This window comes from uncultured Desulfovibrio sp., assembly GCF_910584445.1.
Lineage (GTDB): Bacteria > Desulfobacterota > Desulfovibrionia > Desulfovibrionales > Desulfovibrionaceae > Desulfovibrio.
Window position 1 is genome coordinate 55,627 of record NZ_CAJUBO010000009.1, and the last position, 46,572, is coordinate 102,198.

General features: G+C 67.4%; 40 protein-coding genes and 1 pseudogene (1 of these 41 only partly in view). 22 read left to right on the forward strand and 19 right to left on the reverse strand.

Annotated elements, in window-relative coordinates; all coding sequences use genetic code 11:
* On the reverse strand, positions 1-623 hold the 5' portion of the coding sequence (gene trpB / locus QZ294_RS05780) for a tryptophan synthase subunit beta (RefSeq protein WP_297047865.1). Its footprint begins 610 nt before the window's first position; only the first 623 of its 1,233 coding nucleotides appear in the window; it begins with the start codon at positions 621-623; its stop codon lies beyond the left edge, outside the window.
* A gap of 200 nt (positions 624-823) precedes the next feature.
* On the opposite strand from trpB, the gene thyX reads away from it, so the two are divergent.
* Positions 824-1,687 (forward strand): FAD-dependent thymidylate synthase, encoded by an 864-nt coding sequence (thyX, locus tag QZ294_RS05785; protein WP_297047867.1) that lies wholly within the window; start codon positions 824-826, stop codon positions 1,685-1,687.
* Positions 1,688-2,125: 438 nt separating this feature from the next.
* On the opposite strand, the gene QZ294_RS05790 is transcribed toward thyX, so the two are convergent.
* On the reverse strand, positions 2,126-3,493 hold the full coding sequence (locus QZ294_RS05790) for an O-antigen ligase (RefSeq protein WP_297047869.1): 1,368 nt from the start codon (positions 3,491-3,493) through the stop codon (positions 2,126-2,128).
* Positions 3,494-3,731: 238 nt separating this feature from the next.
* Here QZ294_RS05790 and QZ294_RS05795 point away from each other — a divergent pair, with 238 nt between their 5' ends.
* From QZ294_RS05795 to QZ294_RS05815, 5 genes and pseudogenes are all read left to right on the forward strand, one after another.
* Positions 3,732-4,439: an NYN domain-containing protein gene (locus tag QZ294_RS05795; RefSeq protein WP_297047872.1), complete on the forward strand. Its 708-nt coding sequence runs from the start codon at positions 3,732-3,734 to the stop codon at positions 4,437-4,439.
* An 88-nt stretch (positions 4,440-4,527) separates the two neighbouring features.
* Positions 4,528-5,280 carry a basic amino acid ABC transporter substrate-binding protein gene (locus tag QZ294_RS05800; RefSeq protein WP_297047874.1) on the forward strand — a complete coding sequence of 251 codons (753 nt, stop codon included), beginning with the start codon at positions 4,528-4,530 and terminating at the stop codon, positions 5,278-5,280.
* A gap of 57 nt (positions 5,281-5,337) precedes the next feature.
* On the forward strand, positions 5,338-6,246 hold the full coding sequence (locus tag QZ294_RS05805) for an amino acid ABC transporter permease (RefSeq protein WP_297047876.1): 909 nt from the start codon (positions 5,338-5,340) through the stop codon (positions 6,244-6,246).
* A 173-nt stretch (positions 6,247-6,419) separates the two neighbouring features.
* A pseudogene (gene hcp / locus QZ294_RS05810) lies at positions 6,420-8,022 on the forward strand (hydroxylamine reductase).
* 93 nt (positions 8,023-8,115) lie between these two features.
* The gene (locus tag QZ294_RS05815) at positions 8,116-8,565 is read left to right on the forward strand and encodes a pyridoxamine 5'-phosphate oxidase family protein (protein WP_297047878.1); all 450 of its coding nucleotides are present in this window, start codon (positions 8,116-8,118) and stop codon (positions 8,563-8,565) included.
* A gap of 143 nt (positions 8,566-8,708) precedes the next feature.
* Here QZ294_RS05815 and QZ294_RS05820 read toward each other — a convergent pair whose 3' ends face one another.
* From QZ294_RS05820 to QZ294_RS05860, 9 genes are all read right to left on the reverse strand, one after another.
* Positions 8,709-9,302, reverse strand: a complete 594-nt coding sequence (locus QZ294_RS05820; protein ID WP_297047880.1) for a 4Fe-4S dicluster domain-containing protein — start codon at positions 9,300-9,302, stop codon at positions 8,709-8,711.
* Positions 9,295-9,678 (reverse strand): hydrogenase maturation nickel metallochaperone HypA, encoded by a 384-nt coding sequence (locus QZ294_RS05825; RefSeq protein WP_297047882.1) that lies wholly within the window; start codon positions 9,676-9,678, stop codon positions 9,295-9,297. The genes QZ294_RS05820 and QZ294_RS05825 overlap by 8 nt, the downstream gene beginning before the upstream one ends.
* 72 nt (positions 9,679-9,750) lie before the next feature.
* Positions 9,751-10,836 carry a nickel-dependent hydrogenase large subunit gene (locus tag QZ294_RS05830; protein ID WP_297047884.1) on the reverse strand — a complete coding sequence of 362 codons (1,086 nt, stop codon included), beginning with the start codon at positions 10,834-10,836 and terminating at the stop codon, positions 9,751-9,753.
* On the reverse strand, positions 10,833-11,369 hold the full coding sequence (locus QZ294_RS05835; RefSeq protein WP_297047885.1) for an NADH-quinone oxidoreductase subunit C: 537 nt from the start codon (positions 11,367-11,369) through the stop codon (positions 10,833-10,835). Before QZ294_RS05835 ends, QZ294_RS05830 begins: the two co-directional genes overlap by 4 nt.
* A gap of 93 nt (positions 11,370-11,462) precedes the next feature.
* Positions 11,463-12,134: a 4Fe-4S binding protein gene (locus QZ294_RS05840; RefSeq protein ID WP_297047887.1), complete on the reverse strand. Its 672-nt coding sequence runs from the start codon at positions 12,132-12,134 to the stop codon at positions 11,463-11,465.
* A 3-nt stretch (positions 12,135-12,137) separates the two neighbouring features.
* Positions 12,138-12,377 (reverse strand): hypothetical protein, encoded by a 240-nt coding sequence (locus QZ294_RS05845; RefSeq protein ID WP_297047889.1) that lies wholly within the window; start codon positions 12,375-12,377, stop codon positions 12,138-12,140.
* The gene (locus QZ294_RS05850; RefSeq protein ID WP_297047891.1) at positions 12,374-12,823 is read right to left on the reverse strand and encodes an NADH-quinone oxidoreductase subunit NuoB; all 450 of its coding nucleotides are present in this window, start codon (positions 12,821-12,823) and stop codon (positions 12,374-12,376) included. Before QZ294_RS05850 ends, QZ294_RS05845 begins: the two co-directional genes overlap by 4 nt.
* 10 nt (positions 12,824-12,833) lie before the next feature.
* On the reverse strand, positions 12,834-13,805 hold the full coding sequence (locus tag QZ294_RS05855; protein ID WP_297047893.1) for a respiratory chain complex I subunit 1 family protein: 972 nt from the start codon (positions 13,803-13,805) through the stop codon (positions 12,834-12,836).
* Positions 13,802-17,629: a proton-conducting transporter membrane subunit gene (locus QZ294_RS05860; protein ID WP_297047895.1), complete on the reverse strand. Its 3,828-nt coding sequence runs from the start codon at positions 17,627-17,629 to the stop codon at positions 13,802-13,804. The genes QZ294_RS05855 and QZ294_RS05860 overlap by 4 nt, the downstream gene beginning before the upstream one ends.
* 400 nt (positions 17,630-18,029) lie before the next feature.
* Between QZ294_RS05860 and QZ294_RS05865 the strand changes: the two genes are divergently transcribed.
* The 4 genes from QZ294_RS05865 to QZ294_RS05880 are packed head-to-tail and all read left to right on the forward strand — an operon-like array spanning position 18,030 to position 21,732.
* Entirely contained in the window at positions 18,030-18,428 is a 399-nt protein-coding gene (locus tag QZ294_RS05865; RefSeq protein WP_297047897.1) for an SxtJ family membrane protein, read from the forward strand.
* A 48-nt stretch (positions 18,429-18,476) separates the two neighbouring features.
* Positions 18,477-18,626 carry a DUF5989 family protein gene (locus QZ294_RS05870; RefSeq protein WP_297047899.1) on the forward strand — a complete coding sequence of 50 codons (150 nt, stop codon included), beginning with the start codon at positions 18,477-18,479 and terminating at the stop codon, positions 18,624-18,626.
* A 5-nt stretch (positions 18,627-18,631) separates the two neighbouring features.
* Positions 18,632-20,509 (forward strand): carbamoyltransferase, encoded by a 1,878-nt coding sequence (locus QZ294_RS05875; RefSeq protein ID WP_297047901.1) that lies wholly within the window; start codon positions 18,632-18,634, stop codon positions 20,507-20,509.
* Positions 20,510-20,511: 2 nt separating this feature from the next.
* Positions 20,512-21,732, forward strand: a complete 1,221-nt coding sequence (locus QZ294_RS05880; RefSeq protein ID WP_297047903.1) for an SGNH/GDSL hydrolase family protein — start codon at positions 20,512-20,514, stop codon at positions 21,730-21,732.
* 191 nt (positions 21,733-21,923) lie between these two features.
* Here the strand turns inward: QZ294_RS05880 and sat are convergent, their stop codons facing one another.
* The 3 genes from sat to QZ294_RS05895 all read right to left on the reverse strand — a co-directional run bounded on the left by sat (position 21,924) and on the right by QZ294_RS05895 (position 26,039).
* Positions 21,924-23,195 (reverse strand): sulfate adenylyltransferase, encoded by a 1,272-nt coding sequence (sat, locus tag QZ294_RS05885; RefSeq protein WP_297047905.1) that lies wholly within the window; start codon positions 23,193-23,195, stop codon positions 21,924-21,926.
* Positions 23,196-23,458: 263 nt separating this feature from the next.
* Complete coding sequence (locus tag QZ294_RS05890; RefSeq protein WP_297047907.1) at positions 23,459-25,030, reverse strand: glycosyltransferase; 1,572 nt, start codon at positions 25,028-25,030, stop codon at positions 23,459-23,461.
* A 139-nt stretch (positions 25,031-25,169) separates the two neighbouring features.
* Positions 25,170-26,039: a TatD family hydrolase gene (locus tag QZ294_RS05895; protein ID WP_297047910.1), complete on the reverse strand. Its 870-nt coding sequence runs from the start codon at positions 26,037-26,039 to the stop codon at positions 25,170-25,172.
* Positions 26,040-26,323: 284 nt separating this feature from the next.
* Between QZ294_RS05895 and QZ294_RS05900 the strand changes: the two genes are divergently transcribed.
* The 7 genes from QZ294_RS05900 (at position 26,324) to QZ294_RS05930 (ending at position 35,055) form a co-directional block, all read left to right on the forward strand.
* Positions 26,324-27,280 carry a UDP-glucuronic acid decarboxylase family protein gene (locus QZ294_RS05900; RefSeq protein WP_297047912.1) on the forward strand — a complete coding sequence of 319 codons (957 nt, stop codon included), beginning with the start codon at positions 26,324-26,326 and terminating at the stop codon, positions 27,278-27,280.
* Between the two features lie 148 nt (positions 27,281-27,428).
* Positions 27,429-29,495, forward strand: a complete 2,067-nt coding sequence (locus QZ294_RS05905; protein ID WP_297047914.1) for a proton-conducting transporter membrane subunit — start codon at positions 27,429-27,431, stop codon at positions 29,493-29,495.
* Positions 29,492-30,451 (forward strand): NADH-quinone oxidoreductase subunit H, encoded by a 960-nt coding sequence (locus tag QZ294_RS05910; RefSeq protein ID WP_297047916.1) that lies wholly within the window; start codon positions 29,492-29,494, stop codon positions 30,449-30,451. Before QZ294_RS05905 ends, QZ294_RS05910 begins: the two co-directional genes overlap by 4 nt.
* A gap of 33 nt (positions 30,452-30,484) precedes the next feature.
* A complete protein-coding gene (locus QZ294_RS05915; RefSeq protein ID WP_297047918.1) occupies positions 30,485-31,117 on the forward strand; it encodes a hydrogenase-4 component E in 633 nt (210 codons plus the stop codon).
* Positions 31,118-31,119: 2 nt separating this feature from the next.
* Entirely contained in the window at positions 31,120-32,634 is a 1,515-nt protein-coding gene (locus tag QZ294_RS05920; RefSeq protein WP_297047919.1) for a proton-conducting transporter membrane subunit, read from the forward strand.
* Positions 32,635-32,637: 3 nt separating this feature from the next.
* Complete coding sequence (locus tag QZ294_RS05925; protein ID WP_297047922.1) at positions 32,638-34,200, forward strand: hydrogenase; 1,563 nt, start codon at positions 32,638-32,640, stop codon at positions 34,198-34,200.
* A gap of 9 nt (positions 34,201-34,209) precedes the next feature.
* Complete coding sequence (locus QZ294_RS05930) at positions 34,210-35,055, forward strand: 4Fe-4S dicluster domain-containing protein (RefSeq protein WP_297047924.1); 846 nt, start codon at positions 34,210-34,212, stop codon at positions 35,053-35,055.
* On the opposite strand, the gene QZ294_RS05935 is transcribed toward QZ294_RS05930, so the two are convergent.
* The 4 genes from QZ294_RS05935 to QZ294_RS05950 form a co-directional block, all read right to left on the reverse strand.
* Positions 35,052-35,462, reverse strand: coding sequence for an OsmC family protein (locus tag QZ294_RS05935; protein ID WP_297047926.1), 411 nt, complete (start codon positions 35,460-35,462; stop codon positions 35,052-35,054). The genes QZ294_RS05930 and QZ294_RS05935 overlap by 4 nt on opposite strands.
* A gap of 77 nt (positions 35,463-35,539) precedes the next feature.
* Positions 35,540-36,778, reverse strand: coding sequence for an amidohydrolase family protein (locus tag QZ294_RS05940; protein ID WP_297047931.1), 1,239 nt, complete (start codon positions 36,776-36,778; stop codon positions 35,540-35,542).
* A 3-nt stretch (positions 36,779-36,781) separates the two neighbouring features.
* Positions 36,782-37,645, reverse strand: coding sequence for a YitT family protein (locus QZ294_RS05945; RefSeq protein WP_297047933.1), 864 nt, complete (start codon positions 37,643-37,645; stop codon positions 36,782-36,784).
* A gap of 15 nt (positions 37,646-37,660) precedes the next feature.
* Positions 37,661-38,458 carry a sulfite exporter TauE/SafE family protein gene (locus QZ294_RS05950; RefSeq protein ID WP_297047935.1) on the reverse strand — a complete coding sequence of 266 codons (798 nt, stop codon included), beginning with the start codon at positions 38,456-38,458 and terminating at the stop codon, positions 37,661-37,663.
* Between the two features lie 447 nt (positions 38,459-38,905).
* Between QZ294_RS05950 and QZ294_RS05955 the strand changes: the two genes are divergently transcribed.
* Genes QZ294_RS05955 through amrB form a run of 4 tightly spaced genes read left to right on the forward strand, consistent with a single transcriptional unit; the run spans position 38,906 to position 44,620 of the window.
* Entirely contained in the window at positions 38,906-39,862 is a 957-nt protein-coding gene (locus QZ294_RS05955; RefSeq protein WP_297047937.1) for an aspartate carbamoyltransferase catalytic subunit, read from the forward strand.
* Positions 39,859-41,121 (forward strand): dihydroorotase, encoded by a 1,263-nt coding sequence (locus QZ294_RS05960; protein WP_297047939.1) that lies wholly within the window; start codon positions 39,859-39,861, stop codon positions 41,119-41,121. Before QZ294_RS05955 ends, QZ294_RS05960 begins: the two co-directional genes overlap by 4 nt.
* A 26-nt stretch (positions 41,122-41,147) precedes the next feature.
* On the forward strand, positions 41,148-43,724 hold the full coding sequence (locus QZ294_RS05965) for a response regulator (RefSeq protein ID WP_297047941.1): 2,577 nt from the start codon (positions 41,148-41,150) through the stop codon (positions 43,722-43,724).
* Between the two features lie 11 nt (positions 43,725-43,735).
* Complete coding sequence (gene amrB / locus QZ294_RS05970) at positions 43,736-44,620, forward strand: AmmeMemoRadiSam system protein B (protein ID WP_297047943.1); 885 nt, start codon at positions 43,736-43,738, stop codon at positions 44,618-44,620.
* Positions 44,621-44,689: 69 nt separating this feature from the next.
* Here amrB and QZ294_RS05975 read toward each other — a convergent pair whose 3' ends face one another.
* On the reverse strand, positions 44,690-45,151 hold the full coding sequence (locus QZ294_RS05975; RefSeq protein ID WP_297047945.1) for a nuclear transport factor 2 family protein: 462 nt from the start codon (positions 45,149-45,151) through the stop codon (positions 44,690-44,692).
* A 284-nt stretch (positions 45,152-45,435) separates the two neighbouring features.
* Between QZ294_RS05975 and cysK the strand changes: the two genes are divergently transcribed.
* Complete coding sequence (cysK, locus tag QZ294_RS05980; RefSeq protein WP_297047946.1) at positions 45,436-46,350, forward strand: cysteine synthase A; 915 nt, start codon at positions 45,436-45,438, stop codon at positions 46,348-46,350.
* Positions 46,351-46,572: the final 222 nt, after the last annotated feature.

A 46,572-nucleotide genomic window follows, 5' to 3' on the forward strand; every position in this document is an offset into this window, starting at 1 on the left:
GGGTAGGGATGCGGACCCACGGCGGAGCCGAGCACATAGAACATCTCCGGGTCGGCGATCCAGGCTTCCAGCGCCTCGTCCACGGCCTCCTTGAGGGTGCGCTGGCCGCTTCTGGCCGCCACCACGCGCGAGCCGAGCATTTCCATGCGGATGACATTGAGCCGCTGGCGGTCCATGTCCACCTCGCCCATATAGACCGCGCAGTCCAGCCCCATGAGGGCGGCGCTGGCCGCGGTGGCGACGCCGTGCTGCCCGGCGCCGGTCTCGGCGATGACGCGTTTTTTGCCCATGCGCTTTGCCAGCAGGCACTGGCCCAGGGTATTGTTGATTTTGTGCGCGCCCAGATGGTTGAGATCTTCCCGCTTGAGCCAGATCTGGGCGCCCCCCAGGGTCCGGCTCAGGTTGGCGCAATGGAAGACCGGGCTTGGGCGCCCCGCGAAGTGGGTGAACAGGCTGTCCAGCTCGCGCTGGAAAGAGTCGTCCTTTTGGGCGGCGCCGAAGGCGTCCGCCAGTTCATCCAGGCGCGCCTTGAGCGGCGCGGGCACGAACTGGCCCCCATAGGCGCCGAAAAATCCCCTGCTGTCCGGCGTGCCCCCGAGGGCGGCGTCATGCTTCTCGCGCATGGTATTCTCCTTAAAAGATATGCTGCATTTTTCTCGTGTTTCCCGCTGCGGCGCGCGGCATGCGCCGCGCGGGGAAACCCGCTCACTCTGTCGCTTTTGCGCGGGTGCTGTCAAGCGCTTCCCCGATGGACACGGGAGGCGAAAGCCGGTATGCTGCGTCGCTTGCCGCCGCGCCCCGCGGAGGTTCCCAACCGGAGGCCATGACCATGCTTGACGAACGCTACATCGGCGACGGCAAGGTGCTGCTGCTCGCGGGCGGCGGCAGGATCTTCACCGACATTGCGGCCCGCTTCGTCCGCAGCGAGCGGGAACTGGAAGAGATCGCGGCGTCGCCCTATTCGCGCGACATCGTGCGCAATATCCTCAGCATGGGGCACCGCGCCGCGCTGGAGTTCGACTGGTTCCTCTTCGGCGTGGAGGGCTATTCCCGCGTGACCGAGGTCCAGCTTGTCCGCAAGCGGCACGCCTCCTACCTCATCAAGTCCGGCCGGGCGGAACTCAAGGGCAGGCGCCGTTTCAGCGTGGCGTATCCCCGCCGGGTGGCGGACTTCGCGGCGGACGTGACCCTGCCGGACGGGACGGCCGCGCGGCTCAGCGGCCGCGACCTCGCCGGGCTTTCGCGCCAGTGGTATGAGGCGGGACTCGCCGCGGGGCTGCCCGAGGAAGATCTTCGCTATCTCAAGCCCCAGGCCACGACCTTCAAGGCCATCATCGGCATGAACGCCCATGCCCTGCTGGACTGGTTCTCCATCCGCTGCTGCCGCAACGCCCAGGCCGAGATCCGCGACCTGGCCTGGAAGATGCTGCGCCTCTGCCGCCAGGCAGCCCCTGATCTTTTTGAAGGCGCCGGTCCCAACTGCGTGCAGCTTGGCTATTGCCCGGAAAACGCGCTGCAGAACGCGGCCTGCCGCGGGCGCGTACTCACCAGAGATGAGGCCCTGGCCCTCCTGCGGGAACAGCGCAAGGCCCGGCACATGCCGGAGCCTGCGGAACTGGCCGAGGGACCGGACGGCCCGGGGGGCATGGCGCCGGGGCAGTCCTGGGGCGAGGGGACGCGCCGCTGAGAGCTAGGGTCAGACCTCATTAAACTCCGTTATGGTTTTTTCAGCGAGGAAAGGAGATTTTTCCGCTGGCCGCCCGAAGCGGAGCGAAGGGCGGGGGCTGTCGCCACAAGGATCCGAAAAAATAAGATTTTTTTGCGCTGGCAAGGAAATGGGTGATTTTTGGAGGGAGTGTACTCAGGTACATGACCGACAAAAATCGCCCAGTGACGCGACCGAAGGCGGCGCGAAGCGCCGTGCCCGTTCGAGCGAAGCGAGGTACGGGCATCGTCCGCAACGCGTCAGGCCAGCGCAAAAAGGGCTGTTTTTGACGGATGATTGTGGCATTGCACAAGCTGCCCATTCCAAGTCAGCAGCCCCTCAACAGGTCCAGACCCAAGAAGACCCATCGCCGCGCTCCGATCCGGGAGGGGGCGGGTGGCGTGGTGCCGCCGTTCTCCGTCAAAAGCCGCGGTCTTCAGGCCCCGGCGGCGCCCCCGGCACGGCCGCCGCGCGTGCGGGCGCGGACGCCTGTTCCCGGGCGCAGCCGTTGACCACGGCGCCGATCATGATGCCGAGGTGGCTCATGGCAAGCGCCAGCCACCAGATGCGATAGAAATCATGGCCGAAAATGCCGTTGACGAGCCAGCCGGCATAGCCGAGCCAGAACCAGGCGGTGAGCCGCCAGTAGATGCTCCCGCCGTTGCCTTCCGTGGCGCATTCCCGCATCAGGCGGGGCCGGATGCGGCGCCACCCCCACCAGAGGAAGCCGAAGAGAAAGAGCATGCCAAGGCTGAAGCCCACGATGCCGTGGGCATAGAGCAGGTCGAGGAAGACATTGTGCGGGTGGCTGATGGTGATGACTTCCTCCTGCGGGGCCAGCCCCAGCGCGCGGAAGGCGGCATTGTACTGCCCCGCGCCCGCGCCGAACCACGGATGTTCGAGAAAGACGCGCCAGCCGAGCCGCCAGAGATCCCACCGGTTGTCGCCGGCGATGCTTTCCGGGGCCAGCCGCATGGGCTGGAACAGGGAAAACGCGCCCAGAACGAGGACCGGCCAGAGCAGGGTGCGCCACTGCCAGCGGCGGCAGCGCAGCAGGACCCAGAGGCCGAGCGACCCCGCGATGGCGAGCGCCCCGCTGCGGCTGGAAGCCCCCTGGAACAGGAAGAACGCCGGGCCGAGCAGAAGGCAGAACGCCGCCAGCGCCTCCGGGACGCGCAGTTTCCGCCGCAGGATGAACCAGACGCCGAAGGCGGGGATGAGCGCCAGGGCAATATAGTTGCCCACGGTATAATCGCCGAGGCTTCCCGTGAGCCGGCCGGCGTTGGGCGCGTAGCCCATGATGAAATCCCTGCCTGTGGCGGCCTGCCAGATGCCGTCGATCCCTTCCCAGAAGCAGGCCGTGACGCACGCCCACACGAGGCGGCGCAGGTCGCGCCCGTCGCGGACGCATTCCATGCCGATGAATGGCAGGATGAATCCCTTGTTGATGCCTGTCCCGGCATGGAGCAGGGAATCGAGCGGGGAGGAGGAACAGAGGATGCCGATGGCGATCATGAGTCCGGCGCAGCCGAAAAGCCATTTGACCCGCAGGCGGGCGAGGACGCTCTCGCGCCAGGCATGGCGATAGTAGAGCGCAAGAAAAATGAGGCAGATGACGGGCATGACCTCGCGCATGCCATAGCCTATGGGAAAGCTCGCCAGCGAGAGCCAGAACGCGCCGAACAGGCAGGTATGCCAGAACTCCGCGGGCCGTTCGGCGCGCGCCGCGCGGCAGCCGCACAAAAAGGCGCGGATGCGGGCGCCTGCGGCGGCAAGATGGCGGTTCATGGCATTCTCTCCCTGCTGCCCGACCGTGCTTCTTCCGGTGTCGGCGCGCTGCCGCTCCGGGGATAGGCGATGAATAGGGGAAAGAATATAGACGCGGGAAAGAAAAATTTCAAGGCCGGCCGTACTTGTCTTGCGGAAACTATGGGGCTATCATGCCCCGTCACTGATGCTGCCGCGCCCAGCGGCACCGGCCATGGCCCCTGATGGATGAACCCCGTCTGTTTCCCTAGAGGAAGGTATGCCCCGATTTTCCGAGTCCGCGCGCACTGCCGAAGGCGCGCGTTTCACCAGTTTTGATGAAGTGTACAGTGCTCTTTATGTCGATTTTGACAACATCTACACCCGTCTCCTCGAGGCCGACCCCGACGCGGCCCGCGCCTTTGGCTTTTCGCCCTACCGCTGGGTGCGCTGGATAGAGAACCACGCCCTGCGGATCCTCTACGGGGACGGCGTGCGCCGGCGCATCCTCAAGCGCACCTGCTACTTGAATCCCGAGCGCTACCGGGAATTTCGCAATCCCTTCATCCGCAGCGCCTTCCAGGTGGTGGACTGCCCGCCGCTCACCGCGCGCGGCAAGACGAGCACGGACATCCATCTCGTCATGGACTGCATGGACGACCTTTCGCATTCCACGCATTTCGACGAGTTCATCATCCTTTCCGGCGATGCGGATTTCACGCCGCTGCTCATCCGCCTTCAGGAGCATGCGCGGCGCACGCTCGTGCTTTCGGTGGGCTATTCCTCGCCCGCCTATGCGGCGGCCGCCTCATGGCGCATCCGCGAGGACTGGTTCATCCAGCAGGCCCTGCGCGATGACCGCGCCCCCGAGGGCGAGGAGGACTCCGTGGCGGGCCACGCGACGCGCTTCGCCCCGGCGCCGCAGCGCGCGGCAACCTTCGCTCAGGGCGATGACGAGGAGGAGGACCCCTGCCCCGGCAACGAATGACCGGCAGCGGGCGTTCCCCGGCGATTTTTCCGGCAACGGGCTGTCCGGGCCGGTTTTTGAGCACCGCAACCATTCGAGGAGGCCTCTCATGTTCCGTTCCCTCTGTGGCGGGTTCGTACTCGCCCTGGCCGTCGTGGCCCTTGGCGGTATCGCGCAGGCCGCCGAAAAATACACCGTGGCGAGCGACTGCACCTGGCCGCCCATGGAGCTGCTTGACGACCAGAAGCAGCCCACCGGCTATTCCGTGGACTATATCAAGGAAGCCGCCAAGGCCGCCGGCATCGACGTGAACGTGCAGAACGTGGCCTGGGACGGCATCTTCGGCGGCGTCGCCACCGGCAAGTACGACATCGTGGCTTCGTCCACCACCATCACGCCCGAGCGCCAGAAGCAGTTCGACTTCACGGTGCCCTATTATGAAGTGGAGCAGGCGGTCATCCTGCCCGCGGGCAAGAGCATCCAGAGCCTTGCCGACCTCAAGGGCAAGAAGGTGGGCGGCCAGATCGGCACCACCGGCATCTTCGTCATGCGCAAGGCCGACACGGGCGCCACGCTGCGCGAATATGACGACGTGGGCCTCGCCATCCAGGACCTCGTGGGCGGCCGCATCGACGCCGTCATCTGCGATGACCCCGTCGCCATGTACTATGTGAACAAGAAGCCCGACACCGCCGGCAAGCTCAACCTCTCCTTCAAGACCGGCGACAAGGAATACTACGGCTTCACCGTCCGCAAGGGCCGCAAGGACCTGGTGGACAAGCTGAACAAGGGCATCAAGGCGGTCAAGGATTCCGGCAAGGAAGCCGAACTCATCAGCAAGTGGATGGGCGACGGCAAGTAGCCTTCATCTGCGGTTTTCACACGGGGCCTGGACAGGACTGCCCGCGGAGGAGCCTGTATGGACAATCTCGGCAAGAATACTGTGCGGTCCCACAGCGGCGAGGGAGAGGGGAAAACCTTTCCCTTCTTCCTCCGCCGTCCCGCGCGGCGCAGGCGCACGCCCCTCTCTGTGGGGGAAGAGGTCCACAGCAAGGGCAATATCGTCCTTGTCACCGATGGGGCGTCCATCCCCAACCCCAGCGAGCGGCGGCTCGTCAATGCGTGGTCCATCGCCCTGGTGGGGGCGCTCTGCGCGCTCTTCTCGCTCTGTCTGCTCTGGCCGGACCCGTACCTGCGTATCCTGCTCTATCTGCCTGACGGTGTGCTCATCACCTTTGAGATCACCGTGCTTTCCATCTGCTTTGCCGTCCCCCTGGGTCTGCTCACCGGTCTCGGGCGCATCTCGCGCAACCGGTTCATCAATCTGGTGGCCTCCACCTATGTGGAGGTCATCCGCGGCATTCCGCTCCTTGTCCAGCTGTTCTACATCTATTACGCCCTTTCCCGCTTTTTCCAGGTGAGCGGCGTGGCCTCGGCCGTGACCGCCATCAGCATCTGCTACGGGGCCTATATGGGCGAGGTCTTCCGCGCGGGCATCATGGCTATCCCCAAGGGACAGAGCGAGGCCGCCCGCTCGTTGGGCTTCAACCGCTTCCAGACCATGTTCCTGGTGGTGCTGCCCCAGGCGTGGCGCACCATCCTCCCCCCTGTCGGCAACGAATGCATCGCCATGCTCAAGGACACGTCGCTCGTCTCCATCCTGGCGGTGCCGGACATCATGCAGCGCGCCCGGAGCTTTGTGGGCACCACCTATCTGTATTTCGAAACATACACCGTGGTGGCGCTCATCTATCTCATCATCACTCTGGTGCTCTCCAAGTGCGTGAGCCACATGGAGGCGCGGCTCAACTATTACGACGGCAAATAGGCCGCTGGCGGCCATCGGGTCCGCGGCGCCCCGGCATCTCCCCCGCGTCTCCCGGCGCGGGGGACTTTGCTTTTGCGGCCATTGATGGTAGGATGGATGCGGCGGTCAGGGAGGGGCCGCCATGGCGCCGGGGCGTTGGGGACGCGCCGGCGGAGGGAGGAAAAGGAGTCCTCATGTTTTGTGACCAGTGTGAACAGACCGCCAAGGGCGTCGGCTGCACCGTGGCCGGCGTGTGCGGCAAGAATGCGGAAGTGGCCCTGCTTCAGGATCAGCTGATCCATCTGCTGCGGCGGCTCGCCCCCCTCGTGGAACAGGCGCGCTCCCAGGGCATGAAAACGGAGATCTATGACGATTTCATCGCCGATGCGCTGTTCGCCACGCTGACCAATGTGAACTTTGACCCCGACGCCATCAAGTCCCTGCAGACGCAGGCCCTCGTGCATGCGCGCACCCTCGCCGCCGAGCTGGGCGAAGTGCCCGAAGACCTGGCGCTCTCCATCGAGGAATACCGGGCGCGGCTTCCCGAGACCGTGGTGGGCCTGGGGGCGTTCAGCAGCGACGCGGATGTGGATTCCGCCATGCAGATGCTCCTCTTCGGGCTGAAGGGCCTGTGCGCCTACAAGGATCACGCCGCGCGTCTCGGGCAGCGCGACAGCGCGCTCTCGTCCTTTGTCTGCCGGGCGCTGATGGCGGGCACGCAGTGGGACGGCCAGGTGCGTGACCTGGGCGCGTGGCTCGACCTTGTGCTCGAATGCGGCCGGGCCAACCTCAAGGCCATGGAACTGCTGGACGCGGGCAATACCGGCCATTTCGGCGATCCTGTCCCCTCGCAGGTCGATCTTGGGCACCGCAAGCAAGGCCATCCTGGTTTCCGGGCATGATCTGCTGGACCTCGAGGCCCTGCTCAGGCAGACCGAGGGCACGGGCATCAATATCTACACCCATGGCGAGATGCTGCCGGCGCACGGGTATCCCCGTCTCAAGGCATTTCCGCATCTGGCCGGGCATTTCGGCACGGCCTGGCAGAACCAGCAGAAAGAGCTGCCGGACTTTCCCGGTCCCGTGCTTTTCACCACCAACTGCATCCAGAACCCGCGCGCCTATGGGGACAAGGTCTTTACCACGGGCAACGTGGGCTGGCCCGGGTGCGCGCATTGCAAGGACCGCGACTTCTCGGCGGTCATTGAAAAGGCGCGGGCCATGCCCGGCTTCGCGGAGGATGCGCCCGGCGCGAAGATCCTCACGGGCTTTGGCCGCAAGACCATGCTCGGCGCCGCGCCCGCGGTGCTGGATGCCGTCGCCCAGGGCAAGCTGCGCCACATCTTCCTGGTGGGCGGCTGCGACGGCGCCAAGCCCGGCCGTAACTACTATACGGAATTTGTGGAAAAAACGCCCGCGGATACTGTGGTCCTCACGCTTGCCTGCGGCAAGTTCCGCTTTTTCGACAAGGACCTGGGCATGCTCGGCGATCTGCCGCGCCTCATGGATTGCGGCCAGTGCAACGATGCCTATACGGCGGTGCGGACCGCCACGGCGCTGGCCGAGGCGCTCAAGTGCGAGGTCAACGACCTTCCGCTTTCCCTGGTGCTCTCCTGGTACGAGCAGAAGGCCGTTGCCATCCTGCTGACCCTGCTGGCCCTGGGCGTGCGGAACATCCTCATCGGCCCGAGCCTGCCGGCCTTTGTGTCTCCGGCCATCCGCAAGATCCTTGCCGAACAGTGGGGCCTGCGCCTCATCAGCACGCCGGAGGAAGATCTGGCGCGGCTGCTTGGCTGATACCCGCAACAGGAAAACATGCCGCCCGGAAGGCCTCCGGGCGGCATTCTGCGGCCCCGCGCGCGAGCGCGCGGGCGCCCACGGGAGGCGCGCATGCGGCGCAAAGATCGGGAACGGACAGATGCCGGATTTTTTGACGAAGTCTTCAGCGCGGCGGAGGTGCTGTTTCTGGCCTTCAACACTGGAGAGGCTCCCTATTGCCTGCCGGTGAACTTCGCGCGCGAGGGGGAGCATATCTATATCCATTGCGCGCCCGAAGGGCTCAAGCTCGACTGCGTGCGGCGCGATGACCGCGTGGCCTTCAGTTGCGCCGTGGATGTCGTCATCGACCGCGCGCATTCCTCCACATACTACAGATCGCTCTGCGGCACGGGGCGTGCCCGCATCGTCGATGCCATGGAAGAAAAGCGCCACGCGCTGGACTGCATCGGCGAACGCTATGCGCGCTGTCCCCGGCCCACGCCGGAGGCCACGGCGCGCCGCGTGACGATCCTCCGCATCGATATCCGGACGCTGACGGGCAAGCAGGCCGTGGCCGGCTGACACCCGGAGACGGCGGCGGCCGCATGCCGTCGCCCGACGGCGGAAAGACCGCCGGAGCGTGAAAAAATACGGGCGCCGTTCGGAACAACGGCGCCCGTGAAGTTTTTGCGGGGTGGGGGATGCCGCTCCCCTGCCCGGTGCGATCAGGCCTGCGGCGCGGGCGCCGCTGCGGGGGCGTCCTTTTTCTCGACGGCCTTCTTCTCCGGCAGGGGCGGCTCCACGATGCTGCCGTCAGGCTGCACCATGGACAGGGCGCGCACCGGGCAGGCCTCCATGCAGGCGGTGATCTTCTTGCCGTTCTCCATGCGCCAGGCGTGGCACATATCGCAGCGCACCGCCACCTGACGCCCCGGAGCCACCAGGGCCGGGGCCTCTTCGCCTTCCGCGGCGGGCAGCTCATGCGCGGCCGCGTCCAGGGAAATGGTGCCGTACGGGCAGGCGGAGATGCACATCTTGCAGGCGATGCACAGTTCCTCGGAGAAGCGGATGCGGCCGTCCTCCTCCTGCTGGAGCGCGCCGGTGGGGCAGACATTGCAGCACGGCGCCGGCTGGCACTGGTGGCAGCGCACCGTTGTCTTGAGTCCTTCCGCCTTGACCACCTGGACGCGGGCGACCAGGACATCGCGGTGCTTCATGGCTTCCTTGAAGCTCATATTGTGGTGGGCGGCGATGCAGGCCACCTCGCAGCGGCGGCAGGCGCGGCATTTGTCGGGAGTGACGCGGATGTGTTCAATCATGGTGCGCTTCCTCGGTATCGACGCGCAGGGACTGGAGTGTCAGCCCGTGCCCGCCGCTGAAATGGATGTTTTCGCTGCCGCACTGGGGGCAGACGAAGTGACGGTGCCGCAGTTCAAAGCTCTGGCCGCAGTCCTCACAGCGGCAGGCCAGAGGCGCGGTGTTGAGGGTCAGCGTGGCGCCCTCGGCTTCCGTGCCTTCGGCGAAAAGTTCAAAACAGGCCTGGAGCGTCCGTTCCTCCACACAGGCGATGAGTCCCATCTCGCAGACAAGTTCCTCGATCCGGGCGATGCGCCGTTCAGGATGCGCGTCATTGTGCTCGTGAACGGACTTCAGGGCCAAATCCAGCAGCCCCTGGACCAGACTCGCCTCATGCACGGGAGACCCGTTTCCCGGCCTGAACGCCGGTCCGCGCGGCCACGGGAGGACGCGTCAGGCCCCGCATCGGACTCAGCGCTCCGTGCAGGACACGCAGGGGTCGATGCTGTTGGTGATCAGGGCGACATCCGCCACGGCGCAATCGCGCATCATGACGCCCAGCGACTCCCAGTTCATATAGGAGGGCACGCGCCACTTGAGGCGTTCCGGCGTTTCCGTACCGTTGGTGCGGATGTAGTAGAACACCTCGCCGCGCGGCGCTTCGCTGCGGGCCGTCGCCTGCGTGACCGGAATGGGATTCATGGCGCAGGCGATGGGTCCTTCGGGCATCCGTTCGCAACACTGGCGGATGAGCTTGAACGATTCAAAGATCTCGTCCAGCCGCACCTGCGTGCGCGTGTGCACGCAGCAGCCGTCCTTGACGATGGCGTTGAATTCCAGTTCGGGATAGGCCGCGTAGGGCGATTCCTTGCGGACATCGTTCATGACGCCTGAGCCGCGCGCCACAGGGCCGACCACGCCAAGGCGGATGGCGTCTTCCCTGGGGAGCAGCCCGATGCCCTTGGTGCGCGTCACCACATTGAGGTTCGTCCTGTAGATGTCGCGGATCTCCTCGATCTGCGGTTCCATCTTGTCGATCTGCGCGCGGATGTATTCCAGCAGTTTGGGATCCACATCGCACTTGACGCCGCCCAGGCTGTTGGACGCCAGGTTCATGCGGTTGCCGTAAACCGTTTCCTTGACATCCTGAATCATCTCGCGCACTTCCATGACGTGCATGAAGAGCGACTTGAAGCCGATGATATGCGCCTGGATGGCGGTATTGAAAAGGTGCGAGGCAACGCGCTTGATCTCTTCCGCAAGCACGCGCAGATAGCGCGCGCGGGGCGGAATGCTCATGCCCAGCGCGTTTTCCACAGCCATGCAGTAGGTGAAGGAATGGCTGTTGGAGCAGAGGGAGCACACGCGCTCGGTGAGCGTGACATTCTTGATGAGGTTGCGCTGCTGGGCCATGGCCTCCATGCCGCGATGCACATGGCCGGAGGTGAGGTTGACGCTGCGGATGGTCTCGCCTTCCACCTCAAGGCGGAAATAGACGGGTTCCTCCAGCGCCACATGGACGGGTCCGAGGGGCATGGTAAAGGTGTTTTTGCTCATGACCGAGACTCCTTGCTCTGGAGGATGCGCTCCCAAAGGTCCGTGGAGCTTGCGCCGTTCATCATGATGGAGAGCGGCACCATCTCGCCGAGGAGGCCCTTGTCCAGCTCCTCGTCCAGGAAGAGGCGGCGGGGATTGGGATGGTTGATGATCCTGATGCCATAGAGTTCCATCATTTCCCGCTCGTGCCAGTCGGCATTGGCGAAGAGCGGGGTGATGGAGGGCACTTCGGGCCACTCCGCGTCCAGAAGCACCGTGAGGTTGTACCCGATGCCCTCAAGAACGAAGTGGTAGCAGAGCGCCTGCATGCGTTCGCCTTCCGCATGGCGGTTATAGGCCGAGATCATGGCAAGGCGGGCGCCCTGGGAGTGCAGTATCTCTGCCGCCTGAAGGAGCTGGTGCGGCGTGTCGAGCTGGAACCAGTGGTACGCATTGCCGAAGCTGTCGCTCGTGTGGCGCACGCTGCCGCCATGGGCGCACAGAGGCTCGATGCCCTCGATGACCGTTGTATTGCCGCGAATGATGTCGTGCATGGGGTGTCCTGTCCTGAAGGTTATCACTACCGTAGGAATAATATATGTCGTTTTCAGCGCTTGTCCGCCCTGACGCGGCAACTTTCCGCGCGCCTAGCGCGCTTCTCCGTTTCCTTGTGCCGGTTCCTCGGCGGGCAGGTTCATCTGGGTGGAAGGCGCTTCGCTGAGTCCTGTCACATCCCCCTCGGCCGGGGCGGGCGGTTCGGGCATGGCAGCGGCGGCCCTGGTTTCCGCATCCTCCACGGCGGGAAAGACCTGCTCGATGCGCTTGGCGTCCTCGAGCTGGCGGCACTTGGGGCAGAGATGCCGGATCTCCTCGGCGGAGATCTCCGCGTTGTGCGCGTAGATCCGTTCCGCCAGCCTGGCCGGGATGGGCCGGATGAGCGTGCCGCAGTGGGCGCACGGCTCATAGTCGATGGTGTGCTGCTCGAGCAGCTCATACTTTTCCGATTCAGGATGGGCAAGATGCCAGTCGTTGCTGATGCTCATGGCCCCGGTGGGGCAGTAGTGGCGGCAGGCCGCGCACAGGCAGCACGAATCGCGCCAGATGGTGATGGTATAGCCGCTCTTGTCCGGCTTGGGCGAAATGTCGATGGCGCCCGCCGTGCATACATGGCGGCAGACGCCGCAACCCACGCACAGTTCGGGATCGATGACCGCCTTGCCGCGCAGGCGCTCGGGCGTGAAGGTGGGACCCAGCGGGAACGGATCGGTGCTCGGCCCTTCAAGCAGATTGCGGAACAGAACTTTCAGAAAGCCCGCCATGTATCAGTCCTCCTGAGCCTTGGCGTCAATGGAGTGGGGGGCCGCAGGGGCGCCGGAACGTTTCGCCGCGTCCACGGCCGCGGATGTGCCCGCGGCACGGTGCAGCCAGCCGGGCTTGCGCCCCATGAGTCCGCAGACATTGTGGCAGACGCCACACTGGCGGCAACGCTCGCCGTCGTCGCGCAGGACCGTCCGCAGACGCGCCGCGCAACGCCGCATCAGGCTGCCGCCGGATGCCTTCATCCCTCGATGCCCAGTTTTTTCAGCCAGATGTCCCGTGCCTGGACCACGCCCTCAAGGATGGACTGGGGGCGCGGAGGGCAGCCGGGAACATTGACGTCCACCGGAAGATAGCGGTCAATGGGACCCTCGATGGAATAGCCCCCCCGGAAGACCCCGCACGAGATGGGGCAAATGCCCACAGCCACCGTTACCTTGGGTTCCGGGATCTCGTCCCAGACCTTGAGCACCCGGTCCTTGACGCGTGTCGTCAGCGGCCCGGTGATGAGCACGATGTCCGCATGGCGCGGGCTGCCGCAGTACCGGCAGCCGAGGCGCTCCACATCGTAGCGCGGGATGCAGGCCGTGGTGGCGAGTTCCACATCGCAGCCGTTGCAGGAACCCGCATTGATGCGGAAGAGCCACGGCGAGCGAACGGAAAGTTTTTTCAGCAGATTGTCCAGAGCCACGGCTGCCTCCTTACATCACCCAGACAAGAATGAGACTGCACAGCGCGAGCGCGGTGGGCACCGTCACATAGAAGCGGAACGCCTGCTCAATGCGGTAACGTCCCGTGGCCGACTTGACAATGGTGAGCGAGATGAGCATGAGCGCCAGGCACTTGAGCACGAACCAGACCAGGTTGACCGGCCACCATTCGCAAATAGTCCCCGGGAAGAAGAGCGCCACGCCCAGGCCAAGCACCACGAAGGTCTTGAGCGCGCTCGTCACCTGGAAGAGCGCGAGCAGCGGGCCGCCGTACTCGAGCAGCGGACCTTCGAGGATCTCGGTCTCCGCTTCAGGAATATCGAAGGGCGCCGCGCCCATGGTGCCGGGCAGGAAGATGAGGTAGGCGAGCAGGGCCGGGATCATTGCCGGGTTGAGTCCCAGCGAGCCGTTCTGCTGCTGCCAGGCCACGATCTTGAGCAGGGAGAATTCCGCGCCCCAGTCGCCGCCGCTCATGGCCTTGCCCACCAGCATGGCTACCGAGAGGAGGATCATGAGCAGGGGCGTCTCATAGGCGAGCATGAGCAGCATCTCGCGCGAGAAGCCCATGGCGCCGAACGGCGAGCTGGAGGCGGAGCCGCCCAGCATGAGCGCCATGGCCGGAATGGGCAGCAGGTAGAAGATGACGAGCAGGTCGCCCATATTGAAAAGCCCGTCAAAGACCCCGGAAATCGGGATGAAGGCCGCGCAGACCGCCATGCCCGTGAAGCCGAAAACCGGCGCCAGCAGGAAGGCGGAGCGCACCGCCGTTTTCGGGATGAGCGTTTCCTTGGTGAGGAGTTTGGCCGTGTCCAGCCAGGGCTGGATGAGCGGCGGACCCACGCGGCGCTGGAGGCGCGCTTCCACGCGCCGGTCCAGAGCCTTGAAGAAGAAGCCCACGATCAGGGCGAAGGCCCCGCCGGGAAAGATGCACATGTGCAGGATGGCAAGCAGGGTGTCGCTCATGAGCGGTTCTCCTTGGGGGCGCTGTCGCCGCCGAGCAGGCGCACGAGGTCGCCGTAGATGCTGGACGGCGTCATGCGGCTGGCAGCCGTTTCGACCGGCAGGCCGCAGGTGTGGACGTCGATCTCACGCAGGCGCGTGAACCGGCGCACGAACCAGGCGCCGCCGAAAAAGGCCAGCGCCATCATGACGAAGATGCCCGTGGCATTCCAGGTGCCGGGTCCGGACAGCACGCCCGAGATGCCCACATCCAGCGGAGAGGCGCCGTACTGGGCGAGGATGGTGTTGATGGGACCAAGGGCGAGGCCCGGGAAGACGCCCGTGAGCACGCAGCCCGCGGCAAGGATGCCCATGGGCACGCGCATGACCAGCGGGGCCTCCCTGACCTCATCCAGATGCTGCCCCGGCTGCCCGAGGAAGGCCGCGTGCATGAACTTGGCGACATAGGCCAGCGTGATGACGCTGCCCACCAGAGAGAGCAGGGCCAGGAACGGCTGGTCCGCCTGCATGAGCGCATGGTAGATGATCCACTTGGAGGAGAAGCCGCTCGTGGGCGGCACGCCTACCAGCGAAAGACCGGCAATGGCGAACATGCAGAGCGTGAAGGGCATCTTGCGGCCGATGCCGCCGAGGTCGTCGAGCGTCTCCCTGTGCGTGGCGAACATGACCGCGCCGCAGATGAGGAAGAGCAGGTCCTTGAAGAAGACATGGTTGATGAGGTGGAGCATGCCGCCCGCGTAGCCGAGCGCGCCGCCCGCCGCCACGGCAAGCACCATGTAGCCGAGCTGGCTCACCGTGGAATAGATGAAGACGAGCTTGAGTCCGTTGGCGCGCAACGCCTGGATGGCGGCCATGATGATGGTGATGCCGCCGATCCACATGACCGCGGTGGTGATGACCCCCTGCCCGAAGCCGCCGACAAGGCCCGCCAGGGCGAAGCCGCCGCCAAGGAGCATGAAGAGCTTGATGAGACCGACGATGGCGCTCTTCAGGAGGACGGACGAGATGTAGCCGGAAACGGGCGTGGGAGCCAGCGCCGGGTGCATCTGCCAGTCGATGCGGAAGGGCAGTTGCGCCGCCTTGAGCACGAAGCCCACAGCCAGGAGCGCCATGCCGAGCCATGCGGCCCAGGGGTTCGCGCCCATGAGGATGCCCGAGAGCAGGCTCGTGTTGAACGGCGTGAAGGGACCAAGCACGGCCAGCCCCACAAAGAGGAAGCCCGCGCCGAAGAGGTTGAAGAGGAAATACTTGAACGCTTCCCGCAGGGAGGCCCTGTCGCCTTCATGGGCAATGGCGAGATAGAGCGTCCAGGAACTCATGATTTCCCAGAACAGGAAGAAGCTCAGCAGATACTGGCTCGCCGCCATGCCCACCAGGCCGCCGCACATGCAGGTGAACGCGCAGTAGAAGCGCCACTGGGAATGGCTGTGCGACATATAGCCCACGGCATAGGCCATGTTCACCGCGCCCACCAGCGGCACCAGCAGGGCGAAGCAGAAGGAGAGCGTGTCCAGCCCGCGCCCGAAGAGGACGACGAGCAGCGCCGTGAGCAGCAGGACGCCCACGCTCATCCAGCCGGCCATGCGCGGCCGTCCGCAGAAAAGGGCGGGCAGCACGGCGCCGAAGACCGGGAAGATGACGTAGATGGGCCAGTTGACGCTCATGGCCTCAAGGATGGCCGGAGCCTGCTCCGGGGCCGTATAGGCGAGGGAGGCCACGGGCAGCACCAGGGGCATGAGCAGTTGGGGCGCAAGGCCGAAGAGCAGGCTCAGGACAGCCAGGGCAAGCATGGCGAGGCGCATGCCCAGCGGCGCCTCCTCCACGGCGGGAAGGTCCGCCGGACGCTGTTCAAAGACCAGCGTTTTGAGGATGCGCGCGTAGTAGACGGCGCCCACCAGCGCGCCCGCCAGCAGGAGCACGGCCACCCAGAGGTGCCCGGCGCTGGTGGCGGCCTGGATCATGAGGAACTTGCTGTAAAAGGCGCCGAAGGGCGGCAGGCCCATGATGCTGATGAGTCCCACGCACATGCAGGCCACCGTCCAGGGCATCTGGTGGCCGAGGCCGCGCAGGTCCGCGAGGTTGCGGCTGCCGGCGCGCATGATGAGCGCGCCCGCGCCGAGGAAGAGCAGGTCTTTCATCACCGCGTGGGTGAAGACATGCCAGAGCGCGCCCGTCGTGGCGAGCCAGGTCCCCAGGCCGAGCACCAAGGCGATCTCGCCGAGCTGCCCCATGGTGGAGTAGGCGAGCATGCGCTTGATGTCGCTCTGGCAGAGGGCCATGATCTCGCCGTAGATGAGCGTGGCCGCGCCCATGCCGCAAAGCCAGGTGCCGAACCAGGAGAGGCCGAACATGCCGGGCAGCTCGCCTTCGGCCTGGCCGGCGCCAATGATGACGACGCTCAGGATGCCGAAGATGCCCATCTTGGTGATGACGCCGGAAAGGGGCGCGGACACCGAGGAGGGCGCCGCCGGATGGGCATCGGGCAGCCAGGAGTGGAGCGGCACCAGGCCCGCCTTGACGCCGAACCCGGCGAGACAGAGGATAAGCCCCGCCTGGAGCCAGAAGGGGAGCTGGAGGGCCGCGCCCGGCGCAACGGCGAAGGCGTCGAGCAGGATGAGTCCGGGCAGCATGAAGAGCGCGCCGCCCGCGCACATCACATAGTACTTGAGGCCCGCGTCAAAGGCGGCCTGGCGTTCCTCGTGGACCACGAGGAAGTAGGAGGCGAAGGTCATAAGCTCCCAGTAGCCGTACATGCCCAGCGTGTTCGAGGCGGAAACGATGCCCGCCAGCGAGGCGAAGGTCAGGAGCAGGAAGAACCAGTACCAGCCCTTGCGGCCGTCATGGATGTAGTTCAGCGAATAGACCGCCACCACGAGGCCGATGAGGGTGATGATGACAAGGAAGAACCGCGCCAGCGGCGTCGCCTCGATGACGCAGACCGCCGCGAGGGCGCAGGCGAAAAACAGCGTGCCGATATACGGCGCCGCCTTGACGCGCAGCAGGAATGCCGCCCCGGTGACGAACGCGCCCGCATAGAGCCACCAGAAGGCCGGATGCACGAGGCTGTGCGGCGCCGCGATGCCGAAAGCCCCGCCCACGGCATCCGTGAACGGGCCGCGGAACAGGCCGAGCAGGGCCACGGCAAGCCCCAGCAGGAAGAGCAGGGGCGTCAGGCCGGAATCGGCGCTGAAGAGCGGGCAGCGCCGGCCGGAGGCCTCCGCCCCGCCGGCGGCGCCGTCACGCGGCCGTTCCAGGCAGATGCGGCGCACGGCATCCACATACAGCCAGATGAAGACCGTTGTGGCCGCCGCCATGAGCATGAGGCAGAAAAAGCCGCCGTTGGGCAGGGCCTCCAGCAGGCCGAGGGTGATGAGGGCGCGCGCCTCCGGCAGGAGAAAGGGGCTGCCCCCGACGGCGGCCAGAAGGCCCAGGGCAAAGAGCGCGCCGGCCCACGGCCGTTGCCTGCCCGCGCCTTCAAGGGCTTCCAGCGTGGGACCGGCGGCGAACCCGCGCAGGAGGCAGGCGCCCCCCGCGCACGCGCCGGACGCGGGAACCTCGGCTGTCGAGAGCCTCGCCAGAGCGCACCAGGCAAGGGCGCGCGCGGCGATCTGGAAAATGGCGAAGAGCCAGATGCCGGCAAGCCCGATCTCCGCCTGGGCGCAAAACGCCATGCAGATGACGCCGAGGTCGTGCAGGGCGCCCCACAGCACAAGCCTGCGGGGATCGTTGCGCTGCTGCACGGCCTTGGCGGTGGCGCAAAGCAGGAGGAGTGAGCCGAGGACCAGCGGCAGCCAGGAACCGCTTGAGGTAAACAATGCTGCTGTCATAGATGCCCCGTTTGGCTAGGATTTCCAGCCACGGCCCCGCGTCCGGCGGTGGGGGGACGGGCCTTGGCAGGCCATTTCCGTGCCGCACGGAGTCGACTGAAAAATTCGAATATGTTGGACCTTAGCCTATTCGGGCTATCAACACAAGGGAGAAAAAAATTTTTTCCGATGTGAAAAAAAGTATTTTCAGCCGCCCGTTCCGGCAGCGGCCGGCCATGGGGCGTTGCCTTGCCATCTTTCCCCGGGTATGCGAAAATATGCCGTTGTCCGCATCGGCAACGCCGCGTCCCGGGGGCGGATGCCCGACCGGCCCGGTTTCCGGCCGTTGCGGGGGCTGGCGCCGCGCATGCGGCAAAGCGCCCTTGTTTGTCTCTACTCGCGCATCGTCGCAGGGAATGCCATGGCAAGAGAAAGCCGCTCCGCGCGTTGCGCGAGTCCCCTGCAGGAGCGGGACACATGCCTCGCCCTGACCTTCCTGCTGCTGCTTTTCTGGATATTCTTCCGGTGGACGCCCCTCATCTGGGGGGCGATGGGCATGCTCTTGCTGGGCATGACCGTTCCGGCGGCGCTGCGTCCGGCGGCGTGGCTCTGGTTCGGGCTTGCGCGCGCTCTCGGCGCGGTGACGTCCCGCCTGGTGCTCACGGTCGTCTATGTGGCGGTCCTCCTGCCGGTGGCGCTGATCCGCCGCCTGCTCGGCAAGGATGACCTGAAGCTTGCGCTCTGGAAGCGCGGGACGGGTTCCTGCTTTCTCCGGCGGGAGCATGTGTTTTGTCCCGAAGATTTTCGGCATCCATATTAAAATCAAGGATCGACGCCCGGAGCCGTTGCCGGGCGCAGTGAGGTTTCCATGGGCTTTGTCACCGATCTGGCGGGATTCTTGAAAACGCGCAAGAAATTCTGGCTGCTGCCGCTGATCATCATCCTGGTGGCCCTGTGTTCCCTGCTCGTCTTCGCGGGGGGCAGCGCCATCGCGCCCTTCATTTATACCATTTTCTGATGCCTATGAGCCAGCCGCGCCATATCCTCGGCATTTCCGCCTATTATCACGACAGCGCCGCGGCCCTGCTCCGGGACGGCGCCATCGTGGCGGCCGCGCAGGAAGAGCGCTTTTCGCGCAAAAAGCACGACGCCTCCTTCCCCGCGGGCGCCGTGCGCTATGTGCTCGAGGAAGGGGCCGTCGGCCTGGACCAGGTGGAGTCCGTGGTCTTTTACGACAAGCCCTTCCTCAAGTTCGAGCGCCTGCTGGAGACCTACCACGCCTTTGCGCCGCGCGGGCTCACGAGCTTTCTCACGGCCATGCCCGTCTGGATCCGGGAGAAGGTCTTCATGCGCTCCCTGCTGGAAAACGCCCTGCGGGAATGCCTGCCGCCCGGCGGCACGCTGCCGCCCCTCCGTTTTTCGGAGCATCATCTCTCCCACGCGGCCTCCGCCTTCTTTCCCTCTCCGTTCACGCAGGCCGCCGTCCTCACCGTGGACGGGGTGGGGGAATGGGCCACGACCTCCATTGCCCGGGGGGACGGCGATTCCCTGGAGAGCCTGCTCGAGCTGCATTTCCCCCATTCGCTGGGCCTGCTGTATTCGGCGTTCACGGCGTATTGCGGCTTTCGGGTCAACAGTGGCGAGTACAAGCTCATGGGCCTGGCGCCCTACGGCGACCCGCGCGCGGAGCGGACCCGCGAATTTGAAGAAAAGATCAGGGCGGAACTCATCGACATCCGGGACGATGGCTCCTTCGTGCTCAATATGCGCTATTTCGCCTACGCCACCGGCCTGCGGATGTATGACGAGCGCCGCTGGCGGGCGCTGTTCGGCATTGGCCCCCGCGCCGCGGAAAGCGGGGACATGCCGCAGGCCTATATGGACCTGGCCCTCGCCATCCAGAACGTGACCGAGGACGTGGTGGCGCGTCTGGCGGCGACCGCGTGCGAGCGCGCCGGTTCGGAAAATCTTTGCCTTGCGGGCGGCGTGGCCCTCAACTGCGTTGCCAACGGCAAGCTGCTCAGGAGCGGCCGGTTCCGGAACATCTGGGTCCAGCCCGCTTCCGGGGATGCGGGCGGCGCCCTCGGCGCGGCGCTGGCCTACTGGCATATCGGGCTTGGCATGCCGCGCACGCCCGCGCCCGGCGACGCCATGGGCGGCTCCTATCTCGGCCCCGCCTTCGGCAGGGAGGCCGTGGCCCGCGTCTGCAAGCGCTTTCACGCGCCCTGCCATGTCATCGACGACGAGGCGGAACTGACGGCCACCGTGGCGGATCTGCTTGCGGCGGGCAAGGTGGTGGGCTGGTTCCAGGGCCGCATGGAATACGGGCCGCGCGCCCTCGGCAACCGGAGCATCCTCGGCGACCCGCGTGACCCGGACATGCAGAAACGCCTGAATCTGAAGATCAAGTACCGCGAGGGCTTCCGCCCCTTCGCCCCTTCGGTGCTCGCGGAAGAGGCGCAGTCCCGTTTCGGGCTTGACGGCGCGGCATCGCCCTACATGCTGCTGGTGGCGCCCGTGGCGGAAGAGCTGCGCCTGCCCCTGCCGGAGAACTATCAGGAGCTGCCCCTCTGGGAGCGCCTCTACTGCCGGCGTTCCAGCCTGCCCGCGGTGACGCATGTGGACTTCTCCGCGCGCGTCCAGACCGTGAGCCGGGAGACCAATCCCCGCTACTGGGCGCTGCTCGAGGCCTTCCGGCGCAGGCACGGCTGCCCGGTGCTTGTCAATACCAGTTTCAACGTGCGCGGCGAGCCGGTGGTCTGCACGCCCGAGGATGCCTATCTCTGCTTCATGCGCACGGAAATGGACTGCCTTGTGCTGGGCGATGCCCTGCTCTACAAGGAGGAGCAGCCGCCCCTGCCCGATGACGGCTCGTGGCGGCAGGAATACACGCTGGACTAGCCATGGCGATGGATACCTCCAGGCTCCCGCGCCGCGTGGCCGGCGCGCTGCTGTTCTGCTTTGTGGCTGTCGCCGTTGCGGCCGTGCTTCTGGTGGAGCGGCTGCCCGTCGCGGCCCAGATCTTCTGGCTGGCGGAACCGCTGCTGCTGGGCGCGGGCCTCATGGCGCTGGGCGCGGCGTTCCGGCGCCCGGTGGCGGTCTATGCCTGCATCTTGCTGGGTTCGCTCTGTCTGGCGTTTGCCTGCGCGGAGCTGTACACCCGGGTGGTCCCTTCGCTTTCCAACCCCGGCAACAGGGACGATTCGGCCCACAGCCGCTACCTGAAAAGCGGCGAGGCCGAGGGACGCTTCCATTTCCTGCCGGACGAGCTGCTCGGCTATGTCCATCCCGCGGGGGGACGGCTCGCGCATCGCAAGCTGCACGGCGACGAGCTGGTGTTCGACACCCTCTGCACCCTGGACGGAGCGGGGCGGCGCGTCACGCCCGCGAGACCGGACGCCGCCAGGGCCGTCCTGCTGTTCGGCGATTCCTTCACCTTCGGCGACGGCGTCGAGGATGGGGAGACCTTTGCCTGGCGGCTGGGCGAAGCGCTCGGCCCGGACTGGCAGGTCTTCAATTATGGCGTCAGCGGCTACGGCGCGCACCAGGCCCTGGCGCTCATCGAAAGCGGGCGCATCCCCTTTGCGGCCCTGCGGGGACGCTACCGGGAGATCTTCGCCTTCTTCCTCAGCATCGGCGACCATCCGCGCCGCGCCTGCACATGGTTCAGCCATGGCCCGCGCTATGTGTCCGCCGGCACGGACGCCCGGGACGCCAGGCGCGTGCGCCATGCCGGGGCGCTCCCGGCCACGCGGGGCGACGTGACGGCCAGGCTCCTTTCCGGCTCCACCTTTTTCGAGTCCATCTATCCCCGCCTGGTAGCCACAAGGGCCACGGCGCTGCATCTCGACATTCTGGAGACCTGCGCCAGGGACCTTGCCGTGTGGCATATCCCGTTCACCGTCCTGCTCTGGCCCGACTGCGAGCAGCTCCTCCCCGCATTGCGGGAGCGCCGGGTGGACGCGGTCTCCCTGGCGCCGCGGTTCCCCACCCCCGGGTCCGCCTGGACGGGCACGCCGTCGCAATGGCGCGTCTCGCCCTGGGACAGGCACCCCAACGCCAGGGCGCATGCCATCATCGCCCAAGCGCTGGAGGAACTGCTGCGGCGTCCCGCGGCGCAATGACCGCGATTTCCATATCCATGATACGATCCACAGGGTCCGCTCCGCGTGTGCGCTGACGATGCGTCGGCGCTGTGCGGGCAATACGGGATCTGGCGGCGCCGGCGGCAGCGTGTGACAGCGCCCAAGAGAAAGGGGCGCCCTGACGGGCGCCCCGGGGAACTGCGTCACGCGGCCGGGCCGCTGGCGCGGTCTTACATGGTGCTGCCGGAAGCGGCGCGCTGCATCTTGATCTCGACCTTTTCGGTCAGGCCTTCATAGTACTTGCGGAGAATGGCGAGCACTTCGGGACGGCCGAAATGATCCGGCACCTCCGCGCCTTCGGAGAGCATCTTGCGCAGCTTGGTGCCGGAAAGGATGACGCGGTCTTCCTTGCCGTGCGGGCAGGTGCGCATGGAGGCCATGCCGTCGCACTTCTTGCAGTAGAAGGTCCAGTCGATGTTGAGCGGCTGGCAGAGCAGGCGTTTGCCTTCCTCGGCGGGCACCGGGATCTTGCGGAAGATCTCCTGGGCCTCGAACATGCCGTAGAAGTCGCCCACGCCCGCGTGGTCACGGCCGACGAGCAGGTTGTTGATGCCGTAGTTCTGGCGGAAGGTGGCATGGAGCAGGGCTTCGCGCGGGCCGGCGTAGCGCATGTCGAGCGGGTAGCCGGACTGGATGACGAAATCCTTGACGAAGTAGTTGTCAACGAGGGTGTCGATGCACTTCACGCGCACTTCGGCCGGGATGTCGCCGGGCTTGAGCGAGCCGACCAGGGAGTGGATGACCACGCCGTCGCAGACTTCGATGCCGATCTTGGCGAGGTATTCATGCGAGCGGTGCATGGGGTTGCGGAGCTGGAGCGCGGCCACTTTCTGCCAGCCGCGTTCGTCGAGCTTGGCGCGCAGCTGGGCCGGGGTCATATAGACGCCGGGGAAGCGCTCGGGGAAATCGCCCTGCGAGAGCACCTTGACCGGGCCGGCGATGTTGTACTCCTTCTGCGCGAGCACCATCTTGACGCCGGGGTGGTCGTTGGGGGCCACTTCCCAGAACTTTTCGGAATCCGGGCCTTCGCCCTTGAAGACCAGCTCGCATTCCCACTTCTTGTCGGCTTCGGTCATCTCGTAGATTTCCTCGACCTTCATGGTCGCCATGATCTCGCCGTTGCGGACCAGGGCGACTTCCTCGCCGACCTTGATCGCCTTGGCGTCTTCGGCGGAAATGTCGAGCGTCACCGGCACCGGCCAGAAGGTGCCGTCGGTGAGCAGCATCTTTTCGCAGACGCTCTTCCAGTCCGCCTTGCCCATGAAGCCATTGAGGGGCGAGAAACCGCCAATGCCCATCATGATCAGGTCGCCCTTGGCGCGGGAAGAGATCTCGATCTTCTTCAGGCCCTCGGCCTTTTTCTTTTCATCTTCCAAGGCCTTGCCTTCCAGAAGGCAGCACACAAGACCTTTGCCGCCATGCGGGGGTACCAGTTTGGACATCGCGAAATCCTCCATGTTTTGGTTCTGGGCGTCCCGCGCCCGGCGGTTGCCCCCAGGCAGTCCGCGGGGCGGGTCCAGGGCGCGTTGTCAGGCGCCGCTTGCAGAAATGGTTCCGCGACCATCTTGTGAATAATCTAACAAAAAGTCAACCACCTCTGAAAACTTTTCGTGCTTGGGTGCGGCCGGACGGGCGCCGGACGAACGAGGGGATGGCTGGATATCCTTGCCTGGCGGGGGATATCCGGGACAGACGCGGGGGAGTTTCAGACGCCGATTTTTTCGCGGATGGTTGCGATCCTGTGCCCGTAGGTGTGGGCGGCGCGCAGGTGTTCGCGCCAGGCCCGGCGCAGCTCGCGCGCCCCGGCCGGATCGGCGCGCAGGCTTGCGAGGCGCGGGCCAAGTCCGGCGGGGGAGCGCAGGGTGATGGGTTCCGCGAGCGTCCGGGGAAAGATGTCCAGGCCCGGCGTGGCATCGCTCAAAAGTATCCCCCCGGCGGCCCAGACGTCGAAATGGCGCTGGCTCAGACTGTGCGGCAAAAGCAGGCTGGTGACGTTGAGGACGGCGCCCGCTTCGCGGTAGAGCCGGGGCAGGCTGCCGTAATAGTCCGCCGGCGGTTCCGGCTCGCAGCCCGGCACGAGCGCGCGCCAGAGTCCGTCGCCCGTGACGCGCAGCCCCAGGGGCAGGGCCGCCGCGAGCCAGCGGGCGCGGTTGGCCTGGGCGCAGCGTTCCGCGCCAAGGCCCGCGCACCGGACGGCGTGCCCGGGCCAGGGGCGGACCGCCAGCCGTTCCCGCCACCAGTGGAAGTGCGCCTGCCCGTCGGGGCGCGCGTCGCGGGCCAGAAGGGCCGAAGCCTCGGCCGCGGCGTCTTCCGGCACCTGCGCGGCCGCGAAAAAGCGTTCCCGATCGGGAAAGGCCGCGCGACCCACGAAGCGGGGGGGCAGACAGGCCAGACGGGCGGCCTCGGCCGCATCGGGCAGGGGGCGCCACATATGCGGCGCCACGGCCAGCGGCAGGTGGTGGACGCTGCGCGCCCCGGCGGCGCGCAGGCCGTCGATGAAGCTTGCGTCCGTCACGAAGAGCGCGGCCTCGCGCCACCAGGGGAGCCGCGTCGCGGAAAGGATATGCCAGGGATTGTCCACGAACCAGAGCGCCACGGGCACGCCCAGCGCCCGGCAGCAGTGGAAGGCGCGCCCCTCCGGGTCCATGCCGCGCAGGTTGACGGACAGGACGAAGGCGGGCGCCCGGCCCTCCCAGATGCCGGGCAGCGGCGTCCCGCCGGCCGTCGCGGGCCAGCCCTCCAGCGGGGCGAAGCCCGCCTCCGCGAGGGCTTCGCGCAGCTCGCGGTGCAGCAGGCGCGTGTCGTCACCGGGCAGCCAGACGGCGGGCGCCCCGGGGCGCGGAGCCGTCAGGCGGGGGGCGATGTCCCCGGCCTCCAGCCCGCCCAGGAGCGGACCCCAGAAATCGGGGGCCAGGCGCAGGGACGGCCGGTACAGGAAGACGGCGGCGTCCCCCGGGCGCGTGATGGCCTGCGGCGGCAGGGCCTGCCAGCCGGGGGGCGGGGCAAAGCCGTCCGGGCGCAGGCGGCGCAGGGTCTCCGGCTCTTCCACCCAGAAGACCGTGCCGCCGCGCTCCAGCGCCGCGCGCGCAAAGGGCAGGTCCTGCGGGCTGCCCGGGCCGAGACCGAGAAGAAGCAGGTCCCGGCGCGGGGCGTCCGCGTCCAGACGTTCCCAGGCCGCCGGCGCGTCCGGGAGGCTCAGGAGACGCCCGGCGAAGTCCGCGAGGCGCGCCCGCGCGGGGGACGCCGCCGGGGAGGGGGTTCCGCTGTTGGCGCGCATGCCCGGGGCCTCACCGCGACGGCGAAAATGCCGGGCATGACGGGGGGGCGGACGATCCCGCCGTGGCGGGAGCGCGCGTCGCGTCCCGGGACGAAAGGGCGGTATGGCGTTGCGGCATGGCTCTCCCTGCGATGTCCGCTCAGTGACGCGGGGGAACAGATGCGGGCGCCGTGGCGCCCTCCACCGCCTCAAGGCCGAAAAAGCGGCGCGCGTTCCGCCCGCAGGCGCGCCAGAGATCTTCCGGCGCCATGCCCCGCGCCTCGGCCACGGCTCTGGCCGTGAAGACCGTATAGGCGGGTTCGTTGCGGGTGCCGCGCCAGGGCACGGGCGAAAGATAGGGGGCGTCCGTCTCCAGCAGGAGGCGGTCTTCGGGGATGAGGGCCACGGCTTCGCGCAGGGGCGCGTTGGCGGCATAGGTCACGGGTCCTGGCACGGAAATGTGCCAGCCGTTGGCGAGGATGCGCCGCGCAAGCGCGGGGCCGCCGCCGAAACAGTGCCAGAGCAGGGGATAGCCCGTGAAGCCCCGCGCTTCGAGGAGCGTCAGGCATTCCTTTTCGGCCTCGCGGCAGTGGAGGACCACGGGCCTTTCCAGGGCGCGGGCAAGGTCGAGCTGGGCCGCGAACGCGGCCATTTGCAGCTCGCGCGGGCAGTCGTCCCAGTGAAAGTCAAGCCCGATCTCGCCCACGGCCCGCAGGCGCGGCTCGGCGGCAAAGGCCGCCGCCATGGCGTCCAGACACGGCGGTGTGCAGGTCTGCCCGTCGCAGGGATGGATGCCGAGAAGGAAGAACACTTCCGGGTGGTCCGCGAAGGACCCGCGACGTTGGTGGAAGGCTTCGGGAGAGAGAAAGACGTTGCCGATGCCGGTGATGCCCACCGCGCGGGCGCGGGCGAGGACAGCTTCGCGGTCGGGGTCGAATTCCGGCCCGTCCAGGTGCGCGTGGCTGTCCACACCACCGGGAGGCAGCGGCAGGGTGAGCGGGTCGATACGTTGCGGTTTCTTGTGTCCCATACCTGGTCCGGCGGGGTGAACGGGGTGGGGCGGCGGACGCGGCCGGCCTGTCCGGCCGCGGTGGCGAGCATAGCAAAGCGGCGCCGGCCGCGCAAGAAAGCCATTGCCATGGCGGATGTTTGCGCGTAAAAGGCGAAGCGCGCCGCGTCGGCACCGACTGCGCCGCAGAGCGGTTTCGCAAGGAAATTGCGTCAACGCTCCGGGCGGATGCGGGAGCGGACGCCCGCGCCGCACTACGGCGGAAAACCACAGAAAAGTGCTCTACTGGGCGCCAGGGGGAAAGCATGCACTTGAGAAAGCGGATTCTCGTCACCGGCGGCTCCGGGTTTCTGGGTTCGCACCTCTGCGCCAGGCTTCTTGCCGAGGGGCACGAAGTCATCTGCGTGGACAATTTCTTTTCCAGTGCCCGCGCCAATGTGGAAGAACTCATGGACAACAAGCGCTTTGAGCTTATTCGCCATGACGTGACCTTTCCGCTCTATGTGGAAGTGGACGAGATCTACAATCTCGCCTGTCCGGCCTCGCCCATCCACTACCAGCACGACCCCGTCCAGACTATCAAGACCTGCGTCCACGGGGCCATCAACATGCTCGGCCTCGCCAAGCGCGTGGGCGCGCGCATCTATCAGGCCTCCACCAGCGAGGTCTATGGCGACCCCGAGGTGCATCCGCAGCCCGAAAGCTACTGGGGGCACGTCAATCCCATCGGCATCCGCTCCTGCTACGACGAGGGCAAGCGGTGCGCCGAGGCCCTGTTCTTCTCCTATCGGCGCCAGGGCGGCCTGCCCATCAAGGTGGGACGCATCTTCAACACCTATGGTCCCAAGATGCACCCCAACGACGGCCGCGTGGTCTCCAACTTCATCGTCCAGGCCCTGAAGGGCCAGCCCATCACCATCTACGGCGACGGCAGCCAGACGCGTTCGTTCTGCTATGTGGACGATCTCGTGGAGTGCATGATCCGGTTCATGGCTTCGCGCGAGGACTTCATCGGTCCCATGAACATGGGGAACCCCGGTGAGTTCACGATCCGCGAGCTGGCGGAAAAGGTCGTGGAGCTGACGGGCAGCGGCTCCCGCATCGTCTGCGAACCTCTGCCCGCCGATGACCCGAAGCAGCGCCGGCCCGACATCACCCTTGCGCGCCGGGAACTGGGCTGGGAGCCGCAGACGCCCCTGGAGGCGGGACTGGAAAAAACCATCGCCTATTTTGACGGCCTGCTGAAGCAGGGGCTTCTCTGACACAGGGCTTCTCCGGTCTCCGCGTGCGGACGCGGACGCCGGAAACGCGGGGCACAGCTCCGGTCCCTGCGGCGGCTGCGCCGGCGCGCGGGCGGCATGTCCGCCCTCCGGCGCCCTCCCCGACACTTTTTTGCGTGCGCGGTTTTCCATGGATTGCTATCTTGCCGGTCTTTGCGTTTTTCTTGCCGGGGCAGTGTGCCTCGGGCTTCTGGCCGTGGCCGCGTCGTTCACGCCCCCGCGCCCCAGGCGCAGCCGCCGCGTCAACGCCCTTGGCGCCGGATGCGCGGCCCTGGGCTGCGCCCTGGGCCTCGGGGGCGCGGCGGGCGCCCTGCTGGACGGCGGCGATGCCGCGCTCCGGCTCCCCTGGGGCCTCCCGGTGGGCGCCTTCGCGCTTAAGCTGGATGCCCTGAGCGCCTTTTTTCTGCTGCCGGTCTTCGGGCTGGGGCTTGTCTGCGCGCTTTCCGGCGGCATGGCGCTGCGCGGAGTGCGGCCGGCCGAGCACAATCTTGCGGCGCACTGGTTTTTCTTTCTCCTGCTCCTCCTCGGCATGGCCGGGGTGGTGTGCGCGCGGGACGCCATCCTCTTCCTCCTCGCCTGGGAGATCATGTCCCTCGCGCCGTTCTTTCTCATTGATTTCAATGATGGCGACAGCAAGGTGCGCGACGCCTCGTGGGTCTATCTGGTGGCGGCCCATCTGGGGGCGGTCTTTCTGCTCGCCTTCTTCATCCTGCTCTGGCAGGTGACGGGCAGCACGGCGCTGACCATCGAGGGCTGCGCGCCGCTGACCGACGCCGGGGCGGGGACGCTGTCGGCGCTCTTCCTGCTTGCCGTGGCCGGTTTCGGGGCCAAGGCGGGCGTGGCGCCGCTCCATGTCTGGCTGCCGGAGGCGCACCCCGCCGCGCCCAGCCATGTTTCGGCCCTGCTTTCCGGGTCCATGATCAATGCCGGCCTGTACGGGCTGCTCCGTTCGCTGGCCCTGCTGGGCGGCACGCCATCGGCGGGGGTGCTCGGGGCGCTCCCCGAGTGGTGGGGCTGGTTCCTGCTGCTGCTGGGCCTTGCCACGGCGCTCCTGGGCATCCTCAAGGCGCTGGGGCAGGGCAATCTCAAGCGCCTGCTCGCCTATTCCAGCGTGGAGAACATGGGCCTCATGTTCATGGGCGTGGGCGCGGGCCTGCTGGGCGTGGCCGCCGGCGACGCCTGGACGGCCCTGCTGGGCTTTTCCGGGGCGCTGCTCCATATGCTCAACCACGCGGGCTTCAAGGGGCTGCTCTTCCTGTGCGCGGGCGAGGTGCTCCATGCGGCGGGCACTGTACGCATGGAGCTGCTGGGCGGCCTGCAGCGGAGGCTCCCGCTCGTGGGCGCGGCCTTTGCCCTGGGCGCGGCCGCCATTGCCTGCCTGCCGCCGCTGAGCGGGTTTGCCTCGGAGTTCGTCCTTGCCATGTCGCTGCTGGACGGCGCCTCTTTCCCCGGCGTGGAGCGCCAGCTCTGCCTTCTGTTCACCCTGGCGGGCCTGGCGCTGGTGAGCGGTCTCGCGGCGGCGGTCTATGTCCGCGCCTATGGCGCCACCTTTCTGGGCGAGCCGCGCACGGGCTTTGCCGCCAATGCCCACGCGACGGGCTGGCGCGGCCTCTGGCCGCTGGCGCTTCCCGCGGCGGCCTGCGTGGCCGGGGGCCTGTTCGCGCCGTACTTTTTCGACCTTGCCGCGGGAACGGCGCTCACGGCCATTCCCTTCCCCCATGGCCTTGTGACGGATCTTCCTGACGTTGACGCGCAGATGCGCCGCAGCCTCGCCATGGTCTCCATGGTCGGCGGGGGCGGCGTCGTCCTGGCGTTCTGCCTTTTTGCCGCGCGCGGCCTGCTGCTCCGGCGGCGCGGTGTCCTGCGGGAAAAAACGTGGGGCTGCGGCTACCAGGCCTCCTCGGCGCGTGTCCAGTATACGGACGCGTCGTTTTCCGAACCTCTGGCGCGGCTGTTCGCGCCGTTCATGGGCCTGCGGACGCGGGGCGGGGCGCCGGAGGGGATCTTCCCCGACCGCGCCGCCTTCAGCGTGGCCGCTCCGGACCGCCTGCGGACGCATTTCTTCGCTCCGCTTTTCGAGCTGGTGGAACGGGTCTGCAATGCCTGCAAGATCCTCCAGCATGGCAAGATCCACCTCTATATCCTCTATATCCTCGCCACCGTGGTGGGGCTTCTCGTCTGGGGACTCAGGCCATGAGCGCGCCGACCGCCTTTCTCCTCCAGCTGGCGCTGGCCCTGGTGCTGGCGCCGCTGCTGCCGGGCATCATCAACCGTGTCAAGGCCATGGTGGCCGGGCGGCACGGCAAGCCCCTGCTCCAGACCTATTATGACCTTGCCAGACTGCTCGGCAAGGGCGAGGTCATCAGCCGCACCACCACCTGGACCTTTGCGGCGGCGCCGGGGGTGTCGCTGGCGGCGGCCCTGTGCGCCCTGGCGCTTCTGCCGCTGGGGGGCGTCCCCTCGCCGCTGGCCTTTGGCGGGGATTTCCTGCTGGCGGCGTACCTGCTCGGCATGGGGCGTTTCGCGGTCATGCTGGCGGCCCTGGATACAGGTTCTTCCTTCGAGGGCATGGGGGCGAGCCGGGAAGCGGCGTTTTCGGCCCTGGGCGAACCCGCGCTCTTCCTCGCCTTTCTGACGCTCACCAGCCTGAGCCTCGACCTGGGGCGCGGCGTCGCCGACGCGGGACTGGACGTGCGCGCCGCCTTTTCGCTCTCCGCGCTGTTCAATGGCGACATGGCGGCATTCTGGCAGGCGGGGCGCCCCGAGCTGCTCCTGGCGCCCGCGGTCTTTTTCGCCCTGCTGCTGGCGGAGAACTGCCGCATCCCGGTGGATGATCCCACCACCCACCTGGAACTGACCATGATCCACGAGGTCATGGTGCTTGACCATTCCGGGCCAAACCTTGCCATGATCGTCTATGGAGCGGCGCTCAAGCTCTGGTTTTTCGCGGCCCTGGTGGCCGGGCTGCTCGTGCCGCCGCTGCCGCTCTGGGAGCATGCGGCGCTTTCCGTGCTGGCCGTTCTCGGCATTGGCGTGGCCGTGGGCGTGGTGGAGTCCGCCATGGCCCGTCTGCGGCTCACGCGCGTGCCGCATTTTCTTGGCGTGGCCGCCGCCCTGGCGGCCCTGGCCCTCATCCTGACGCAGGCCCGCTAGCGCGCCGCCGCATCCCCGGAGAACATCGGACCCATGATCACGCTGACCTCGCTGTTTTCCACCATCCTTTTTCTTCTGCTGCTGAACAACCTGCTGCTGCTCGGCGCGCCGGGCATTGCCCCGCTCATCCGCCTCACCGCGTTTCAGGGCATTTTGCTGGCGGTGCTCCTGCTCGGCATGGACCATGCCCTGCTCGCCTGCGCCATCTTCGGCATCAAGGGCGCGTTGCTGCCCGGCCTTCTGGAGCGCACCCGGCGCAGGCTCGCCACCACGGATGAGCCTCGGCCCCGCCTCCATCTCGGCGCGGGGGTGTTCACGGGCATCCTGGGCCTTGTGTTCTCGCTCTGGCTGGAGACGCGCCTGCCCATCCTGCCGCATCTGTTCCCGCCGCTGCTCCTGCCCACGGCGCTGACCACACTGTTTTGCGGGCTTATCCTGGTGGTGGGGCGCGCCACGGCCATCTCGCAGGTCATCGGCTACCTTGTGGCCGAAAACGGCATCTTTCTTCTGGGCGCCCCGCTCATGGCCGCCGGAGCCATCTGGTTTGAACTGGCCCTGCTGCTGGACATTTTTGTGGCGGTCTTCGTCATGGGCAATGCCATCGGGCATATCGGCGAGACCTTTGATTCCATCGACACGGGCCGCTTCCGCAGCCTCAGGGACTGATCATGCTCGAAGCCCTGATCCTCCTGCCCCTTGTGGCGGGCCTGCTCATGCTGGCGGTGGGCAACGCGGGATTCTGCCGCGTCCTTTTGCCCGTCACCGGCGCGGGCCATGTCTGCCTTTCGCTTGCCATTGTCGCGGCCGTGGCCGGGGGCGCCCATCCCGCAGCGCTCGGGGGCCTTCTGGCGCCGGACGCCCTGGGCGCGCTTTTCCTCGTTCTGGCGAGTCTGCTGTTCTTCGCGGCATCCATCTATGCCGTGGGCTATCTGCGCGAGGAAGAGGCCATCGAGGTCCGCACCTGCATCCACGATGGCCGTCCGTTCACCAATGCGCCCGAACGCCGCTTCACCGCCTGTCTCTGTTTTTTCCTCGCGGCCATGAGCCTTGTGACCACCACGCCGCACCTGGGCGCCCTCTGGGTCGGCATCGAGGCCACCACCCTCTCCAGCGCGCCGCTCATCTATTTTCATCGGCACCGGCGCTCGCTGGAAGCCACCTGGAAATACCTCATCATCTGTTCGGTGGGCATCGCGCTCGCCCTGCTCGGCAACATCCTGCTTTCCGTGGCCTTCTATGCGCCGGGGGGGGCCGGGGAACTTCCGGTGCTCGCGGACGACATCGACTCCCTCGGCTGGTTCGTGGCCCACGCCGGCGCCGCCGCGCCGCCCTGGCTCAAGGCGGCCTTCATTTTCTTGCTGGTGGGCTATGGGACCAAGATGGGGCTGGCGCCGCTGCACAACTGGCTGCCCGACGCGCACAGCCAGGCGCCGTCGCTGGTCTCGGCGTTGCTCTCCGGCGCGCTGCTCAACTGCGCCCTGCTCGGCATCCTGCGCGGCCACCAGATCCTGCTCGCCGCCGGGCTGGGCGATTTCAGCGGCGGGCTGCTCGTCTTTTTCGGCATCCTCTCGTTGCTGACGGCGGCCATCTTCATCGTGGGGCAGGGACATTACAAACGCCTGCTCGCCTATTCCAGCGTGGAGCACATGGGCATCCTCAGCCTCGGCATCGGCCTGGGAGGCATCGCCGTGGAGGGCGCGCTGCTCCACTCCGTCTGCCACTCGCTGACCAAGTGCCTGCTCTTTCTGCTCTCGGGGAATATCCTCGCCCGCTACCACACCTATTCCAGCTATGACGTGCGCGGTCTGCGCTGGACCATGCCCGCCACGGGCGCGCTCTGGACGGCGGGCTTTCTTGCCGTGGCAGGCTCGCCGCCGTTCGGCATTTTCGTGAGCGAACTCATCATCCTCAAGGGCATGCTCGCCGAGGGCGCGTGGCTGGTCGCGGCCCTGTATCTCGGGGCGCTGGCGGTCATCTTTGTGGGGATGTCGGTGGCGGTGCTGCGTATGGTGCAGGGCACACGCCCGCTGGACATGCCCGCCCGGCTGCGAAGCCGCCGCGAACCGCTCTGGAGCATCCTGCCGCCGCTGGCCCTGGCGGTGGCCGTTCTTGCCCTGGGGCTGTGGGTCCCGGACTGGCTGTGGCGTTTTCTGGAAACGGGCGCCAGGCTCATCGGAGGGTAGCGGATGCACAGTTTCGAGTATCGACAGGCCGTCGCCCTGGACGCCCTCCCCGTGCTGGATGCCGCCGGTCTTTGCGGCCACATCCTCGATGCCGTCAGCAGCGGCTGGCGGGTCCTTGCGCTGTTTGCCCTGCCAGAGCCGGGCCGTGCCGCGACAGCGGCTGGCGAATGCGGCGGACCCGAGCGGCGCCCCGGGGCGGGCCTGTGCTGCGTGCTCGCCCATGATGCGGAGCGGCGCCTGGCGGCCGCCCGTACCGCGCCCCTGGCCGCCTTCCCGTCGCTGGCGGAGGCGTGCCCGCAGGTGCAGCTTTTCGAGCGCGAGATCTGTGAGGAATGGGGCATCCTCCCCGAAGGACACCCCTGGCTCAAGCCTGTGCGTCGTTCCCCGGATGCGCCGGGCGGCGCGGCGCGCGAATTTTATCGCGTGGACGGCGGCGAGGTGCATGAAGTGGCCGTCGGCCCGGTGCATGCGGGCATCATCGAGCCTGGGCATTTCCGCTTCCAGTGCTACGGCGAGAACGTGCTGCACCTGGAGATCGCGCTCGGCTACCAGCATCGCGGTCTGGAGCGGCTGCTGCGCGCCCGCGCCGGGGGGGACCCCCGCGCCGCCCTGCGGCTTGCGGAATGCGCGGCGGGAGACTCCAGCGTGGCCCACGCCACGGCCCTGTGCGTGCTCAGGGAGCGGCTGCTCGGCCTGGAGGAGCTGGACCCCCGTACCCAGCGGCTGCGCCGCGTGGGGCTGGAACTGGAGCGGCTTGCCAATCATTGCGGAGACCTGGGAGCCATTGCCGGAGACACGGGCTTTCTGCCGACCTCGTCCTGGAACGGGCGTATCCGCGGTGATTTCCTCAATCTCACGGCGGCGCTCTGCGGCAACCGCTTCGGGCGCGGCCTTCTGCTGCCCGGCGGCGTGGCCTGGGGGCTTTCCCCGGAGGAATGCGCGGATATTCTGGCGCGGCTGACAGCCGCGGGCAGGGATGCCGCCGGTTCCGCGGAGGTCATGTTCGGCGCGGCCAGCGTGGGGCAGCGCATGAGGGGGACGGGCGCGCTCAGCGCGGAAACGGCCTGCGCGCTCGGCCTGGTGGGCGTTGCCGCGCGGGCCTGCGGCCTTGAGCGCGATGCGCGTTTCCATGCGCCGCTTTCGGAACTTCCCCTTGCGGGGGCGGACGCGCCCAGGACGGGGCGCAGCGGCGACGTGTTCGCCCGCGCGCTGGTGCGCCGTGCCGAAATGGCGGATTCGCTCGCCCTTGTGGCTGATGACCTCGGCTGGCTGGCGGAACATCCCGAAAGCGTGGCGGAGCGTGAAGCCGCGCTGGCGCGGACCATGGCCGCCAGCGGCCCGCTGCCGGGCAGGCGCCTGGCCGTGGCCCAGGTGGAAGGCTGGCGGGGCGAGATCTGCCATGTGGGCGTCACCGGCCCGGACGGGGAATTTCTGGCCCTGAAGCTGGTGGATCCCTCGTTCCGCAACTGGGCGGGGCTTGCCCTCGCCATGCGCGGCGGCCAGATCTCGGATTTTCCGCTCTGCAACAAGAGCTTCGATCTTTCCTATTGCGGCCATGATCTGTGAGGCTTGCCCATGTTCCGCATCGTCGCCGAACGCCTGAAACAACGGTACCGTACCCTGGACTGGCCCCGGAAGGAGCCGGCGCTCTCGCCGCGCTATCGCGGACGGCCCCTGCTCGCGGATGCCGACTGCGGCTCGTGCCGCGCCTGTTATGCGGCCTGTCCGGCAGGAGCGCTCCTGCCGCGTCCCGAAGCGCCGGGGCGAACGCCTGTTCTGGATATGGGCCGCTGCATCTTCTGTGGCGCGTGTCAGGACGTGTGCCCTGCGGGCGCCATTCGCTTCAGCCGGGACTACCGCGTGGCGGCGGCCTCGCGCGGGGCGCTGCTGGTGCGGCCGGAAGCGGCGCTCCCCGGGGCGAAGGATGCGGAGCGGACATGCGCGGACGCGGCGGCGGTCATCGGCAGCCGTTTCCGGCTGTTCCGGCGTTCGCTCAAGCTCCGGCAGGTGAGCGCCGGCGGCTGCAACGCCTGCGAGGCGGACAGCAATGTGCTGGGGACGCTGGTCTATGACCTCGGACGGTTCGGCATCGAGTTCACGGCCTCGCCGCGTCATGCCGACGGCCTGCTCGTCACCGGCCCGGTGACGCGCAACATGCGCGCGGCCCTGCTCGACACCTGGGCCGCCGTGCCCCGGCCGCGCGTGCTGGTGGCCGTGGGGGCGTGCGCCATTTCAGGCGGTCTTTTCCGCGAGTCCGCGGACTGCCTGGGCGGCCTGGGCGGCGCATCGGGGGAAAACGCCGCCGGACTCACAACGGCGGGGCTGACGCCGGATATCTATGTGCCCGGCTGTCCGCCCAATCCCTGGAGCATCCTCGCCGGGCTGCTGGCCCTGCGCGGGCAGGGCGCCGGCAGCCGCTAGCGTGCCCATCTGAAGGTGACGACCTGCTCCACATCGGGGTGCAGGCTGAGGCAGACCGGGCAGGTTTGCGCGGCGCGTTCGATGAGGAGTTTCTGGGTGTCGGCGTAATCGCGGTCGGGCATGGTGAAAACCACTTCGAGCCTGCCGATGCGGCGCGGGTCGGCGCTCATGATCTTGGTGACCTCGATGGTCGTGCCCGTCACGTCCACATCGTGCGCCCTGGCGCAGATGCCGATGATGGTCATGGCGCAGGAAGCGAGGGCCGTGGCGCAGAGATCCGTGGGGGAGAAGGATGCGCCCTTGCCCTGATTGTCCACCGGCGCGTCGGTGACCAGCCGGGTGCCGCTGGCGGTATGGACGCATTCGGTACGCAGATCTCCAAGATACTTCGCGGTGACGGTGGGCATTGCATCCTCCTTTGGATACGGGTTGCGGTGTGGTGCGAACGGCGCCGGGAACCGGACCCGGGCATTGCGAAACCGTTCTATGACGCCAGCGCTTCCGGGACGACGGCGAAGACCGCCGGAGCGCCGGGCGCCAGCGTGCCCGCCCCGCGCGGGAAACCCAGGGCCGCCGCGCCGTTGACCGTGAGCAGCCGCAACAGCGCGCGGGGGGGCAGGTCAAGATGCTCGCGCAGCCAGACGGCTTCGTTGCGTACGTCCAGATCTTCGTTGGAGGTCAGGCCGTCCGTGCCCAGGCAGAGCAGGACGCCGCTTTCCAGCAGGGCGCGCACCGGCGCCACGCCCACGGCAAGGTTCCGGTTGGAGCGCGGGCACAGGCAGAGCGCCGCGCCGCTCGCCGCCAGGGTGCCGATCTCCTCTTCCTCGAGCTGGACGCCATGTACGGCCAGCACGCCCGGCCCGAGCAGCCCCAGGGCCGAGGCAAAGGCCAGCGGGCGCAACCGGGGCGGCTGCCAGTCCGCCGGCAGCACGCTGCCCTCGTAGCAGGCGCGCAGGGCGCCCGCGCCCGTGGCGAGCAGTTCCGTTTCCTCCGGCGATTCCGCCAGATGGAAGCTGAAGACGCGTCCCGTCCCGGCGCACCATTCCCGCGCCGCGCGCAGGATGTCCGGCGCTGTGGAGTAGAGGGCGTGGCCGCAGGGCGCGCATTCGTTTTCCAGACGCCTGTCCGCCGAGATCTCGGCGCGGCAGCGGGGCGGCCACGGGCCTTCCGCGTCGATGAGCGGCGGCGCGAAGCCGAACCATTCGCAAAAATGCCGTGCTTCCAGCCCGGCGGCGGTGCAGGCTTCGCGCACCCGGGAGAGCGCGCCGGGGCTGGAGCCGCCCACATCCCCCATCCAGTGCGTGCCGTCAGCGGCAAGGGCGGCGCAGGCGCGCGCCGCGGCCCGGTGCCGTCGCGCCGGCTCTTCGCCGTCCCGCGCCGGGGCGATGAGCTGCGGAACAAGACTGTCCAGCCATGCCGCGAAACCGTGCCCCCAGCGGGTGCGCCCGGCGAGCCAGGAAAGTTGCAGGTGCGTGTGCGCGTTCGCGCAGGCGGGCATGAGGCAGACATCGCCCATATCCCGCACGCGCGTTCCGGCGGGCAGGCGCGCGTTCTTCCAGGGCCGCACCTCTTCCACCCGGCCCGCGCGCGTGAGGATGAGCGCGTCATCCAGGCGGGCGAGCGGCGCCAGGAGCGCCGCGCCCCGCGCCGGGCCTTCCCCCGCGAGGGGAACGAGGCTCCGCGCCCTGAAGGCGAGGGGAGGGCTGGACCCCGCGCGGTCCATGGCCTAGCGTCCCCCGCGCGCGAACTGGCCGCCCGAGACGTAGAAGGTGTTCTCGACGATGAAGAGCGCGTGCGGGTCAATGGTATAGACGAGATTCTCCAGCCGCTTGAGCGCCACATTGTTGGTGACGGTGAGCAGGATCTCCCTGTCTGTGCCGGAATAGGCGCCCTTGGCGCGGATCATGGTGGCGCCGTAGCGTTCGCTTGCCAGGATGGCCTCGCCGATCTCCTCGCCCCGGCTGGAAATGACGAGGACGAGCTTGCGGCGGTTGAACATGCCGAGCACGTATTCCAGGGTCTGCGAGGCCACGAACATCATCAGGATGGAGGCCACGATGAGGTCCGCGGGCAGACGGAAGGCCCCGATGAGAAAAAGGGTGGCATTGAAGAGAAAGTTGAACTGCCCGATGGGGATGTTCCAGCGCTCCTTGAGCAGGATGGCGAAGACATCCGTCCCGCCGCTGCTGCCGAGGGTGCGGAGCATGATGCCCGAGGCCGCGCCGTTGAGCACCCCGCCCACGAGCGCCGCATATACGTCATTGGTAAAGGACAGCTCGAACTGGAGGAACTGCCCGAAAACGTTCATGGCGACGGTGCCGTAGAAGGTGTAGAGCAGAAAACGCCGCCCCAGCAGGAACCAGCCGATGACATAGATGGGCAGGCACAGGGCGAGATACCAGACGAGCGGCGGCAGGCCATGCGCCCAGTAGGTGAGCAGCAGCGCCACCCCCATGACGCCGCCCGCGAGGAAGTTGTGCGGCGCGGCCACGCCCTGCACGCAGACTGTCATGAGAAAGGCGCCGACCGTCAGCCAGAGGAGGTTCCACCAGACGGATTCGGTCCGTTTGCGGTTATAGGTGGTGAGCATGGCGGCGCGGGGCTGCTACAGGAGATTCCAGAGCATTTTCAGGCCCACGAAAATGAGAAAGAACGCGAAGGCGCGCTTGAGCCTGGTCGTGGGCAGGGAGTGGGAGAGGCGCACGCCCAGCGGCGCGGTGAGGCAACTGGCCGCGGCGATGCCGAAAAGCGCCCAGAGGTGGACAAAGCCGAGCGTTCCGGGGGGCAGGCCGGGGCGGTCCCAGCCGCCGACGATATAGCCCAGGGTGCCGGCCACGGCGATGGGAAAGCCGATGGCCGCCGAGGTGCCCACGGCGGTGTGGATGGGCACATTGCAGTACGTCATGAACGGCACGGAGAGCGACCCGCCGCCGATACCCACAAAGCTGGAGATCAGGCCGATGAAGCCGCCCATGCCCGCCGTGCCGAGGAACCCGGGCATGTTGCGGGTGGCCGGGGGCCGGTAGTTGGAGAGCATCTGCGCGGAAATGGCAAAAAGAAAGCAGATGAAAAAGACCTTGAGGAACATGGTGGGCATGTGCGTGGCGAGCAGGCCGCCGAAGAAGGTGCCGAGCAGGATGCCGGGCACGATATGGCGGAAGATGTCCCATCTGACGGCCCCGCGCGCATGGTGCGCCCGCGCGCTGGAAATGGAGGTGAACATGATGCTGGCGAGGGACGTGCCGAGCGCAAGCTGCTGCACATACTGGGGCGGCACCCCCTGGGCGGGAAAGATGGTCACGAGGATGGGCACGATGACCGCGCCGCCGCCCACGCCGAGCAGGCCGGCGATCACGCCGACCACGGCGCCGCAGCAGAGGTAGATGACAAGTGACAGAAGCATGGCGTCCCTCCCGGGCAGGATGGATCGCCGTCCGTCTTCGCCGGCGGCATGCCGCCCGCGGCGCGGACGCGCCTTTCCGGGCGGCGCGCTGCGTCGGCCCGGAGCGTTGGCGGCGGCTCCCTGCCCCAAGTATGATGCGTTCCCGATGGCCGTCGGCCGGTATGGTCCAAAGGCGCGGGCACGCCCACGGTAGTCAAAGCCCCTGGCGGCGTCAACCGCTTCCGGAACGGGGAGGATTTTTTCTTTACAACGCCATGTGCGGCGCCTAGACTTCGGTCATGGATACCATGCCGGATGCTGTTGCCGCCGCGCGGCGTTTCGCGCGGGCCTGCCGGCCCGTTGTCTCCGCTGTTCCGGCGGCAGTTCCCCCGTTCCGCAGAGCGGGGCTTTTTTTTGCGCCGGCGGGCCGGGGCAGTTCCACCGCCCGCCAAGGAGGCCCTTCGCGCCATGCCTGACGACAATCGCCACCCCTGGCCGCACAAGGATCTGCTCGACGTGACCCAGCTCGAGGCGGACGAGGTGTTCCGGCTGCTGGACCTCGCCTCGGGCTTTCAGGAGATCAACCGGCGCCCGGTGAAAAAGGTGCCGACCCTCAAGGGCAAGACCGTGGTGCTGTTTTTCGCCGAAAACAGCACGCGCACCAAGACCTCCTTCGATATGGCGGCCAAGCGCCTCTCGGCGGACACCTTCGCTCTGGGCACCACCGGCTCGAGCATCAACAAGGGAGAAAGCCTCAAGGATACGGGCCTGACGCTTCAGGCCATGAACCCGGATGTCATCGTCATCCGCCATCAGTCGAGCGGCGCGGCCCAATACCTCGCGGACCTGCTCCCCTGCGGGGTGGTGAACGGCGGCGACGGCTGGCATGCCCATCCCACCCAGGCCCTGCTCGACTGTTTCAGCCTGCGCGAGATCTGGGGCAACGACTTTGCCGGGCGCGAACTGCTCATCCTGGGCGACATCGCCCACAGCCGCGTGGCGCGTTCCAATCTTCACCTGCTGCGCAAGCTCGGCGTGCGGGTGCGGCTGTGCGCGCCGCGCACCCTGCTTCCGGCCGGGGTGGACCACTGGCCTGTGGAGGTCTTTTCCGACCTGGACAAGGCCGTGGCCGGGGTGGATGCCGTCATGTGCCTGCGGCTCCAGCTGGAGCGGCAGCAGGCCGGTCTTTTGCCGGATCTTTCCGAATATTCCCGCCGCTACTGTCTCGATTTCCGGCATCTTGCCCGGGCGCGGCCCGGGGCGCGGGTCCTCCATCCCGGACCCATGAACCGGGGGCTGGAAATCTCGAGCGCTGTGGCCGACGCGCCGGAATGTCTGGTGCTCCAACAGGTGGCCGCGGGCGTGGCGACCCGCATGGCCGTGCTCTATCTGCTCGCCACGCGCAATGAGGGAGGCGCCGCATGACGCTCTGTATCCGCAATGCCCGGCATCTCGACGCGCCCGTGGATCTTCTTGTGGACGACGGCCGCATCGTGACCATGACACCCGCGGGGCGCCAGGCGCCCCCCGATGGCTGCGAGCTTTTCGAAGCCGGCGGCCTGCGCCTCCTGCCCAGTCTTACGGACGCCCATGTCCATTTGCGCGAGCCGGGCTACGAATACAAGGAAGACATCGCCTCCGGCCTTGATGCCGCAGCCCATGGCGGTTTCGGGCAGGTCATGTGCATGGCGAATACCCGGCCGGTCAACGACGCGGCGGCGGTGACGCGCTTCATGCGCGAGCGGGCGCGCGCGAGCCATCCGCGGGGTCCGCGCCTCTACCCCGTGGCCGCCGCGAGCATGGGGCTGGAGGGTTCCGCCCTCGCACCGCTGGCTGAACTCCATGAGGCCGGCTGCGTGGCGGTCTCCAACGACGGGCGCCCGCTGGAAAATGCCGAGCTGGTGCGGCGCATCATGGAATATGCGGCGGACCTCGGCATGGTGTTCATCGACCATTGCGAGGACCCGCACCTGGCCCGTGGCTGGCTGATGCACGAAGGCGATGTCAGCGGCATGCTCGGCGTCAAGGGGCAGCCGGCGGCGGGCGAAGCCATCCAGGCCGCGCGGGACATCATGCTGGCCGAATATCTTGGCCTGCCGGTGCATATCGCCCATGTTTCCAGCCGTCTCACCGTGGACATCATCGCCTGGGGCAAGGCGCGCGGCGTCCGCGTCACGGCCGAGACCTGTCCCCACTATCTCCTCCTCGACGAGACAAGCCTCCAGGGGTACGATACCCGGGCCAAGGTGAGTCCGCCCCTCAGGACGGCCGATGACCGGGCCGCCCTGCGCGCGGCCGTGGCCTCCGGCCTTGTGGATATCCTGGTGACGGACCATGCCCCGCATGCGGCCCATGAAAAGGACGAGACCCTGGATGCCGCCCCCTGCGGCCTCACGGGGCTTGACCTTGCCCTGAGCCTGACCTGGGGGCTGGTGTGCGAGGGCGCCCTTGGCGAGGCCGATCTGCACCGCCTCTGGAGCCGTCGCCCGGCGGAGATCTTCGGCCTGCCCTGCAATGGCTTCGCGCCCGGTGACCCGGCGGATTTTTTCCTGTTCGATCCTGACGCGACCTGGACCGTGACGCCGGAGAGCCTGCGCTCGCGCGGCAAGAACACGCCCTTTCTCGGCATGGAGCTTCAGGGGCGCGTCCGGCACCACTGGCTCGGCGGCATCCCCCTCTTTTGACGCGCGCGGGTTGGGGACGGCAGATCATGCTCACGCATGTGCGCTGGAAAGCGGGCATCTATGTTTTTCTGGTGGCGTATGTCCTCTTTGTGGGCTGGAGCATGCGCCAGATCCATGAAATGGTGCTCTACGTCCATGCCTATCCCGAAGAGGTGAGCAGGGAGGCGCGCGAGATGGTGGCGGGCCTTCAGAACATGCGCGACAGCCTGCCCGCCTTCATGACCACGCCGGGCATGACCTATGAGGACATGGCGCAGGTGTTCCAGCGTCAGGAAGCCGCGCAGAACGCCTCCATTGCCCGCATCGGGAGCATTTTCCGGGGGGACCCGCGCCAGCTCGAGGCCATGCGGATCGCCTTTGACGAGGGCCGCAAGGCCCGCGCCCGCCTCGCCCAGCGGATGGAGCACAACAAGAGCCTGGAAGCCGCCCTTCGGGGCTACACCACGGAGGTGGCCCCGCATGTGGCGAACATCATCGCCACGCTGGAGTCCATCGCCCGCTCCGCCGATGCGGAATCGCGCGCCGTGCGCGCGCGCATGGCATGGCGCCTCAGCCTCACCACCGTGCTTTCCCTGGTCATCGGCGCCGTCCTTCTTGCGGCGCTTGTCCTCTCCGACCGCCGCGAACAGGAGAAGAACCGCCAGATCTCCTATCGGGACGGCCTGTTCAGCCTGCTTGCGCAGAATGTGGACGAAGTCTTCATCATTGCCCGCGATGCCCGCGACTTTGAATATGTGAGTCCCAACAGCGGGCGGCTCACGGGCATTGATGCGGAGGAGCTGAGGGAACATCCTGACCTGTTGCGCGGCTTCCTGCCCGAGGCCGACGCCCGGCGCCTTGACAGCCTGCTTGCGGGCGCGGACGAGGATGCCGATGCGCCGGAGATCTCCTTCCAGCGCGACGGCCGCGTGTTTTCCGTGAGCGTTTATCCCGCGGGACCGGACGGGGGGCATTCCGGGCGGCGCATCATCCTCGTCAGCGATCGCACCAGAACCGCCCGGCACGAGCAGGAACTCAGCGACGCGCTGGAGAGCGCGCGCGTCGCCAGCGCCGCCAAGAGCAGCTTCCTCTCGCACATGAGCCACGAGATCCGCACCCCCATGAACGCCATCATCGGCATGACGGCCATCGCCATGAACCGCAAGGACGATCCGGCGCGCGTCCAGGACTGCCTCGGCAAGATCAGCGAATCTTCCCGGCACCTGCTCGGCATCATCAACGATGTGCTGGATATGTCCAAGATCGAGAGTGGCAAGCTCTCCGTCAACCATGCTCCCTTCAATTTCCCCGGCGTCATCAGGAACCTGGTGGATGTCGTCCAGCCCCAGGCCACGGCGCGCGGGCTGAATTTTGATGTCGTCCTCCAGGAAGTGACGGAGGAGGAGCTGCTGGGCGATTCCCTGCGGCTGACCCAGGTGCTGATCAATATCCTCGGCAATTCCGTCAAGTTCACGCCGGCCGGGGGGGACGTGCGGGTGGTCATCCGCCAGCTCTGCGTCCGCGACGGCCAGGTCCGCTTCCGTTTCACCATCAGCGATACGGGCATCGGCATGAGCGAGGAGTTTCTCCAGCGCATCTTCGTGCCCTTTGAGCAGGCCACGGACGATACCGCCGCCCGCTATGGCGGCACCGGGCTTGGCATGCCCATCACGCTCAGCCTCGTCACCCTCATGGGCGGGGACATCGCCGTGGCGAGCGAGGAAGGCAAGGGAAGCGTCTTCACGGTGGAGCTGCCCTTCGGGCTTGGCGAGGCGCGGCAGGAGCAGGGGGGGCAGCTCGTTCCGCTTCGGGTGCTCGTGGTCAAGAGCGATGCGGCTGCCCGCAGGCATGCGATCTTTCTGCTGCAACGCCTGGGCGTGGAGGCGCAGGAGGCCCCTGATGCGGCCACCGCCGTGGAGCGGCTGCGCCGGGCACAGGAGGAAGGCACCCCCTTTGACGTGTGCCTGCTGGGCTGGCGGCTGTCGGACATGGACGGTGTCGCGGCGGCGCGCCGCATCCGCGCGACGGGGGACGCCCTCCTGCTGGTGGCCTGCGCCAATGACAGGAGCGCCATCGAGACCGAGGCCCGTGAGGCCGGGGTGGATGCGTTTCTTGCCACGCCGGTGTTCAGTTCCGCGTTGCGCGACATGCTGACGGAGTTCTCACACCGTCGCTCCGGGACGGAGCGCACGCCGCCTGCCCGGAAAAGCTATGATTTTTCCGGGCGTCGCGTCCTTCTGGTGGAGGACAACGACTTCAATCAGGAAATCGCCCAGGAATTCCTGTCGATGGTCGATATGGAGACGGACCTTGCCGAAAACGGCGAGGTGGCGGTGCGGAAGTTTCAGGAGTCCCCGCCGGGCCGCTACGACCTTATCCTCATGGACGTGCAGATGCCGGTCATGGACGGCTATGCCGCCACGCGGCGCATCCGCGCCTGCAATCATCCCGATGCGGCGACGATCCCCATCCTCGCCATGACGGCCAACGCCTTCAGCGGCGATGTGGCCGCCGCGCTCACGGCGGGCATGAACGGGCACATCGCCAAGCCCATGAGCGCCGAGGACCTCTACCGCGCTGTCGATGCCTGCCTGAATGACCCGGGGACGGGGACCGCGTCCTGAAGGAGAGTGCCATGCTCATGCGTCAGCCGGTGGCGGCGGGACGGTTCTATGCGGGCGCGGCCGACGCGCTGCGCCATGAGGTGCGCCGTTTCCTCGCGGCCGGCGCCACGGCCGTCGTCCCGGACGGGGATGCGGGGGCGGCTCCCGATGGCGTCTTCCGCCCGTGGGGCTGCATGCTGCCCCACGCGGGCCATGTCTTTTGCGGCGCCGTGGCCGGGGCGACGCTTGCCGGGCTGGACGTGCCCCGCCGTCTGGTCATTCTTTGCCCGAATCACACGGGGCGCGGCCGCGAACTGGGCATCTGGCCCGGCGGCGCATGGCTCACCCCGCTGGGTCCGGTTGCCGTGGACGAACCGCTGGCCGCGGCCCTTGCCGCTTCCGGCGGCGGCTTCGCGCCGGATGTCCTGTCCCACCTGGGCGAGCATTCCATCGAGGTCCTTTTGCCCTTTCTTCAGGTGGCGTCGGACGGTGCGGACATTGCCATGGCGCCCGTCTGCGTGGGCACGCGGGATGCCGGGGCGCTGGCCCGCGCGGGGCGCGCCCTTGCCGCGGTGCTCGCCAGGCCGGAAAATGCCGATGTGGGCCTGATCGTCAGTTCGGACATGAACCACTACGAAGACGTGCGCCGGACGATGCAAAAAGACGCCCTGGCCCTTGAGCGGGCGCTGGCGGCCGACGCCGACGGGCTGTTGCGCGTGGTGGAGGATGAGCGGATCAGCATGTGCGGGGCGGCTCCGCTGGCTCTGGCGCTGTATGCGGCGCACTGTCTCGGGCGGGTGCGCGTGGAGCTGACCGCGCACGATACCTCGGCCACGGCCTCGGGGGATACGCGGCAGACCGTGGGATATGCCGGGCTGCGCCTGCTGCTGGCGCGGGGCGCATCCGTTCCCGCCTGATGCTTTCCACGCAAAAAAGGCCGCCCCGCATGCGCGGGAGCGGCCTTTGCGCTGTATTTTGGGGCCTGCCTAGCGGATCTTGCAGTTGCCGTCCTTGCACTCGGGCGTGGCGATGACGGGCGTGGCCTGGAAGAGGACGACCTGTTCCGCGCCCTTGTTGTCGCCAAGCACCATGGTGTAGCGCATGAGTCCCTGGGGACGGGGCATCTCGGACGTGCCATGGAAAACGCCGTTGGCCGTGAGCAGGCGCGTTTCGCCCACGCGCGTCTCGCGGATATTGGTCAGCGTCATGCGGTCCACGATGAGCTTTTTATCCCTGATTTCCTGAATGAAGTGCTCCTTGTCACGGATGTGGCCGTTGGCGCCGATATACCAGAAATTGGGCGCCAGAAGCTTCTCCAGCACCGGGATGTCGCCGGTCATGACGGCTTCGGTGTATTGTTCCACAGGGTCCGCCTTGGCATGCGCGATGCCGCCGGCAAGGCAGAGGGCGAGGGCCAGGAGCAGGGGCACGAATTGGAAAAATCGCATGGGAGTCCTCCTTGTCGCACGAAATCCCGGGGCGCGGCCACGGGCACGGCCTTCCCTGCATATCGGGGGCGTGCGGGGCATTCTTTAAAGCCAAGCGGCGCGTCTGTCAACCGGCAAAACGGATCTTTGCGGCGAAAGCGGAAAAATCGCATTTGCCGTGGCCGCCGCTTTCCTCTAGATTGATTCCGGCGCGCGGACCCGTCCGCACGGGATGTGACGCCGCCTGCCGCCGTTTTCCCCCGGCGGGGACGTTCCCCCCGCCAATGCCTCAGCCCGGAGCGCCCATGAAGACATCCATCCTCCAGACCATCGGCAAAACGCCGCTGCTGCGGCTCAGGCTTTCCGCGGGGCTGCCGGGGACGGTCTGGCTCAAGCTGGAGAACCGCAATCCCGGCGGCTCCATCAAGGACCGGGTGGCCTTCCATTGTGTGGAACGCGCGCTTGTGCGCGGTGATGTGCGCCCCGGCGGATGCATCGTCGAGGCGACCAGCGGCAACATGGGGATCGGCCTTGCCCTGGTGGCCGCCATGCGCGGCCTGCGCTGCACCCTGACCATGCCGGAATCCATGAGCCGTGAGCGGCGCGCCCTGCTGCGGGGCTATGGGGCCGAACTCGTCCTGACGCCCGCCGACGGGGGCATGGCCGCCGCCGTGGCCGCAGCCCGGCAACTGGCGGAAGAGCGCGGGGGCTGGCTTGTGGGGCAGTTCTCCAACCGCGATGCCGTGGCCGTGCATTACGCCACGACCGGCCCGGAGATCCTGCACCGCAGTTCCGGCCGCATGGATGTCCTCGTGGCGGGCGTAGGCTCCGGGTCCTCCCTGACGGGCACGGGGCGCTGCCTCAAGGAGACCATCCCCGGCTTCCGGGTCATGGCCGTGGAACCCGCGGACTCGCCCGTGCTCTCGGGCGGCAGGGCCGCTCCCCACGCGATCCAGGGCATTGGCGCCGGTTTTGTGCCTGATATCCTTGACCGCTCCCTTCTTGACGAGATCCTCCTGGCGGATGCCGGGGAGTCCATGGCTACCGCCCGGCGCCTCATGGCCGTGGACGGCGTGTGCGCGGGCATCTCCACGGGGGCCAACGTGGCCGCCGCCCTTTCCGTGGCGGCACGGCCCGACATGGCGGGGAAGAATATCGTCACGTTTGCCTGCGATACCGGCGAGCGCTATCTTTCCACGTCGCTGTTTGCCGCGGACTAGCTCTCCGGGCTTTTTCCAGACCGCCCCGCCGGTCGCGCGCGGGCGCGGCCCAGGGGCCGGGCTTGCCAACATGCGGGCAGTGCTTAGGGTCTGGACCTATTATTGTGACTGCTGGCTCGGGATGTGGCAGCTTGTGTAATGCCACAATCATCCGTCAAAAACAGCCTTTTTTGCGCTGGCGGCGTCACTGGACGATTTTTGTCGGTCATGTACGTGAGTACA

Bases quoted from the DNA above. Each gene is read 5' to 3' on its own strand.
- thyX (WP_297047867.1), top strand. From the start codon at position 824: ATGACCATGCTTGACGAACGCTACATCGGCGACGGCAAGGTGCTGCTG.
- QZ294_RS05790 (WP_297047869.1), bottom strand. From the start codon at position 3,493: ATGAACCGCCATCTTGCCGCCGCAGGCGCCCGCATCCGCGCCTTTTTG.
- QZ294_RS05795 (WP_297047872.1), top strand. From the start codon at position 3,732: ATGCCCCGATTTTCCGAGTCCGCGCGCACTGCCGAAGGCGCGCGTTTC.
- QZ294_RS05800 (WP_297047874.1), top strand. From the start codon at position 4,528: ATGTTCCGTTCCCTCTGTGGCGGGTTCGTACTCGCCCTGGCCGTCGTG.
- QZ294_RS05805 (WP_297047876.1), top strand. From the start codon at position 5,338: ATGGACAATCTCGGCAAGAATACTGTGCGGTCCCACAGCGGCGAGGGA.
- QZ294_RS05815 (WP_297047878.1), top strand. From the start codon at position 8,116: ATGCGGCGCAAAGATCGGGAACGGACAGATGCCGGATTTTTTGACGAA.
- QZ294_RS05820 (WP_297047880.1), bottom strand. From the start codon at position 9,302: ATGATTGAACACATCCGCGTCACTCCCGACAAATGCCGCGCCTGCCGC.
- QZ294_RS05830 (WP_297047884.1), bottom strand. From the start codon at position 10,836: ATGAGCAAAAACACCTTTACCATGCCCCTCGGACCCGTCCATGTGGCG.
- QZ294_RS05835 (WP_297047885.1), bottom strand. From the start codon at position 11,369: ATGCACGACATCATTCGCGGCAATACAACGGTCATCGAGGGCATCGAG.
- QZ294_RS05840 (WP_297047887.1), bottom strand. From the start codon at position 12,134: ATGGCGGGCTTTCTGAAAGTTCTGTTCCGCAATCTGCTTGAAGGGCCG.
- QZ294_RS05845 (WP_297047889.1), bottom strand. From the start codon at position 12,377: ATGAAGGCATCCGGCGGCAGCCTGATGCGGCGTTGCGCGGCGCGTCTG.
- QZ294_RS05855 (WP_297047893.1), bottom strand. From the start codon at position 13,805: ATGAGCGACACCCTGCTTGCCATCCTGCACATGTGCATCTTTCCCGGC.
- QZ294_RS05860 (WP_297047895.1), bottom strand. From the start codon at position 17,629: ATGACAGCAGCATTGTTTACCTCAAGCGGTTCCTGGCTGCCGCTGGTC.
- QZ294_RS05865 (WP_297047897.1), top strand. From the start codon at position 18,030: ATGGCAAGAGAAAGCCGCTCCGCGCGTTGCGCGAGTCCCCTGCAGGAG.
- QZ294_RS05870 (WP_297047899.1), top strand. From the start codon at position 18,477: ATGGGCTTTGTCACCGATCTGGCGGGATTCTTGAAAACGCGCAAGAAA.
- QZ294_RS05875 (WP_297047901.1), top strand. From the start codon at position 18,632: ATGAGCCAGCCGCGCCATATCCTCGGCATTTCCGCCTATTATCACGAC.
- QZ294_RS05880 (WP_297047903.1), top strand. From the start codon at position 20,512: ATGGCGATGGATACCTCCAGGCTCCCGCGCCGCGTGGCCGGCGCGCTG.
- sat (WP_297047905.1), bottom strand. From the start codon at position 23,195: ATGTCCAAACTGGTACCCCCGCATGGCGGCAAAGGTCTTGTGTGCTGC.
- QZ294_RS05890 (WP_297047907.1), bottom strand. From the start codon at position 25,030: ATGCGCGCCAACAGCGGAACCCCCTCCCCGGCGGCGTCCCCCGCGCGG.
- QZ294_RS05895 (WP_297047910.1), bottom strand. From the start codon at position 26,039: ATGGGACACAAGAAACCGCAACGTATCGACCCGCTCACCCTGCCGCTG.
- QZ294_RS05900 (WP_297047912.1), top strand. From the start codon at position 26,324: ATGCACTTGAGAAAGCGGATTCTCGTCACCGGCGGCTCCGGGTTTCTG.
- QZ294_RS05905 (WP_297047914.1), top strand. From the start codon at position 27,429: ATGGATTGCTATCTTGCCGGTCTTTGCGTTTTTCTTGCCGGGGCAGTG.
- QZ294_RS05910 (WP_297047916.1), top strand. From the start codon at position 29,492: ATGAGCGCGCCGACCGCCTTTCTCCTCCAGCTGGCGCTGGCCCTGGTG.
- QZ294_RS05915 (WP_297047918.1), top strand. From the start codon at position 30,485: ATGATCACGCTGACCTCGCTGTTTTCCACCATCCTTTTTCTTCTGCTG.
- QZ294_RS05920 (WP_297047919.1), top strand. From the start codon at position 31,120: ATGCTCGAAGCCCTGATCCTCCTGCCCCTTGTGGCGGGCCTGCTCATG.
- QZ294_RS05925 (WP_297047922.1), top strand. From the start codon at position 32,638: ATGCACAGTTTCGAGTATCGACAGGCCGTCGCCCTGGACGCCCTCCCC.
- QZ294_RS05930 (WP_297047924.1), top strand. From the start codon at position 34,210: ATGTTCCGCATCGTCGCCGAACGCCTGAAACAACGGTACCGTACCCTG.
- QZ294_RS05935 (WP_297047926.1), bottom strand. From the start codon at position 35,462: ATGCCCACCGTCACCGCGAAGTATCTTGGAGATCTGCGTACCGAATGC.
- QZ294_RS05940 (WP_297047931.1), bottom strand. From the start codon at position 36,778: ATGGACCGCGCGGGGTCCAGCCCTCCCCTCGCCTTCAGGGCGCGGAGC.
- QZ294_RS05945 (WP_297047933.1), bottom strand. From the start codon at position 37,645: ATGCTCACCACCTATAACCGCAAACGGACCGAATCCGTCTGGTGGAAC.
- QZ294_RS05950 (WP_297047935.1), bottom strand. From the start codon at position 38,458: ATGCTTCTGTCACTTGTCATCTACCTCTGCTGCGGCGCCGTGGTCGGC.
- QZ294_RS05955 (WP_297047937.1), top strand. From the start codon at position 38,906: ATGCCTGACGACAATCGCCACCCCTGGCCGCACAAGGATCTGCTCGAC.
- QZ294_RS05960 (WP_297047939.1), top strand. From the start codon at position 39,859: ATGACGCTCTGTATCCGCAATGCCCGGCATCTCGACGCGCCCGTGGAT.
- QZ294_RS05965 (WP_297047941.1), top strand. From the start codon at position 41,148: ATGCTCACGCATGTGCGCTGGAAAGCGGGCATCTATGTTTTTCTGGTG.
- amrB (WP_297047943.1), top strand. From the start codon at position 43,736: ATGCTCATGCGTCAGCCGGTGGCGGCGGGACGGTTCTATGCGGGCGCG.
- QZ294_RS05975 (WP_297047945.1), bottom strand. From the start codon at position 45,151: ATGCGATTTTTCCAATTCGTGCCCCTGCTCCTGGCCCTCGCCCTCTGC.
- cysK (WP_297047946.1), top strand. From the start codon at position 45,436: ATGAAGACATCCATCCTCCAGACCATCGGCAAAACGCCGCTGCTGCGG.